This window comes from Lysinibacillus sp. EB271-A1-10B (assembly GCF_058791335.1).
This window is the reverse complement of record NZ_JBYTDL010000005.1, coordinates 115,343-173,013: the sequence shown is the minus strand read 5'-3', so window position 1 is coordinate 173,013 and position 57,671 is coordinate 115,343. Positions and strand designations below refer to the sequence as shown.

Annotated in this window: 42 protein-coding genes and 4 pseudogenes (1 of these 46 cut by a window edge); 33 read left to right on the top strand and 13 right to left on the bottom strand. The window is 37.0% G+C overall.

Going from position 1 to position 57,671, the window contains the following annotated elements:
- The 15 genes from atpG to AC3WSK_RS09590 all read left to right on the top strand — a co-directional run.
- Positions 1-470, top strand: the 3' portion of a protein-coding gene (gene atpG, locus AC3WSK_RS09660) for an ATP synthase F1 subunit gamma (protein ID WP_079559413.1). 388 nt of this gene lie to the left of the window's left edge; the window shows 470 of its 858 coding nt (coding positions 389-858); the start codon falls outside the window, past its left edge; the stop codon is at positions 468-470.
- Positions 471-519: 49 nt separating this feature from the next.
- Positions 520-1,935, top strand: coding sequence for a F0F1 ATP synthase subunit beta (gene atpD, locus AC3WSK_RS09655; protein WP_079559414.1), 1,416 nt, complete (start codon positions 520-522; stop codon positions 1,933-1,935).
- A gap of 24 nt (positions 1,936-1,959) precedes the next feature.
- Positions 1,960-2,367, top strand: coding sequence for a F0F1 ATP synthase subunit epsilon (locus AC3WSK_RS09650; protein ID WP_079559415.1), 408 nt, complete (start codon positions 1,960-1,962; stop codon positions 2,365-2,367).
- 86 nt (positions 2,368-2,453) lie between these two features.
- Entirely contained in the window at positions 2,454-2,693 is a 240-nt protein-coding gene (locus AC3WSK_RS09645; RefSeq protein WP_079559416.1) for a DUF1146 family protein, read from the top strand.
- A gap of 378 nt (positions 2,694-3,071) precedes the next feature.
- Entirely contained in the window at positions 3,072-4,385 is a 1,314-nt protein-coding gene (gene murA / locus AC3WSK_RS09640) for a UDP-N-acetylglucosamine 1-carboxyvinyltransferase (protein ID WP_079559417.1), read from the top strand.
- Positions 4,386-4,795: 410 nt separating this feature from the next.
- Positions 4,796-5,731 carry a stage II sporulation protein D gene (gene spoIID / locus AC3WSK_RS09635; protein ID WP_197139690.1) on the top strand — a complete coding sequence of 312 codons (936 nt, stop codon included), beginning with the start codon at positions 4,796-4,798 and terminating at the stop codon, positions 5,729-5,731.
- 37 nt (positions 5,732-5,768) lie between these two features.
- Positions 5,769-6,434 (top strand): M23 family metallopeptidase, encoded by a 666-nt coding sequence (locus AC3WSK_RS09630; RefSeq protein ID WP_079559419.1) that lies wholly within the window; start codon positions 5,769-5,771, stop codon positions 6,432-6,434.
- 290 nt (positions 6,435-6,724) lie between these two features.
- Positions 6,725-6,985, top strand: a complete 261-nt coding sequence (locus tag AC3WSK_RS09625) for a sporulation transcriptional regulator SpoIIID (RefSeq protein ID WP_079559420.1) — start codon at positions 6,725-6,727, stop codon at positions 6,983-6,985.
- 363 nt (positions 6,986-7,348) lie between these two features.
- A complete protein-coding gene (locus tag AC3WSK_RS09620; RefSeq protein WP_079559421.1) occupies positions 7,349-8,344 on the top strand; it encodes a rod shape-determining protein in 996 nt (331 codons plus the stop codon).
- Positions 8,345-8,365: 21 nt separating this feature from the next.
- A complete protein-coding gene (locus AC3WSK_RS09615) occupies positions 8,366-9,199 on the top strand; it encodes a flagellar hook-basal body protein (RefSeq protein ID WP_492411876.1) in 834 nt (277 codons plus the stop codon).
- 24 nt (positions 9,200-9,223) lie between these two features.
- The gene (locus tag AC3WSK_RS09610) at positions 9,224-10,063 is read left to right on the top strand and encodes a flagellar hook-basal body protein (protein ID WP_079559423.1); all 840 of its coding nucleotides are present in this window, start codon (positions 9,224-9,226) and stop codon (positions 10,061-10,063) included.
- Positions 10,064-10,110: 47 nt separating this feature from the next.
- Positions 10,111-10,395, top strand: coding sequence for a DNA-directed RNA polymerase subunit beta (locus AC3WSK_RS09605; RefSeq protein WP_079559424.1), 285 nt, complete (start codon positions 10,111-10,113; stop codon positions 10,393-10,395).
- A gap of 197 nt (positions 10,396-10,592) precedes the next feature.
- Positions 10,593-11,036 (top strand): 3-hydroxyacyl-ACP dehydratase FabZ, encoded by a 444-nt coding sequence (fabZ, locus tag AC3WSK_RS09600; protein ID WP_079559425.1) that lies wholly within the window; start codon positions 10,593-10,595, stop codon positions 11,034-11,036.
- A 189-nt stretch (positions 11,037-11,225) separates the two neighbouring features.
- Positions 11,226-11,609 carry a hypothetical protein gene (locus AC3WSK_RS09595; protein ID WP_079559426.1) on the top strand — a complete coding sequence of 128 codons (384 nt, stop codon included), beginning with the start codon at positions 11,226-11,228 and terminating at the stop codon, positions 11,607-11,609.
- A 109-nt stretch (positions 11,610-11,718) separates the two neighbouring features.
- Positions 11,719-12,069, top strand: a complete 351-nt coding sequence (locus AC3WSK_RS09590; protein WP_240518155.1) for a hypothetical protein — start codon at positions 11,719-11,721, stop codon at positions 12,067-12,069.
- A gap of 445 nt (positions 12,070-12,514) precedes the next feature.
- Here the strand turns inward: AC3WSK_RS09590 and AC3WSK_RS09585 are convergent, their stop codons facing one another.
- Positions 12,515-13,495: a nuclease-related domain-containing protein gene (locus AC3WSK_RS09585; protein WP_492411872.1), complete on the bottom strand. Its 981-nt coding sequence runs from the start codon at positions 13,493-13,495 to the stop codon at positions 12,515-12,517.
- Positions 13,496-13,596: 101 nt separating this feature from the next.
- Positions 13,597-14,022, bottom strand: coding sequence for a YwpF family protein (locus tag AC3WSK_RS09580; RefSeq protein ID WP_079559428.1), 426 nt, complete (start codon positions 14,020-14,022; stop codon positions 13,597-13,599).
- Between the two features lie 309 nt (positions 14,023-14,331).
- Here AC3WSK_RS09580 and AC3WSK_RS09575 point away from each other — a divergent pair, with 309 nt between their 5' ends.
- Complete coding sequence (locus tag AC3WSK_RS09575; RefSeq protein ID WP_079559429.1) at positions 14,332-14,763, top strand: single-stranded DNA-binding protein; 432 nt, start codon at positions 14,332-14,334, stop codon at positions 14,761-14,763.
- Between the two features lie 255 nt (positions 14,764-15,018).
- Here the strand turns inward: AC3WSK_RS09575 and AC3WSK_RS09570 are convergent, their stop codons facing one another.
- Together AC3WSK_RS09570 and AC3WSK_RS09565 are read right to left on the bottom strand one after the other, a co-directional pair.
- Positions 15,019-17,781, bottom strand: a complete 2,763-nt coding sequence (locus AC3WSK_RS09570; protein ID WP_492411869.1) for a DEAD/DEAH box helicase — start codon at positions 17,779-17,781, stop codon at positions 15,019-15,021.
- Complete coding sequence (locus AC3WSK_RS09565; RefSeq protein ID WP_492411867.1) at positions 17,778-19,352, bottom strand: hypothetical protein; 1,575 nt, start codon at positions 19,350-19,352, stop codon at positions 17,778-17,780. Before AC3WSK_RS09565 ends, AC3WSK_RS09570 begins: the two co-directional genes overlap by 4 nt.
- Before the next feature lie 198 nt (positions 19,353-19,550).
- Here AC3WSK_RS09565 and AC3WSK_RS09560 point away from each other — a divergent pair, with 198 nt between their 5' ends.
- Complete coding sequence (locus tag AC3WSK_RS09560) at positions 19,551-20,024, top strand: transcriptional regulator (protein ID WP_492411865.1); 474 nt, start codon at positions 19,551-19,553, stop codon at positions 20,022-20,024.
- Between the two features lie 352 nt (positions 20,025-20,376).
- Positions 20,377-21,210, top strand: a complete 834-nt coding sequence (locus AC3WSK_RS09555) for a flagellin N-terminal helical domain-containing protein (protein ID WP_079559804.1) — start codon at positions 20,377-20,379, stop codon at positions 21,208-21,210.
- A gap of 43 nt (positions 21,211-21,253) precedes the next feature.
- On the opposite strand, the gene csaB is transcribed toward AC3WSK_RS09555, so the two are convergent.
- The 5 genes and pseudogenes from csaB to AC3WSK_RS09530 form a co-directional block, all read right to left on the bottom strand.
- The gene (gene csaB, locus AC3WSK_RS09550; protein ID WP_492411863.1) at positions 21,254-22,333 is read right to left on the bottom strand and encodes a polysaccharide pyruvyl transferase CsaB; all 1,080 of its coding nucleotides are present in this window, start codon (positions 22,331-22,333) and stop codon (positions 21,254-21,256) included.
- Positions 22,333-24,087 (bottom strand): annotated as a pseudogene (locus tag AC3WSK_RS09545) (DUF5693 family protein); the annotation flags it as partial. The pseudogene AC3WSK_RS09545 and the gene csaB, both read right to left, overlap by 1 nt.
- A gap of 189 nt (positions 24,088-24,276) precedes the next feature.
- A pseudogene (locus tag AC3WSK_RS09540) lies at positions 24,277-25,824 on the bottom strand (putative polysaccharide biosynthesis protein); the annotation flags it as partial.
- Positions 25,821-26,561, bottom strand: coding sequence for a WecB/TagA/CpsF family glycosyltransferase (locus tag AC3WSK_RS09535; protein WP_240518156.1), 741 nt, complete (start codon positions 26,559-26,561; stop codon positions 25,821-25,823). The pseudogene AC3WSK_RS09540 and the gene AC3WSK_RS09535, both read right to left, overlap by 4 nt.
- 771 nt (positions 26,562-27,332) lie before the next feature.
- A complete protein-coding gene (locus AC3WSK_RS09530; RefSeq protein WP_492411861.1) occupies positions 27,333-29,204 on the bottom strand; it encodes an S-layer homology domain-containing protein in 1,872 nt (623 codons plus the stop codon).
- Between the two features lie 601 nt (positions 29,205-29,805).
- Here AC3WSK_RS09530 and AC3WSK_RS09525 point away from each other — a divergent pair.
- The 3 genes from AC3WSK_RS09525 (at position 29,806) to AC3WSK_RS09515 (ending at position 34,469) form a co-directional block, all read left to right on the top strand.
- Entirely contained in the window at positions 29,806-31,119 is a 1,314-nt protein-coding gene (locus tag AC3WSK_RS09525) for an S-layer homology domain-containing protein (RefSeq protein WP_492535020.1), read from the top strand.
- Between the two features lie 162 nt (positions 31,120-31,281).
- Entirely contained in the window at positions 31,282-33,102 is a 1,821-nt protein-coding gene (locus AC3WSK_RS09520; protein ID WP_492535018.1) for an Ig-like domain-containing domain, read from the top strand.
- A 530-nt stretch (positions 33,103-33,632) separates the two neighbouring features.
- Positions 33,633-34,469, top strand: a complete 837-nt coding sequence (locus AC3WSK_RS09515) for a tyrosine-type recombinase/integrase (protein ID WP_492411857.1) — start codon at positions 33,633-33,635, stop codon at positions 34,467-34,469.
- Positions 34,470-35,055: 586 nt separating this feature from the next.
- Here AC3WSK_RS09515 and AC3WSK_RS09510 read toward each other — a convergent pair.
- Positions 35,056-35,895, bottom strand: coding sequence for a copper amine oxidase N-terminal domain-containing protein (locus tag AC3WSK_RS09510; RefSeq protein ID WP_492411855.1), 840 nt, complete (start codon positions 35,893-35,895; stop codon positions 35,056-35,058).
- A 534-nt stretch (positions 35,896-36,429) separates the two neighbouring features.
- On the opposite strand from AC3WSK_RS09510, the pseudogene AC3WSK_RS09505 reads away from it, so the two are divergent.
- The 6 genes and pseudogenes from AC3WSK_RS09505 to AC3WSK_RS09480 form a co-directional block, all read left to right on the top strand.
- Positions 36,430-36,537: pseudogene (locus tag AC3WSK_RS09505) on the top strand (colicin E5-related ribonuclease); the annotation flags it as partial.
- Between the two features lie 44 nt (positions 36,538-36,581).
- On the top strand, positions 36,582-37,088 hold the full coding sequence (locus AC3WSK_RS09500; RefSeq protein ID WP_079559446.1) for a hypothetical protein: 507 nt from the start codon (positions 36,582-36,584) through the stop codon (positions 37,086-37,088).
- Between the two features lie 325 nt (positions 37,089-37,413).
- Positions 37,414-37,737 (top strand): hypothetical protein, encoded by a 324-nt coding sequence (locus AC3WSK_RS09495; protein WP_492411853.1) that lies wholly within the window; start codon positions 37,414-37,416, stop codon positions 37,735-37,737.
- Positions 37,738-38,077: 340 nt separating this feature from the next.
- The gene (locus tag AC3WSK_RS09490) at positions 38,078-38,398 is read left to right on the top strand and encodes a hypothetical protein (protein WP_079559448.1); all 321 of its coding nucleotides are present in this window, start codon (positions 38,078-38,080) and stop codon (positions 38,396-38,398) included.
- 155 nt (positions 38,399-38,553) lie between these two features.
- Complete coding sequence (locus tag AC3WSK_RS09485) at positions 38,554-38,934, top strand: Imm8 family immunity protein (RefSeq protein WP_492411851.1); 381 nt, start codon at positions 38,554-38,556, stop codon at positions 38,932-38,934.
- A 660-nt stretch (positions 38,935-39,594) separates the two neighbouring features.
- Positions 39,595-41,481 carry a stalk domain-containing protein gene (locus AC3WSK_RS09480; RefSeq protein WP_492411849.1) on the top strand — a complete coding sequence of 629 codons (1,887 nt, stop codon included), beginning with the start codon at positions 39,595-39,597 and terminating at the stop codon, positions 41,479-41,481.
- Positions 41,482-41,592: 111 nt separating this feature from the next.
- Here the strand turns inward: AC3WSK_RS09480 and AC3WSK_RS09475 are convergent.
- Positions 41,593-41,796, bottom strand: a pseudogene (locus AC3WSK_RS09475) (IS3 family transposase); the annotation flags it as partial.
- A 294-nt stretch (positions 41,797-42,090) separates the two neighbouring features.
- Between AC3WSK_RS09475 and AC3WSK_RS09470 the strand changes: the two are divergent.
- Both AC3WSK_RS09470 and AC3WSK_RS09465 read left to right on the top strand, forming a co-directional pair.
- A complete protein-coding gene (locus AC3WSK_RS09470) occupies positions 42,091-43,971 on the top strand; it encodes a copper amine oxidase N-terminal domain-containing protein (RefSeq protein WP_492411847.1) in 1,881 nt (626 codons plus the stop codon).
- Positions 43,972-44,043: 72 nt separating this feature from the next.
- Positions 44,044-46,539 carry an S-layer homology domain-containing protein gene (locus AC3WSK_RS09465; protein WP_492411845.1) on the top strand — a complete coding sequence of 832 codons (2,496 nt, stop codon included), beginning with the start codon at positions 44,044-44,046 and terminating at the stop codon, positions 46,537-46,539.
- A 616-nt stretch (positions 46,540-47,155) separates the two neighbouring features.
- Here AC3WSK_RS09465 and AC3WSK_RS09460 read toward each other — a convergent pair.
- Both AC3WSK_RS09460 and AC3WSK_RS09455 read right to left on the bottom strand, forming a co-directional pair.
- Positions 47,156-48,409, bottom strand: coding sequence for an HlyD family secretion protein (locus tag AC3WSK_RS09460; protein WP_427481715.1), 1,254 nt, complete (start codon positions 48,407-48,409; stop codon positions 47,156-47,158).
- The gene (locus tag AC3WSK_RS09455) at positions 48,409-49,086 is read right to left on the bottom strand and encodes a hypothetical protein (RefSeq protein ID WP_079559455.1); all 678 of its coding nucleotides are present in this window, start codon (positions 49,084-49,086) and stop codon (positions 48,409-48,411) included. Before AC3WSK_RS09455 ends, AC3WSK_RS09460 begins: the two co-directional genes overlap by 1 nt.
- Before the next feature lie 315 nt (positions 49,087-49,401).
- Here AC3WSK_RS09455 and AC3WSK_RS09450 point away from each other — a divergent pair, with 315 nt between their 5' ends.
- The 4 genes from AC3WSK_RS09450 (at position 49,402) to AC3WSK_RS09435 (ending at position 57,420) form a co-directional block, all read left to right on the top strand.
- A complete protein-coding gene (locus AC3WSK_RS09450; RefSeq protein WP_492411842.1) occupies positions 49,402-52,869 on the top strand; it encodes a hypothetical protein in 3,468 nt (1,155 codons plus the stop codon).
- Positions 52,870-53,061: 192 nt separating this feature from the next.
- A complete protein-coding gene (locus tag AC3WSK_RS09445) occupies positions 53,062-54,141 on the top strand; it encodes a CAP and S-layer homology domain-containing protein (RefSeq protein WP_492411840.1) in 1,080 nt (359 codons plus the stop codon).
- A gap of 222 nt (positions 54,142-54,363) precedes the next feature.
- Positions 54,364-55,278 (top strand): C40 family peptidase, encoded by a 915-nt coding sequence (locus AC3WSK_RS09440; protein ID WP_079559458.1) that lies wholly within the window; start codon positions 54,364-54,366, stop codon positions 55,276-55,278.
- A gap of 219 nt (positions 55,279-55,497) precedes the next feature.
- Entirely contained in the window at positions 55,498-57,420 is a 1,923-nt protein-coding gene (locus AC3WSK_RS09435; RefSeq protein ID WP_492411838.1) for an N-acetylmuramoyl-L-alanine amidase, read from the top strand.
- The last annotated feature ends 251 nt before the right edge of the window (positions 57,421-57,671 follow it).

The following is a 57,671-nucleotide window of genomic DNA, read 5'->3' as shown; positions in this document are numbered from 1 at the left end:
ATCATAATGTCATCAGCGATGTTGTCGGTCTTCCTGACCAACCAACATTTGCTGATATTAAAGAAATCGCTCGTAAAGCTGTTGGTATGTTCACTGATGGTACGTATGATGAACTTTATATGTACTACAATCACTTTGTCAGCGCAATTGCTAACGAAGTGACAGAGAAAAAACTTCTTCCATTAACGGATCTTGCACCTGCTAGCAGTAATGCTTCTTACGAATTTGAACCATCTGGTGAAGCAATTCTAGAAGTATTACTTCCACAATACGCGGAAAGCTTAGTTTATGGCGCATTATTAGATGGGAAAGCAAGTGAACATGCTTCTCGTATGACTGCTATGAAAAATGCAACTGATAATGCATCTGATCTTATTTCAGACCTTTCATTGCAATATAACCGTGCACGTCAAGCAGCAATTACACAAGAAATTACAGAAATCGTTGGTGGAGCTGCAGCCTTAGAATAGGCCCAGCTTCCCAATGTCGTATAAGAATACGATAGGAGGGTACACAGTAATGAATAAAGGACATGTTATTCAAGTAATGGGTCCAGTTGTTGACGTAAAATTTAACAACGGCCAATTACCAGCAATCTATAACTCATTAACAGTTAAGATTGAACGTCCTAATGAAGAACCAACAATTCTTGCATTAGAAGTTGCTCTTCATTTAGGTGATGATTCTGTTCGTACAATTGCAATGTCATCTACTGATGGCTTACAACGTGGAGCAGAAGTAACAGACTCAGGAAAAGCTATCTCAGTACCAGTTGGTGAAGTTACTTTAGGACGTGTATTCAACGTTCTAGGAGAAGTAATCGACTTAGGTGAAGAGATTCCAGCTGACGTTCGTCGTGATTCAATTCACCGCGAAGCACCATCTTTCGATGAACTTTCAACTACAGTTGAAATTCTTGAAACAGGTATCAAAGTAGTAGACTTATTAGCACCATACATCAAAGGTGGTAAAATCGGTCTATTCGGTGGTGCCGGTGTAGGTAAAACAGTATTAATCCAAGAATTAATCAACAACATCGCACAAGAGCACTCAGGTATCTCTGTATTCGCTGGTGTAGGTGAGCGTACTCGTGAAGGGAACGACTTATTCTTCGAGATGAGCGATTCAGGCGTTATCAAGCAAACAGCGATGGTATTCGGTCAAATGAACGAGCCACCAGGCGCACGTATGCGTGTAGCTTTAACTGGTCTTACAATGGCAGAATACTTCCGTGATGAGCAAGGTGCTGACGTACTTTTATTCATCGACAATATCTTCCGTTTCACACAAGCAGGTTCTGAGGTTTCTGCCCTATTAGGTCGTATGCCTTCTGCGGTAGGTTACCAACCAACACTTGCAACTGAAATGGGTAAATTACAAGAGCGTATCACATCTACTAACAAAGGTTCTGTAACTTCTATCCAAGCGATTTATGTACCAGCCGATGACTATACTGACCCGGCTCCAGCTACAACTTTCGCCCATTTAGATGCAACTACTAACCTTGAGCGTAAATTATCAGAAATGGGTATCTACCCTGCGGTTGACCCATTAGCTTCGACTTCTCGTGCTTTATCACCTGAAATCGTGGGCGCTGAGCACTACGCTATCGCTACTGGTGTACAACGTACAATCCAACGTTACCGTGAATTACAAGATATCATTGCTATCTTAGGTATGGATGAATTATCTGATGAAGATAAACAAACAGTAGAACGTGCTCGTCGTATTCAATTCTTCTTATCTCAAAACTTCCACGTTGCGGAACAATTTACTGGTCAAAAAGGTTCTTATGTACCTGTTAAAGAAACTGTTCGCTCATTCAAGGAAATCCTTGATGGCAAATGGGATCACCTACCAGAAGATGCTTTCCGTCTAGTTGGTTCTATTGATGAAGTAGTTGAAAAAGCGAAAAGCATGGGCGTAGAGGTTTAATACTAGGGACGAGGAGGAAAAAATATGAAGACAGTTCAAGTCAATATTGTCACTCCCGACGGCCCAGTATACGATTCTGAAGTATCAATGGTAATCGCAAAGACAACTTCAGGAGAAATCGGTGTTCTTGCAGGCCATATTCCTATGGTCGCTCCACTTGCAATTGGTGCAGTGAAGCTTAAAAAAGAAGACGGTTCAACTGAACTTGTAGCTTTAAGCGGTGGTTTCATTGAAGTTCGCCCTGAAAAAATCTCAATTTTAGCACCATCTGCTGAAATTGCTGAAAGCATTGATGTTAAACGTGCTAAAGAAGCCGTTAAACGTGCTGAAGGACGTCTTCAAGATAAACAAGATAACATTGATTTCAAACGTGCTGACCTAGCATTAAAACGTGCGTTGAATCGTATCAACGTTCATGAGGGTAATATCTAATTCAAATTTTAACGGGCAGATTCAACATCTGTCCGTTTTTTAACATTATTCCACAGTGGCTAGAGGAAGGAATATGGAGGACCAACATGGAATTATATAGGGCAGTAGGGCAGGAAGCTTTAATAGGTATTCTATCGCACATATTTTTTATCGGTATTACCTTTTACGCGCTACAAGCGTTTATGTTAGAAAAGCTTTTTAAGAAGAATAAAGTATTTCAAGTCCAATTAATTTATATTTTATTAAGCGTTGCAATAGGATCAGTCGTTTCAAATTTCTTTCTCCAATTTTCAAATTGGTCTGGGAAGCTTCCGTATTTATTTTAAGAGACCGTTATTACTTTCTATATGTTAGATGTTGAATCTACATATTTCACAGGGCTTTATAACATAATTTATGTGGTCCTTTGAAATATGTAAAAAAAGAAATTTGTGAGATTTCGGTTTTTGTTCACAAATCTTTGGGTATATATTAAAAATTTACGCTTATCTTCCATGTTATTGGTCATTCACAAAAAAAAAAATCATGCGTACAATAAATAAATAGCAAAATATTAAAAAATGACGTAAAATAGTGATTTGGACGCTTGAACGAGCGTAAGAAAAGTTGTACTATAGAGTTGTTTGTTTACTGATTATGACATTATACTTCTTTTTAAAATAAAATTTTGATAGGTTAATAGATTGAATTCGGAGGGACATAGGGTGGAAAAAATAATAGTGACTGGCGGCCAACAGCTACAGGGGAAAGTACGCGTAGAGGGCGCAAAAAATGCGGTGTTACCAATCCTAGCAGCAGCTTTACTTGCTTCTAAAGGAGAAAATGTAATTAAGGAAGTCCCTAACTTAGCAGACGTCTTTACTATAAATGAAGTACTAAAAAGTCTAAATGCGGCTGTTACATATATACCTGAGGACAATACAGTATATATCGACACAACAAAAGAACTTTCTAGTGAAGCTCAATTTGAATATGTAAGTAAAATGCGTGCATCGATTTTAGTGATGGGTTCTTTACTTGCTCGAAATGGCTATGCTCGTGTTGCTTTACCTGGGGGCTGTGCAATCGGTTCCCGTCCAATTGAGTTACATTTAAAGGGCTTTGAGGCTATGGGGGCAAAAATCTCGTTTGGCCATGGTTTTGTAGAGGCAAAGGCAGATGGACGTTTAAAAGGCGCAAATGTGTATTTGGACTTCCCTAGCGTTGGGGCAACAGAAAATATCATGACAGCTGCAGCGTTAGCGCAAGGAACGACTGTAATTGAAAATGCAGCGAAAGAGCCTGAAATTGTGGATCTTGCAAACTTTATTAATAATATGGGTGGTCGTGTTATCGGAGCAGGTACGAATACAATTCGTATCGAAGGAGTCGATACATTATATGGAACAGAGCATCATATTATTCCTGATCGTATTGAAGCTGGCACATTTATGGTTGCAGCAGCAATTACAAAAGGTGATGTAACGATTGAAAATGCAGTTCCTGAGCATATGACAGCATTAATTGCAAAGATGCGTGAAATGGGTGTAGAAATCACTGAGCTAGAAGAAGGAATCCGCGTACGCGCTCCTAAACCATTAAAAGCTGTTGATATTAAAACTATGCCACATCCAGGCTTCCCAACAGATATGCAATCTCAAATGATGGCTTTAATGCTAACTGCTGAAGGTACGAGTATTATTACGGAAACGGTTTTTGAAAATCGTTTTATGCATGTTGAGGAGTTCCGTCGCATGAATGCCAGTGCTAAAATAGAAGGACGTTCTGTGTTTATCGAAGGGCCAATAGATCTTCAGGGTGCTGAAGTTATGGCGACTGATTTACGAGCTGCGGCTGCACTAATTTTAGCAGGTCTTGTATCTGAAGGTGTGACTAGAGTTACAAAACTTCATCACTTAGATCGTGGTTATGTTGATTTCCACGGCAAATTGGCTTTACTTGGCGCACAGATTGAACGTGTACCAGTAGAGGATGTTATCGTTGAAGAAAAAACAACTGTAGAATTACCAACAAACTAAATAGATTCTAAAACCCTTTGCTTAAGAGCAAAGGGTTTTTTCTTCATAGTTTAATCCACGCTGGCGATAGTCTAATAATTGCTTATCATCATAACGTGAAGTTGAGTTCCGTTCCGGCTGGGCGCGATGTTGGTCACGAAGGCGTTATCACAGGATGTGATGCTTTTTGCCTTCGTTCCTCTATTGCTAATCCCCAAGGAGTCGCCGGGCCGGAACGAAGATCACTTTATAGCAGGGCATACGTTTTTAAAACGCTAATATATAGGAACTAACATCCTTTTTATATGACGGAAATACGCTTCTTTTATGCATGCTTTACATATGTAGCCCTCAATTTATTTACCATGCTAGATTGAAGTTGCCTTCACCAACGGTCACATATTTTGAAAAGTTTTAGCATATTATTCCTTATGAAAAAATGGATAATGAGTATAGGCATAATTTGTTTGACTGGAGCATTATATATGCTTCCTGTGGCATTTGGTGAGAGACGTACGGTTGAGGATGCGCCTGCAACAACAGAACAAGCTTGTGAAATCTTCATAGAAGTGGAGGGACAACCGGAGAAAATCCCTTTAGAAACGTATGTGACTGGTGTGGTAGCTGCAGAAATGCCTGTTTCATTTAAAAAAGAAGCTTTAAAGGCACAGGCTATTGCTGCAAGAACTTACGCGTTGAAATCGACAAATTACGGTAAAATAGCTATCGCTCCTACTGTTGCTAGACAAGTTTTTTACAATAAGGAACAAAGAAAAGAGAATTGGACTAGCAATTTCCCGGGGAATGAAAAGAAAATTGTCGAGGCTATTAACGAAACGAAAGGACAAGTTCTTCTATATAATAATGAATTAATTACGGCAATGTTTCACTCTACTAGTAATGGGAAAACAGAAAGTGCCTACGGTTTTAGTGGCAATGATGTACCATATTTACAAAGCGTCGCGAGTAATACGGATCAATCATCACCAAAGTTTGCAGCGATAAAAGAATGGACATTGGCTGAGTGGAATGCATTGTGGCCTGTTAAATGGCAGGCAAATGATTTCAACCGTGTACAGTTCTTTTTAAATGATTCCGGACGTGTTGAGCGCATGCAGTTAGGGAAGAATATATGGTCAGGGCGAGAGGTTCGAACACTTTTGGGAATAGCATCAACAGACTTTAAAATTTCTTATAATTCCACTGCTGGAAAAGTGCTGGTGAGCACGAAAGGATACGGGCATGGGGTAGGGATGAGTCAATATGGAGCAGATGCTATGGCAAGTGATGGGAAAACTGCTGCCGAAATTTTACACTACTATTATCAAGATATTGAGATAAAAAAGATAGATGCATGTTTAAAATAACTTCTAGTTGTTCACACTGCAACTAGAGGTGATGAAAATGAGAGAGGATAAAAATAGTAAAACTTCTCAAAATCAAGATGAAAAAGTTCAATTACAGAAGAAACCATGGTTTTGGCCAGCTGTTTACGCTGGTGGAGCTCTAATGCTAGCAGGTTTACTACTTGGTTACAATAGTCTTGTATCAAAAGTAGAAGAGGCTCCATTACCAGAAGTAGCAGAAGTAGATTCAGGTCCTGTAGTTGAAACCAATGCACGAACAGAAAATATGAAGTACCCGTTCAAGGAAGCAAATCTTAATAAAATTCAAGTTTCACAAGAGTTTTATGATGTAGAGGCAAATGCTGAGTCACGTGAAAAAGCACTAATGGTATTTAATCAAACATTTACGACATCTTCTGGTATTTCTCTTTCTATGAATGGTGAAGAATTCGAAGTACTTGCTGCTTTAAGCGGTAAAGTAAAACAAGTAAAGCTTGACGCATTTACAGGCAATAAAATTGTGATCGAGCATGCAAATGGTAAGGAAACACATTATAGCTCTGTAAAAGACATTGCTGTCAAAGAAGGCGATGAGGTAACACAAGGTCAAGCACTAGGAAAAGCGACTGACAACGAGTGGAACCAAGCAGCTGGCATTCACCTGCACTTTGAAGTACTTGAAAACGGAAAATATATTAATCCGAAAAAATTACTAGGCTTTTAACCTATTTCAGCGGCTGCTGAAATAGAGGAACTCATGCCCAACAACGTGCCTATTATCAATTATGCCGAGGTATAATTGATAATAGGCCATTTTGTTTTCTCCTAAACAATGAAAATGATCTTTTTCTATGTAAGAAATGAATACTAAAAAATGCATAAAAAATCAGTATTTTATCGTGAAAATGTAAAATGTGTTCTGAACAGCTTTGTCCTCACATAATGTGAAGAAATGCGCAGACGTGCATCTGATGCCAACGCCATTTGTGAATTTGTGTGGAAAGGACGAAGAACGTGCACGAGCACATTCGGAAGCGCTGTATACGCCTCGGTGAATTATTGATTGAGACGCGTGAGACTGTGCGTGTCCTCGCGAAAATGACAGGTTATTCAAAAAGTACGGTGCATAAAGATTTAACAGAGCGACTGCCAACAATTCATGAAGGATTAGCTGAGCAAGTAAAGGAAATACTCGCCTACCATAAGGCCGTACGTCATATTCGCGGAGGAGAGGCAACGAAAAACAAGTGGAAAGAAAGAGCGAGTCATGAATGATTCGTTCTTTTTTAAAATGCAAAGGACAAGCTAGATACATATTTCCTCATAAAAGACTACTCACAATAACGTGGGGTTGATTTCCGTTCCGGCTGGGCGCTTTGTAGCTGCCGCTACGCTATCGTACCTATTCACATAAATAGTGTTAAAAAATTCCATTTAAAACTATTCGATGATGGATCATGAAAAAATTGTTTAAGCAATTTCTTCTTTTCATGAAGTGTTCATATAATTGAAAGGAATGGAGTTCTATTCACTAAAATTAGGTGAAATTACCAATAGGTTGTGATAGAATATTCTAGATAAACAGATAAAAATGAACGTTTTTTGTAGTTGGAAATGGTGGGAAGGAGAAATTATATAATGTTTTCGAAAGATATTGGCATTGACTTAGGAACTGCGAACGTATTAATACACGTTAAAGGTAAGGGAATCGTCTTAAATGAACCATCTGTTGTGGCGATTGATAAAAAAACAAATAAAGTATTAGCTGTGGGGGAAGAGGCTCGCCAAATGGTAGGGCGTACGCCTGGTAACATTACTGCAATTCGCCCACTACGAGATGGGGTCATTGCGGATTTTGACGTTACAGAAGCCATGCTAAGACATTTCATCAATAAGTTAAATGTAAAAGGATTTTTAGCTAAGCCACGTATTTTAATTTGCTGTCCAACGAACATTACTAGTGTTGAGCAAAAAGCTATCCGTGAAGCCGCAGAAAAATCAGGTGGAAAAAAAGTATACTTAGAAGAAGAACCAAAAGTGGCTGCAATTGGTGCAGGCATGGATATATTCCAACCTAGCGGTAATATGGTAGTCGATATTGGCGGCGGAACAACAGATGTTGCAGTCTTATCAATGGGTGATATTGTAACGAGTGAGTCCATTAAGGTAGCCGGAGACATTTTTGATAATGATATTTTGCAATATATTAAAAAAGAATACAAATTACTAATTGGTGAACGTACTGCAGAAGCCATTAAAATTACAATCGGTACAGTCTTTAAAGGTAGCCGAAACGATTCAATGGATATTCGTGGTCGAGACATGGTGACAGGTTTACCACGTACAATAACAATTCATTCTGAAGAGATTGAACGTGCCCTACATGAATCGGTTGCTATGATTGTTCAATCTGCAAAAAATGTTTTAGAAAAAACGCCACCAGAGCTATCAGCTGATATTATTGATCGTGGGGTCATTATTACTGGCGGTGGTGCTTTACTACACGGTATGGACCAACTATTAATCGAAGAATTAAAGGTACCTGTATTCATTGCTGAACAACCTATGGATTGTGTAGCAATTGGTACAGGAATTATGCTTGAAAATATTGATCGAGTTCCCGCATCCTTATAAAAAGATAATGAGGTGAGTCCTTTGTTTAAAGGGTTTTATACAGTTGCAACTGGTATGATTGCACAACAAAGACGAACAGAATTACTAACTAATAATTTATCAAATGCGAATACACCAGGATTTAAAGCAGACCAATCAACAATTCGGTCATTTCCTGACATGCTCATGTCAAGTGTAGGAAAAACGAATGCACCTGCTCATCAGCAAGCAGGTTCTCAATATATGAGCCAAGTTGGTGCATTAAATACAGGGATTTATATGCAAGAAACATTGCCAAATTACATACAAGGCCAAATCTATAGCACTGATTTCACGACAGATATGGCTTTGATTGATGGAAACTTACCGCAAAATGAAGATGGTACTACCGGATCTATTTTCTTCCGTTTAGCACATCCAGAAGGCGGAGAAGCATATACACGCAACGGGAATTTCACATTAGATGGTCAAGGCTATTTAGTAAATCCACAAGGACTGTATGTGTTATCAGACAGAGGCCAACGCATTCAGCTACAGAATGATGATTTCCGCTTAGATGAGAACGGTGCAATTTACGTTAATGATCAGCAAGTAGCTCGTGTTGGCGTATCATATGCAACGAATCCGAACATGCTACGTAAACAGGATAATGGTTTAATTCGAACAGAAAACGGTGAGAACTTACCAACAGCCTACGGTGCCAATGGCGTATCCTTTACACTGCGTCAAAATTATCTAGAGGGCTCAAACGTTGATTCTAGTCGCACAATGACCGATTTAATGACAGCATATCGCGCTTTCGAGGCTAACCAAAAAGTGTTACAAGCTTATGATCGCAGTATGGAAAAAGCTGCTAATGAAATCGGGAAAGTTTAATAGGCGAACAGGAGGCGTTTGATCATGCTACGTACAATGATGACTGCAACAAACACAATGGGGCAATTACAAAATAGACTAGATACAATTAGTAATAACATTGCCAATAGTAATACACAGGGCTATAAATCAAAAGAAGCTACATTTAATGAATTGCTTTATCAGCAGTTTAACAATGACAAGCTAGATCGTGCTGATCGACAATCACCTGTTGGTATCCGTTACGGTTCAGGTGCAATGCTTGGGCAAATCCAATCTAATCAAAAACAAGGTTCTCTACAAACAACAAGTCGAGATCTTGATTTAGCTTTTACAAAACCAAAACAATATTTCAATATTTTAATGCCAGATGGTGAAAATGGCACAAAAACAGTGTATACTCGTCAAGGTGACTTTTATTTATCACCATTAAATAATGGAACAGTAATGGTTGTAACTGCAGATGGATATCCATTAGCAAACGAAAACGGGCAAGCTATTACATTACCGGATAATGTAAAAAGTTTCGCAATTCGTGATGGGGGCGTATTAGAGGCATCATATCCAAATGGAGATTTTATTCGTACTAATGTAGGGGTGACAGAGTTCCAAAAGCCTCAGCTTATGGAGGACATTTCTGGATCCTATGTTGGATTGCCGAATAACCTAGCTCAGTTAGGATATACGCAAGCTGAAGTTGTCACTAATTTACAAGGTGCAAATCGTCAGCAAATTGGTATGCAGAACGGTGTGCTAGAAATGTCGAATGTAAATCTTTCAAAGGAAATGACGGATTTAATTCAAACACAGCGTTCTTATCAATTCAATGCAAGAGCTGTCACTTTAGCAGATCAAATGCTTGGGCTCATTAATGGTATTCGATAGTAAATCCATAATTACTGTTTAGTAAGGAATGAAGAGGAGTACAATTTATGACAAACGATTCAAGTCGAGGTTCTATGCAATCAAAAGAAACCGATACGCCACCAGAAGAGAAGGAACACGGCTCAAATGGAGAGCAACGAGAGGTTCGATGGGTGCAAATACGGCTGATTCCGATTTGGCTACGCGTTGTACTTATTATCATCTTAGTTGTTGTTGCCGCAATTTTAGGTACAATAATTGGCTATAGTGTAATTGGACAAGGTAAAGCCATGGACGTTTTCAAACCAGAAACATGGCAGCATATATTTGATATTATGAATGGTAAAGAATAATAATATTCTTTACCATACTTTGTTTTACATAATTATTTATGTAATGGTTTATAACATTTACTTAATGAAGATTATAGTCTCTGGCGGATGTCACAGATTTTTTTGTAGGTACCATTCTGGACACATTGTTTATCTGTAGCGACAGCTACATTTATGCCAAGACGAAATTGATATTAAGCATTCGAGGGGGAAAAGAAATGTTAACAGCAGAACAAATTCAAGCAATTTTACCACATCGTTATCCTTTTCTATTCGTTGATCGTATCGTTGAATTAGAAGAAGGCAAGCGTGCAGTCGGTTTAAAAAATGTCTCTATGAACGAGGACTTTTTTAATGGACATTTCCCTGGCTATCCAGTAATGCCTGGGGTTTTAATTGTAGAGGCATTAGCACAAGTAGGTGGCGTAGCATTATTAAATGCAGAGGAATTCAAAGGTCGTCTAGCTTTCTTAACGGGTATTGATAACTGTCGTTTTAAGCGACAAGTAGTACCGGGAGATCAACTTCGATTAGAAGTTGAGTTCGTGAAACTACGTGGAGTTATGGGCAAAGGTCACGGTGTGGCAACAGTTGATGGGGAACTAGTATGTGAAGCGGATATTTTATTCGCTATTGGACCTGCACAACCAAAACAGGTGTAATTTGCAATTATAGGCTAAAAGATTTAAAATAATTATATCGAAAATTGTCTTAACTGTTAATCTTCTAATAGTTTACTATAGGGAGTGCAGTTAAAGAAATCACGGTATTTTATAAAAATGCAATGGCGCTATATGTGATTGTGAATAATACATGTAGTTTTGTTTTTAAAACGTAGGAGGATTATATAGATGTATAAGGAATTGTCTTCAGGTGTTAAAATTAGCATTACGCGTTCGATTTCAACATCTTTTGAATCATACTTAGCAAGTATTGATTGGAAAGAGGAGCGTTTTTCTATGGAAGACTTCATTGCTAGCTGGCAAACTTATTTTCAAGAAAATGCCGCATGGATCGAAAAAATCCCAGCAGATGTTTTGATGAATACTGAATTCCATGAAGAGATGGCGCAGAAAATCGACGAAGTAATAGCAAAAATTTTAAATGAAGAACCAACAGCTAAACAAATTGAAACAATTGAGGCCTTGCAAAAAGAGCTAGGTACAAATTATAGCTACAACTGTAAAGCAGAAGCAGCATACATTGAACAATTGTTAAAAGAAAAACAAAAATAGTTTGTAAAAAAATCGGATAGTTCCCTCCTTTCCCGGGCAATCTATGTAGGATCACAAATACACACATTGTATTTGATGACATAGCACCGGAGGAAGGAGGTTTTTTCATATGTGGAGAATGTCATTTTTGGCAATTATTCTTGCTGCATTATTCCTTGGAGGTTGTAACTGGGGAAATAGAGCTGTAGAAACAAGACCAGTGGAGAACGTTAAAGAAGACGTTCGCCGTGGTGTTGACCGAGTAGAAGACGTAGTAGAGCCGAACAGACGAAATGACGTTTACGACCGTAACGTTAATAACCGTAACACTGTTCTTCCAGAAGCTACAACACCAGGTACAACGACAGTACCAGGAACTACAACACCAGGAACTGTAACACCGGGAACAACAACTACACCAGGAACACATACTACTGGTGAAGTTAAAGAAAAGATCGTCGAAGAGAAAGTTACTCGATAATTTGAAAAAGAGTGTTTCCAATCAATGGAACACTCTTTTTTATATTTTCGGGGAGGGAGTGATATACGCTGAGGGGTGAGTGATACACGCTGAGGGTGAGTGATATACGCTGAGGGGTGAGTGAATACCCGCGGAAGAGGAGTGAATACCCGCGGAAGAGAAGTGAATACCCGCGGAAGAGAAGTGAATACCCGCGGAAGGGAAGTGAATACCCGCGGAAGGGGTGAATACCCGCGGAAGAGGAGTGAATACCCGCGGAAGAGAAGCGAATATCCGCGTAAGGAGTGAATACCCGCGGAAGAGGAGCGAATACCCGCGGAAGGGAAGTAAATACCCTTGGAAGAGGAGTAAATACCCGCGGAAGGGGTGAATACCCGCGGAAGGGAAGCGAATACCCGCGAACCCTCACAAAGCGGAAGCAAAACCATCTCCCACACGCACCCCCTCAAGAAGAACGGAAAAACGGCTTCATATAGACCACTAAATTCTCAGGTAATTGGTAAACGCGATTTTTATAAGAACCTGTATAGGGAAAATGAAATTTTTTAAGTAAACGATTGGCAGCATCACTGGATTGAATATTGAAAAATTCACGTAACTGTTTGTTGGTAATGGTCGGTCTAACTAAGTATCGATAATCTTGTAAGGCTTCAGCGAAAATTTCTTCGCTTGCATAGTAACAGTATGAACATTTCCAAATCCCACGAGCATAATGCATTTGGGATTTGTATTGGCATTTCGGGCAAAGCATGCCTTGGCGGAATCGTGAAGAATCAATAGAAGCTGGAATCTTCGATGGCTGATGTCGACTGAGAAGTTGTTGAGCAATTTGTGTTAGCTGTTCTTCGCTTAAAATAGTTTGTGTATATTTTTGAAACAAGGAATGAAGATGTTTTTGAAGTCCTGAAACATGGAAAATAGGGATTGTGTTTGGATGACTTGCAATGATAGCGGAGGGGTTAGAAATAACAACTGCGCCCTCAATGGGGAGAGAATAGTTTTGACAAATAACTTTAAGAAATTGCATATGTCGTTGGGTCTGAGTAAGGGCATTTGGAAATCCTTCAACAGTACCATCTGACTTTGTACGAATACATTGATGGGTAGTTTCGTCAAAATCAAGGCGTCCGTTAATATTTTTAATTTCAACCACTAGCATAAAATGCCCGCAAATGAAGAGTGTATCGAGTTGATACGAATGCTGTGCAGAATTAATTAAAATTAAATTATGTAATACTAAAAATGTATAGGGACATATTAATTCAAGCCATTCACGGTCAACTCTCCTTTCACCAGCAAAACCGGCATCGAATCGGCGAAATTGCTCATTATAATAGTCAAAATCAGGGTCCTCATCGAACAACCGCCGCTTTAAAGCCTCAAGCCATAGTAATTTTACGGGCTTTTTCCTAATAGCAATAGTCAAGTATAGTTACCCCCTCTAATTTTTACATCGTATTGTACCTTAAAATCTATACTTGTCCAATAAAAAATAACGATGCAAATGTTTGCATCGTTAAATGAAGTTCAATCATTTTTTAGTTTTGGTCGTTCTTTCATATCGTGCGAGAAGCGGTCCAATAACTTATCTAAAGTGACACCCTCAGCTAGCAACTCGGCAAGCAATTGCTCGGCATATTTCGAGCGTTTTATCTTGAGCTTCCCTTTTAGCAGGACAGAGATGTGCTCGCCAATTTCTTGAACTGTATGTACGGCAACCTGGAAAGGAGCAGGCTCATTATCTGGAAATGAAATAACTGCACGTACATTAAAGACAGTAGCATTCGCTAAAAGTTCATCAAAAGTTGAACGATATTGTCGGTCCATAAACAGTTCAAGAATCCAAGATTGATGGCTATTTTCCTGGTTAATAATAATACCATCGACTAAAGGGAAAGGTTGCTTGCCCTCTTTTGTGACAAGGTCAAAGGAAAGCATTTTAAACGTTTTCATTATGTAATATCCTCCTAAGTCGGTCATCATTTTTAGTATAACATATTCAATTAGCCCTGTTTATGGGAGGGTCAATACAGCTTTTTGCGCAATCAATAAAAACTGCGAAATTGTACATTTCAACAATTAGCATTTGCAACTACAGGGAAAAGCATTCAGCTAGAAAAATCATTCAATACTTGAAAAGTAAAAGCCTCAATTTACCCAATTTATGATTAAAAACTGAAGGAAATGATAAAAATCGACTTTTGCCAATGCGGAATTAATTTTTGTATGATGAGAGCAATCAACAGCAAAGGAGGTGAATCAATGAACCAAGTCGGACTGGTCGGAAGGTTAACTAAGGATCCAGTGTTACGACACTTATCTGAAAATCGCGTGCAAACACATTTTTCACTAGCCATTAATCGCAATTACAAAAACAGTCGTGGGGAAGTGGATGCTGACTTTATTCTTTGTTCAGTTTGGGGAAGGCTGGCAGAGAATATCGTTAAATATTGCGGAAAAGGCTCATTAATTGGGGCAAATGGTCGTATTCAATCGAGATCGTTTTTAAATGAAAACAGCACAAAGGTTTATATAACAGAAGTAGTCGTAGAAGATGTCCGATTTTATCAGCTTAAGCCAAGGGACCGTGATGGGGCTATTGTGTTGCCAAAGCCACCTGATGAGCAGGATGGCTTAACCGATTTTGTACTACCTGATGTTGAAGTACAATTACCAGTAGTATCGCAGTCCTGAATGGTACATACGGGGCAAGTACAAGCTGTCTGATCCGCCATTTTCCTTCTATACTTGCACCGTAATCAATCAATTTAGAGAGGAATGATGTATACCTTTCATAACGTGTTCATTGCTGAAGACCGCTCAGCAATGAGCCTTAAACACACACAACTAAATATTAATATGAAGTAAGTAGGGAAGAAGTAACAAGCAATGTCCGCTGAAAAAAAGAGCGCCAAGAACGTTTTGCTCTTGGCGCACATATATAAATCTTTAGAAATCGAGTGTCATTAAATCACGAAGTTCATCATCTTCTAACTCAGTTAACCACTTGCTTGATTGAATTAGTTCTTCTGATAATGCAGATTTCTGAGCTAGCATTTTATCGATTTTCTCTTCGATCGTACCAATAGTCACAAACTTATGCACTTGCACGAATTGTGTTTGACCAATTCGATATGCACGGTCTGTTGCTTGATTTTCAACGGCTGGATTCCACCATCGATCTGCGTGTAAAACATGATTTGCAGCTGTTAAATTTAGGCCTGTACCCCCTGCTTTTAAGGAAAGGATAAATATTGGGAAATCTCCTGCCTGAAAAGCCTCTACTAAGCGGTCGCGCTGCTGCTTAGGCATGGCACCTGTTAAGAACGGTGCATCAATATTATATAGTTCGCTAAAACAATGCTGTAGTAATTGTCCCATTCCAATATATTGAGTAAAAATGAGGCATTGCTCGCGGTTGTCCACAATTTCTGTAGCCATTTGCACGATACGTTCTAATTTCGTAGAACGAGTCAGCATTGATTCTGCATCCTCGAAAGGTTCTTTTAAATACAAGGCAGGATGATTACATAATTGCTTTAGCTTACTGAGCATCTTTAAGACGCGTCCCTTTTTTTGAAAGCCTGTTAATTGCTCGAGCTGATCGAGTGTCTCTAATATATATCCTTCATATAGAGAGGCTTGCTCAGTCGTTAATGGGCAATAATCATGAGACTCTTGTTTATCTGGTAAGTTAAGCTGTAAGTGTGGGTCACGTTTAGTACGACGAAGTAAAAACGGTTGAATTTTTGTACGTAACTTCTGTTTATGTGACTCAGACTCATCTCGTTCTACCGGTAAAATAAATTCTTCGTTAAAGCGACCGAAGCTACCTAAATAGCCTTTATGAATAAAGTCAAAAATTGCCCATAGCTCAGATAAACGGTTTTCCACCGGTGTCCCTGTTAAAGCAATATGATGCTTCCCATTTAATTTACGAATAGCTCTTGATTGGAGCGTTTGCATATTTTTAATATTTTGAGCTTCATCCAGTACAACCGTTACCCATTCTACTTCCTGTAAAAACTCAGCATCTTGAGATACGGTGCCGTAAGTAGATAAAATTACATGTGGTTTTTCTCTTTCTACAAGCTGTTTAAAAGCATCCTCCTTTGCTCTATTCGCCTGATAATGCGTATGCACAATCAACGATGGAGCAAAACGGGCAAGTTCCTTTTGCCAGTTGCCTAACACTGAAGTAGGACAAATAATGATGGCTGGCTTTGTATCCTCAGTTGATTCATAAAGATACAGCAAATATGAAATAAGCTGAACCGTTTTACCAAGACCCATATCATCCGCTAGACACGCACCAAAGCCTTGTTCGCGCATGAAGACAAGCCATTCGAAGCCTTCATGTTGATAAGGGCGCAATTCAGCCTGTAAAGGTGTAGGAACGGGTACTGTAGGAAGTCCTTTTTTCTCTTGAAGCTGCTCCATATAAGATTTAAGTGATTGTTGCAATTCAAATGCAAAAATCGGGTCATCCCGCATTTCATCATCGGCATCCTCTTCTTCAAGAGGTAAGGATAAATCCTCTGGTAGCTCACGAAATAGTAATTCGCGAACAGTCCAGCTTTCATCTTCTGCTTGCTGCATCAATGTACGCATCTCTTGCATCCAGTTTGCATCGACTCTAAACCATTCAGTACCTATACGAATGAATTCGCGTTTCTCTTCCACAAGCTTTTTAAATTGTTCAGGTGAAATGGACTGTCCGTTCATAGAAAACTGCCATTTAAATGTTAAGATATCATCTAGTCCAGCAACCTTCTTTGTCGATACATTGCCAGTACTTACACGAACACGCATTTTTGACTGTTTTAAATCTTTAAGCCAAGCCGGTAATACTACGTCAAAGCCGAGTGCCTGTAACCTTGCTAAATCTTCACGTAAAAATGTTCGAACTTGTAAATCCTCAAGCATAATACGGATGAAAATATCGTTACTTACATCTTCAATAGAAAGAAGGTCTACAATTTGACCTTGTTGTTGTTCAATAGCTTCAGCATACATTTCCCATTTTGCTGGTAGAGCATCAGCGATTGGTAGTGACTGCTTTCGCATAGCAGGCGTCCAGTAGTTCTTAGCTGTAGCCGTGCTCAGTACTGTTTCTAAAAGCCACACATCTGAATCTTCCTCAGGCTCACTTAAGCGTAGGGAGACTTTAACTGCACCTGCTTGTCGTTCCTGGTCTAATGGCCAGCCACCACGTAAGAAAAATGGCACTAACTTTGGTAAATCAGACAGTATAAGACCTGATTGTGCCAGTTTTTGCTGCACGGCTGTTTCTAATAAAGCTGTTTCAACACCGTCAAGAGGAAATGTTAGCGATGAAAAATCATCTGCAATAACTGCATGTGACCAGAGTGATGGTTCTTGCCAATACGTTTGTAAAGCAGATGCTTTTTCTAGCAACACCTGACTTTCAGTGTTTACACCTTGCCATTCAATAAAAGGATGTAGATAACGCTGTGAAAAAATATCAAGGAGCTCAGAAGTTGAAACTTCAATAGTGAGCTCTGAACGATTGGTTAATATCCCATAGACATTCGCTTCATAGTTAAAAAATAATGAAGAAATGAGGGAGTCTGCGTCCATTGCTGCACCATCAGCAGTAAATCCCTGTAACGTAAAATATCCTTCCTGTGCAGCATGAATACGAAGCTGTAATTTTTTTGAAAACGGGGAAGGAGCATTTATAGTCATCATACTAAGTTTCCTTTCTCAATTTCTTCTTGTAATGCACGGAGTCGTTTATACTCTGCACGAATGGTTTGCATATATGTTTCGAAATAAGCAGTTTTACCAGCACGCTTTGCTGCACTGCGCATACTTTTCCAAATTCGTACAGCCTGCTTATAGTTCATACGTGATTTTTGTGTAATTTCAGCCATGGCATATAGATGATATAAGGGCAATACTGTTGCAGGAGCAACTTGAAGCACATCCTTTAATCCACACATTTCTAAATAGGAAAGGGAGGAGAGGTTTAGCTGATGAAGGGCTACCCAGTCACGATAGCGTCCTTTTTTAATAAGAAAGAACGAAAATGGTTGAAGCCCGTAAACACCAAATGCACTATATAATGTAGCTTCCTCTTCCTCTGTAAGCTGTATGTCTTCGTATAAAAGCTGGAATTGACGTACGTATTGAGCTCGCTTTACAACTGGTACAGTTTGCTGTAAAAAGACTTCGGTAAATGGTAGCATCGCACGTAAAATAATAGTTTGTGCAAGTGATTCACCAGCGCGTTTTGCAAAGGTAGCTAGTTCAAAAAGGTCCTGCATTTGTTGTACATCAATATGAGCAATTCTTTCTTGTAATAAACTTTCTTTTTGTAGCAGTACATAAAATAGCAGTTGTAAGGACTGCAAGGAAATCTCAGATGAAGGATTCTCAAGGTTATTTATAAGTGCTAATTCCTGTTCGCGTCGTGGCTTTTCATAAAAAAGCACTGCCCAAAGTAGCATATAAATTTGTAGTCGATCCGCAAACAATCCTTGTCGTTCCAATAAAAACTTCCTAACTAATTCCTGAATCGCATCATAGAATGGGTCAGTGGCAAAAAGTCGTGATCGACCCGTTAGCTCGGTTAAAATACTTTCGAATGATTGGACACTTTGATCAATAAAATATTTCATATAAGGAGAATCCAACGAATGTCCTTTTGTCTCATTTAAATGACGCCATATTGTATTAAAGATCGATAACTCCATAAAAAGCTTATAAAGTGGCTGCCACTCGCGCTCAAATGGCATATGTCGTTGAAGTCGCTCTAGTGCATCCGTCCGTATAGCAGAAAGGCCATACCCTTCTAAAATACGCCCAGGTGGTAATAAACGTTTCATGACTTCATCAACCATCAATTTCCAGCTTTCTGGACTTCGTTCATCTGCTAATGATTTTAATTGCACTGATTTTTGCGCACGCCAAGTGCTTGACCAATTTTGTACAGAATCAAAATACTGATAGAGGGCAAGCAATGCGCCAACTTGATGTCTGCACCATTTTAGCTGAGGACAGTTACAGCTCAACTCCTCTTTGGCAAAATCAATTTCTACAGAAGCAGGTCTGACATCCTGTACGCTTGCATATAATATAGAACTCGCTCCATTAAAACGTTCAAAGACAACTGATTTGTTCCGCACTGAAAAAACAGCACGACGCACTAGCTCTTCGTCTTCAGTAGAGGAAGGATGTAACGCCTGTTCAGCTTCCTGTAATTTGGCAAGGATAAATTCTTGGTGTTCCTTAGCTAATTGGGCAATAGACAATGCCATAACCTCACTCCTTTCAAAATGTATAGCTAGTGGGCATGTAAGTATAAAGAAAAAAAGACTGTCCTTCCATTATACGATTAAAATGCGTCCATGATAAGCCGAATGATTTGAAAGAAAAAAATCAAGGAGAAGATAGTTAACAAGATAATTTATTTGTGTTAAAATCTGAATAATCAGATAAATAGGGAGGGATGAAGGATGATGCAAGTTCAATATATGAAGCCATTTTACACGAAGATTACTGGAGATAAACTGCGTCTAGTATTTGCTTATCAATATTTCTCTATATTAAAAGAGAATGAGATTTTCCATTTCATTCCCATTGAAGGTAAAGAGATGATTATCAACTTGAATACACAGCAAATTGAAAATATATCTGAGGTGTTTGTTTTCCAGAAAGGGAATCGTTTTATCCGACTGCCATTATATCAATTATTATTAATTACAAATGTTCATGATCATCTAGCACCGATTCTTGAAAGCGCTACGCCGAAGCCTCAGTTACCGCTTGTATCTTCAGTGACTGTTGGCGAAGTAGATCAGCTCATTACAGAATTGGAGCAGAAAAACATTGATTATTTAATCGACCAGGCATTACTAGATCATAATAAAGAGCTCTTTTTTGAACTACTACAACAAAAGAACCATCGACTCGGAGGTTTCGAAAATTGAATACACGGTATTTTATGTAAGCACCCTTTCTATATAAGAGAAGTGGGTGCTTTTATCTTCAAAAAGTCGTCCGCCTCTGAAGGTGTTGAGGATGTGGTTCCTACGGATGCTGTCGCTACGCTTTCGCACAAAAACCACTGTTTCCCTTAAGCCCACATGGATGTTATATGGCATGAATGGTGCGGACACAATTACGCAAAGGCAAAAATGATATGGGTATAAAGTCGAAATCATAAAAGCGGATGAGAAGCTATTACTATATAGGGCTTAGTAAATTAGAAACGATTACCAAAATGAGTTAAAGAGAATGACACAAAGACCGATATACTTAACAATAGGGGGTGGTGAAATGATGATTGGGAAGTGGTCAGCAACGGGGATGTCCATTTTAAATAATATGAATAGACATTATGGGGCAATGAGTAAGGCAATGCTTCGAATTTCTTCTGGGTACCGTATTAATAGTGCTGCTGATGATCCAGCGGGGCTTGCGATTTCTGAAAAAATGCGTGCGCAAATTCGTGGTTTGAACATGGGCGCGAAGAATATCCAGGATGGTATTTCACTTGTTCAAACAGCAGAGGGAGCATTGAATGAAACACATGATATGATTCAGCGCATGCGGGAGCTTGCAGTCGAGGCGGCCAATGATACATTAACTGATAGTGATCGGGAAAAACTCGATTTGGAATATCAGGAATTAAAAAAAGAAATTCAGCGCATCTCGAAGGATACGGAGTTTAATACTAAGACTTTGCTAAATGGGGATTATGCTACGAACGGTATTAAAATTCAGGCAGGTGCCAATTCAGGTCAAAGCATCGAGCTGTATATTAACGACATGGGTGCTGGAGCACTAGGCTTGGACGATACGTCATCTATTGCAACTCGTGAGGATGCTGATAAAGCTATTTCCTCAATGGACGAGGCTTTAAAGCGTGTATCAAGCGAGCGCTCAAGATTAGGTGCCTATCAAAATCGTCTAGAGCATGCTTATAATGCGAACGTAAACACGGCAGAAAACTTACAAGATGCGGAGTCTCGCATTCGTGATGCAGATATCGCCAAAGAAATGATGAATATGGTGAAGGCACAAATTCTAATGCAGGCAAGTCAATATGTACTATCAATGCATATGCAGCAGGCTCAATCCATTTTAAAATTGTTAGAGTTCCAAAAAAAATGATGAATTTCAATTTTTATTGAAATTCATCATTTTTATTTAACTTCTATGCTTTTGTGAAAGCCTCTAATGCTAATTTTGCTGTCGTCTCTGCGGCAGCTTGGAACGCTTGGACTTTTTGATGCATGTTTTCTTGGATGGTCGGTAATTGTTCAATTACTTTTACAGTTTGTTCGAACAATAACGTCCCGTCCCAATTATCTACTTCAACATGTCCAATAATGGGTTGATCCGTGATTTCAGCAAATGCATCAATTTTCGGATCGTAAGAAATCGCAATAAATGGGGTAGCGTAGATGGATGAGAAAATTAGTGAATGCAATCTCATCCCGATTAACAATTTAGATTGACCAATGACTGCAATTTTTTCTTCGATCGATAAATCAGCAGGGGCAATGATGCTCTTTTCTTGCATAAGTGCTGCTACTTCTTGTGAAGACTTTGCATCGTGCTCACCGTGCATTGGCAAGAAGACAATCTGTTCACCATGACGTACTAATTGATCGAGGCTGTTTGCTATCTTTTGTTTGTAATCTACTGTTGATGGCCAGTCCCGAACACTTATAGCAATATAAGTGTTCGCTGAAAGTGACGCATCTGCTAACCAATCAGTATGGAAGGTGCTGCCGTTAAGTCCAATTACAGGATCGGGCACTATTAAAGACTCGTTTTTGACACCAATGTCTGTTAAAAGAGATTGTGAGGCTTTATCTCGTACTGTTATTTTAACCTTATTAAAGGCTTTGCGGACAATAAATTTACTTACGGGATGATTGATTGGACCCATACCTTGAGCGTAAACAAATACAGGTTTTTTTAACCATTTTGCTATTTGAATAACGCCCGCATAGTAAGGGATCGTCTTCATACCTGTTTGATCTTGCATGAGGCTACCGCCACCACTGATGAGTCCATCTGCTGTTTTTAGCACTTGTTTGATTTCGTTCATTTTCCAACGATTCACGGCCTTCACACCATATGTTTTTTCAGTGGCCGCTGGATTATTCGATAATACTGTAATGTCTATATCAGGTTGACATTTTTTTAGAGCTTGGATAATGGAAAGTAAGATCGCATCATCGCCAACATTATCAAATCCGTAGTAGCCAGATAATACAACATGCATTATGACCACCTCGCGACTGCTTTAGAAATAAAACGGTAACCGATCTTGAAGATAAAGATAAATACTAGTCCTACGACAAAACCAAGTATAACGCTATAAAGTGTACGTAATGCCGACACTTCAACAGGAATGTGTAAATGTGTAAAAGTATTAACGATAGACAAGAATCCGATAACGCCTGGTACTAGAAGGATACTGCCCCATTTTCGATTAATGCCCATCACATAAAGTGATAAAACAAAGAATGGGAAACCAATTAAAAATTCCTTCGTTCTTGGTCGAACATATAGGATGTTCTCAAGCCATTGTCTAAATGCCAATTCAGCATTACTAACGGAACCAGAGTTACCAGTTCGACTAATATAGAATAAACCAATAACTGCAACGACAATTACCAGTAAAACATGCCAATACTTTAAATCTTTATTTAATAAAGTAACTGTATTCGAAAGTGTTTTCTTTAGATTTTGATCAACTAGACGGTTAAGTTCTAGTAGCACAAATACTAATATACCTGCGATTGGAACAACATAAACAAGCTTAACGCCTTTAAATGCTTCGAAGCCTGTCATAAATGCATTGCCATTTAATAATCCAATGACAATAACGATACCGATGATGCTAATACCTACTGCTTTTAAATATTGTAGTAAGATCGAAGCAATATTTTTAGAGCCCTTAGCTGCTTTAATGACAGCATACGTTGGGGCCATAACTGCAATAATTAATGCGAATGCTTGTAAGAAAAGTGTACTTTTCAGAAGGAAGTACGCGATGGCTAAAGCACTCATAAATAAAACTGCTGCTATACGAAGTGGCATCCATTTCACTAGTTCTGAAATAAGGAAAGTAAATACGATACCTGCTAATAAGACAAGTGCTGTTACCCATGTTGGGACTGCAACAACATCAAATAGTTTTGGTGTGCCAGACTTGAAATGATTTGGCATTTGTTCTTGAACACCTGTTAAATATTTAATTGTTTCCTCTAAATTTTTCTCAGCATTACCTTTTGTTTTAATATGATAGAAGATAGATCGAATATTTCGCTCTTTCACTGCGCGTGTTGTACGATCAATGCTTGCATTAAGCCTTAACTTTGTCTCTCTGTTTACATTGATGCTGTGCAAGCGGATCATATTATAATCAGTCATTTTGGCAATTTTGTCTTCACCCTTAAGGGGATTGCTTTCAATTGTGTAGAAATAATAGCCTGCATTACTTAGCTGTTCAATGTAAGCATCACCTGATTTTTGACCAAATCCGATTGCCTCATCTCCTGAACCAAGTAAACGGCCTGCTGATGAATCTTTTAATTCAAGTAATTGCTTAACGGTCTTATCGTTGGCTGTTTTATTGTCTGCATTTTCTACTTTAAAAATGAGTGACAGATCATGCTTGTTGATCATCTCAACGGCAAGCTTATCGTAACCAATTGGTGTTTTTAACCCATAACGATGGTTTGAGCTCGGAAGATAATAGAAAGACTCATCTCCAATTTGTACTTCTTCTGGCTTAATGCTGTCTTTAATAAGCTGTTGATAGCTTGCGTTTTCAGGAACGCTAATATAGTATCCACTCTTATTGACATCTATAGCATCTTTGTAAGGTGTGAAACGTAGTTGTGAAGCTAAATCATTTTCATCGTAAATGGAAATCAAGCCTTGATGTTCCATTTCCTTTAATGTTAAAGGCTCAAGGCTAACTGTTGTAAGCCCTGCATCTTTTAAAGAGGAAAGGATTTTATCCATTGTTAAATCGCTTTCCTTGTTTACTACTTGAATTTCATCATAAGGAATCACTATTTCATAGGCATCATTCGCTTGCTCAGCATTCCACCTCATCATGATTCCAGGTGAAGATACGACGAGCAATAGGATGACAATTCCCCAAAGCCATTTCTGTTTCGACATAGATTTTTTACCTCTCTTATTTATGACAACCTTTTTCCCGATAATCGGGATTTTCTTTAAATCTTCTTCATGAATGGCATTCATTAGCCATAATAATAGGAAATAAATAACACATCCAATTGCAATTGCAACAGCTAGGTAGCCCATCGCCCACGTTCTTGACCAGTTTTCAATGTCCAACCAAAGTGTAGGTAAACCGACTGCAGCTCCCATTAGAATAGAAGATAGGATGATTTTGACCGTATCTTTCCCCAATACAGTGAAGCGAATTGCACGATAAATAAAAATAGAATTTACAATAAATAAAACAAAGTAAACAAATAATGTTGCATAGGCAGCCCCATCTAATCCAAACGCTTGGATAAAGAAGATATTTGAAAATATCTTTAGTACAACGCCACCAAGAATGATGATAGCTCCAGCTTTGGCAGCATTCATCCCCTGTAAAATACCTGTACCAAGTAGTGTCAGAGATGTAAATACAGAGCTAAGGTTAATAACCGCTAACATTAAGCTTCCCTTTAAGTCTGTGAAAAGAGCGAGGTTTAAAGGTAAGGTTAATGCTAGTAACCCTAAAGCGGCTGGCCAGGAAATAAGATGTGTAATACGGTGTGTTCGCTCAATAATTCCACGTGTTTCATCTAATTTACGTTCGGCTAGTTTTGTTGTAATTAGTGGAACAAGCGGTAATATGATAGAGGACGCAAAAACAGTTGTAATTTGAACAAGCGTTAAGCCTCGACCATAAATACCGTAAAGGAAACTAATTTCACTTGAGTCAGCACCAGCACTTCTTAAGCCGTACGTTACTGTAAAGGAGTCAACAAAGTTAAAGAGTGCCATTGTGACAGAACCGATGGCAATCGGAATCGATATTTTTAAAATTGTCTTACCCCAGAGTGAGAAATCGTTAAATTTATATTTCCCCTTGCTCGTTACTTTTACAGATGAACGGAAATATTTAAAGCGTAAATAGAAGAGTGATGCAGCAGCCCCAATGACAGAGCCTGCCATAATACCCCCAGCGACAATGTCATTTGAATAATCCATTGCAACTAGGAAATAGGCAACAATTAAAATTAGAGCAACACGCACTAACTGTTCAATTACCTGAGAAATCGCAGTCGGACGCATATCCCCATAGCCTTGGAAAAATCCGCGATAGACAGCCATATAAGGAGCAACGAGTAACGTAAGAGCAACAACAATTAACGCAATTTCTGTTGATGGGCCCCCTAAAGCATTTGCGATTTCAGTTGAAAAGCCATAAATGATAGCAAAACTTATGACGCCAAAGCATAGTGCTAGGATGCTTGCTGTAACATAAATTTTCTTCACATTATCTGTATCTTTTTTTGCATTGGCCTCCGCAATAAGCTTCGAAATAGCAATAGGGATTCCAGCAACCGATAAATAGAGTGCTACCATATAAACGGGATACACTAAACTGAATATACCAAGTACCTCATCGCCCGCTATATTTTGTAGCGGAATTCTGAAAATACTACCGATGACTTTAGAAAGTAGCATAGCAACTGTTAGGACAAGAGTACTTTTAACAAATGTAGACTGACTCATTTTGGTGCTCCCTGACCTTTAAATTTCATTGCGAAAACCTTTAAAGCAAATCGAGGAAGGACAAGCATTCTTCCAAAACGACTTGGCTGACGAAGCAGTCGGTAGAGCCATTCGAGATTTAATTTTTGCCAGATCATAGGAGCCCGTTTTACTGTTCCTGCGATAACATCGAAGGAACCACCAACACCCATAAATACACCTTTGCTAAATTGACCTAAATTTTCGGTAATCCATTTTTCTTGTCTTGGCACACCTAATGCAACAAATACAAGATCAGGCTGTAATTCAGCAATTTTATTTGCAATATCATTTTTGTTCCAATCAAAAAATCCATCATGATAGCCTACTACGTCAACATTTGGATACGTTTGATTGATATTTTTCACAGTCTTTTCGAGCGTTTCATTTTGCGCGCCTAACAAATAAATCTTAAAGCGCTTTGTATTGCCGACTTCTAAAAGTCGTACCATCGTGTCGTAACCAGTAACACGCTCTGGAAGCGGATCACCAAGTATTTGCGCAGCTTTCACAACGCCAATACCATCTGCACAAATGTAAGTTGCTTGCTTCAGATAATTCATGACAGTAGGATTTTCATTTGCCTGCATCACGACTTCGGGATTTGCTGTAATAACGAATGTCTTTTCTTCATGTTCAATACGATTAACGAGTAAATCAACAAACTCTTGCTGTTTACTATGTAAAAAGGGTACGCCCATAATCGTTACATGCTTCATATAGTGTTCAAACCTTTCTTTAATTCCTTTTTAACTGCAATCTATCATACCACAAAAGCAATATTGACAGGAAATTTTCGGTGATTGATGGGTATTGCGTCAGGAGAATAATATTGAGGGAATTGTGAAGAGAAAGGGAAGGGAAGCGGACTGAAGTGCTATGGCATATTAGGCTTATCACTAAAATTGAGGGTTGATTTCCGTTCCGACAGGTCGCTTTGTAGCTGACGCTTTGCTTTCGCTACAGAAAACATTTGCCGCTGACGCTTCGCCTTCACGCAGTTAAAACATTTGTTGTTGCTGCCGCTACGCTTTCGCACAGAGCAAAGCTTCCTGGGGGCGTCCGATGAGCCGCTTCCTTCACTTCGTTCAGTCCAGGGTCTCGGGCCAATACGATGTTGGTCACGAAGGCGTTATCACAGGATGTGATGGTTTTAGCCTTCGTTCCTCTATTGCTGATCCCCGAGGAGTCGACCAGTCTCCACTCCAATCAACTTTTTGCACAATCTTATAAATTACCAATATGTAGTTTCAATTTTACAGTGATTAATCTAATAAAGTACCTTTCAAAAGGCGGTAAAAACAATAATAAAAAATGGTAAAAAAATCCTCTAAATTTGAGTTTCTTCTATTATATATAGCATATAAATATTATAGAGAAATAAGCGTATCTTCATGGGGGAATTTAAATTCATCCTGGATGTAAAAAATTGGGTGTGCATAAAGAGAGAGTGCGAATCGTTTTGATTCGCACTCTCTTGTTTTATAAACCTATTTTGAATCAAGTGACTTATTATTCACAATATAATCACCAAAAACCCATCCAGTTTTGCCATTATAAATTACCTTATACCAGTTACCGTTTTTTACAAAATTACCATTGGCATCTACAACACCGATGATAAAGCTCTTTGGTTTTACAGTACCTAAAATGGATGATTCAGTAGATGGCTCGCTTCTTACATTTAGCGTGATGTTCATATCGACAATCTGTAGTCCATTTTTCAGACTTACATAATCTTTAAATAGCCACCCTTCTTGTCCATTCACCTTGACTTTGTACCAACCGCCATTTTCACCGAGTACAGTGAACGAAGTATCCTTTGGTAGTTTCGTGATGATCGAGGAAGCATCCGTTGTATTCGGATAAGTTCTCATATTTAAGTCGTCAACCGTAGCCTGTCCAGTAGCCCCAGCTAAAGCCGTATCTACCGCATATTGCTTGGCAGGAGTAGGTAACGAAGTAGGGGAAGCCTGGTTTTGATAGACAGGAACGTCAAATACTAAAGTAGTCGTAGTATTAGCACCTGTTAATTCATACATGTCATAAATCTTTTGTGCTTGGAGCACTGCCCACATGACATGTGTTGCATATTGATGGACCGTTGGGTTTTCAGGATTCCAGCGCATTTTATACAATGTGTCCTGCCCTTTACTAATATATTGATCTTTCACAAATTGTGCCCCACCAATAATTGCATCCTTGATCGTGAACCATCCATTTGTATAAGCACGTTCAGCCCCATATTTATTGGCGTTTGCATCAATAGCGCCAATGCCATATACATTGTATGTTTTCTTAATAGCAGTCAGGCTATTCCGATTTTCAGTCGTGACCATTACTGCTTTACCGTCTTTATCAAGACCAACTTCAATACCGTTTGCTAATGCTGAAGATCCATTGCCTGTTTCATGCAATGCATGTGATAACAAATAGATGGCATTGACATTATGATCAACACCTGCCTGAATAAAGGCGTCTGCTGAATCGACTAAGTTTCCTTTATTATAAAGAACTTTTTCGTTGATTGTTTTTGCATTTAGATTCGTAACAGTCGTCGATAATTTTAAAAATTGGTAAAAGGACGGACTATCTTGAATAAAACTTTTAGGGTGTACATAGTATGACACTAGTGCCTCGCTAGCTGTGAAAACGCCAGCGCCATCTACTTTTGGATTATTTTTCGCCTGTTTATCCACCACAGCCTTATAGTCCTGTGAGTAGTTGGTAGTAGTATATTGCTTGCCACCAACTTCAGGTGTCTCTAAATGTATCAATCGGTAGAGTACAGTAGCTGATTCAGCACGTGTTGCTTGGGCAAGTGGCGCAAATGAATTGTTCGGTTTACCGACAATCAGCCCTAATGACACTACTTCTTGTACATCGGCATAGGCCCATTTAGCGATACTAGCATTGTCTGTAAACTTAAGAGGGGATGAAGTCGTCTTGATGTTTTTGTAATCGAGAGCTCTTTTTAGCATGGCAGCCATTTGCTGACGATCAATTTTATCATTTGGATTAAATTTTCCATTTGCATTACCTTTGACTAATTGATAATGACTCGCTTGCTTTATGACACCATAATACCAATCTCCTTCACGTACGTCCGAGAAGTTAGGTTTCGTAGATACTTCTGGTAAGTCAAGTGCTCTTACGAGAAATGCAGTAAATTCAGCACGAGTGACGGAATCATTCGGGCGATAATTTCCTGAATCATCACCTTTCATTAAATCGTGTGTAATAAGATAGTTCATTTCATAGTAGGCCCAGTGCTTAGAAATATCTTCTGCTGCTACATTTGTAGGCGCGAAATAGAGCATCGCAATAAGCATGGCCCCGAAAATCGAGAGTTTACCTTTCATTCTTTAAGCCCCTTTCTATAGTTGATAAGATCCTATCAAACTATTAAAAGTGTAGCATAAAAATAGGTAATCTATTGTTACAACATGGGAACAGGTGCATTTTTGCAGTAATAATATTGAAGGAAAAGACATTCCTCCTTTGGAAATCACGTTATATATTACTGTTTCTTTACAATTATGACTAATTATTTACGGAAGTCTTTAATATTTGACAATTTCGTATCTATTCCAGAAAATGCTTGGATAATGTTGAGAGTCAGGTATAATAGGTAATGGTTCTATATGTTACCAACCTGAATAAGGTAAAAATATTGGTTTATAGTGGTTACCATAATATAACCGGTAAAAAAATCTTCTATATCTAAATTTATGTCATAATGCTTGAATTTAGAGAAAGATAGTGTTATATTATTGTGGAAAGTGAATAAATTTACTAGAATGGTATTCTAATACTGTTTTTCTGGTGAATTTTACTAAAAAAATTTGCTTAGGTTTTATTATTATTCAAGGAAGCTATAATACATACATTTAGGCAAAGCAGTACTATAGTCTTCGTTAGGATAATACCAATTTAAAGGAAATGTTAGGGAGGAATACAATAATGGCAAAGCAAAACAAAGGCCGTAAGTTTTTCGCGGCATCAGCAACAGCAGCACTTGTTGCATCAGCAATCGTTCCTGTAGCATCAGCTGCAACAATCAAGGACTTCGACAAGGTGGCACCTTACGCTAAAGAAGCAGTTCAAGCTTTAGTTGACGCTGGAGTAATCACTGGTGATGAAAAAGGAAACTTCAACCCAACTAACTCAATTACTCGTGCTGAAGCAGCTCAAATCTTCACTGGCGCTTTAGAATTAGAAGCTGAAGGCGATGTAGATTTCAAAGACGTTAAAAAAGACGCTTGGTACTATGATGCAATCGCAGCTACTGTAGAATACGGAATTTTTGAAGGTGTAAGTGCAACTGAATTCGCACCAGCTAAAAACTTAACTCGTTCAGAAGCAGCTAAAATTCTTGTAGAAGCTTTCGAATTAGAAGGTGAAGCAGATCTTAAAGATTTCGCTGACGCTTCAACTGTTAAACCATGGGCTAAATCTTACCTAGAAGTTGCTGTTGCAAATGGCATCATCAAAGGTTCAGAAGTAAATGGTAAAACAAACCTTAACCCAAATGCTTCAATCACTCGTCAAGAATTCGCAGTAGTTTTTTCTCGTGCTCTTGAGCTTGCAGATGAAACTGTAAAACTTGACAAAGTAGAAGTAGTTGACGCTAAAACTTTAAACGTAACTTTAACAGATGGTACTAAAGAAACTATCACTTTAGAAAAAGCTTTAGAGCCTAACAAAGAAACTGAAGTTACTTTCAAAATCAAAGATGTAGAATACAAAGCAAAAGTTACTTACGTTGTAACTACAGCTACAGCTGTTAAATCTGTATCTGCAACTAACCTTAAACAAGTAGTAGTAGAATTCGACGGTAAAGTTGATCCAGCTACAGCTGGTGAAAAAGGTAACTATACTCTTACAGGTAATGGCTCTCCTGAAGTTGATTCAGTAATCGTTGCAGAAGATGGTCGTACTGTAACTTTAAACATTAAAGACCAACTTGAGAACCAAGTTGAATACAAATTATCTGTAAACAACATTAAAGCTGGCGATAAAGTTATCAATGCTAAAGATGTAAAATTCAAGCCTCTTGACAACACAGTGCCAACAGTAGCTAAAGTTGAAGCTTTAGGTAACAAAACTATTCGCGTACACTTCAGCGAACCAGTAAAATCTGCTACAACTTCACAATTCAAAATTGATGGTAAAGTAGTTGTAGGTAATATCTCAACGAACTTAAACACTGTAATCATTAAATTATCTTCTGCTTTACCAGATGGAGAACACACTCTAACTGCTGAAGGTACTTAAGATTACAACAACTTCAAAACAGTTCAAGCTGATACTAAATTCAACGTTGTTGAAGATAAAACTGCCCCAACTGTAACTTCAGTTGTAAGTGCTTCATTTGAGAAAGTAGTTCTTAAATTCTCTGAGCCTGTAGAACAAGTATTTGCTTCTAACATCTACTGGATGCAAGGTGGAGCTAAAAAACAAGCTGCATCTGTAAAACAACTTACTGATGATACTTATGAATTCACATTTAATGGTGACAATAAACTTGTTTACACAACAGATTTATATGTTACTAATGTAAAAGACTACTCTGGTAACGTTATTGATAAAGATACAAAAGTTCAAGTAACTCCTGTAGTAGATCTAACTCGTCCAGAAGTAATTAGTGCAGGTATTAATAAAGATAACAATAAGCAAGTTGTTATTAAATTTACAAAATCACTAGATGCAGATACAGCTAAGAAAGCTGCTAACTATGTGATTAAAGATAAAGATGGAAAAACACAACCAATTTCAACAACTGTTGATGTATCAAAAGATAAAGAAGTAACACTTACTTTATTAGGTAATATCAAAGATAACGCTGATTACACATTAACTATTACTGGTGTAGCTGATAACACTACAATGAAAAATGTAATGCTTCCATACACTTCAACTTTAACAGTTAAAGATGTAACACCACCGACTTTAGAAGGTGTTACTCTTCTAAATAAAAACCAAATTTTTGTTTCATTTAATGAAGTAATGGCTACAAGTGGAGACGGTTCAATCGTTGAGTCTGATAAATATGAGATAACTGATCTAGATGGTAAAAAATTAAAAATTACAGGATTCGATGTAACTCAAGATGCAAAAGGTGTTATTCTTACATTAAATGAAACTGTTGCATTGGGTTATGATGTAAAAGTATCTCTAGTTAAAGATATAGCTGGAAATCACTTAAAAGGATACACTCAAAGTAAAAAGGTAGGAACACAAGACGCTACTAAGATCGAAACTGCTAAAGCAACTGCTAAAGATAAAGTTGAAGTAGAATTCAATAACGCAATTCAATCATTAAATCAAGGTGATTTCAAAATTGCAGGTTATGATATTGCTCATCATGAAATCTCTTCTAATGGTAAAACAGTAACTTTCACATTAAAAACAAATTTACCTGAAAATGTAAAAAATTCAGATAATGTAAAACTAACTTTAAAAGTTGAAAATCCATCAACTGTTGATGTATTAGGTAAAAAAATCGATACTCAAACAAAAGATATCGATGACAAAATCAAAGCGACTGTAAAAGAAATCACAAAAGTTGAAGGATCAGACACTCAAATTAAAATTACTTTCAACGAAGCAGTACAAATTACAAATCAATTGGCAAAAGATGATTTCGTAGTACTTAATAATTTAGATGATGAAAAACAAGTCGCTGTAGAAAACGTAACTCAAGATTCAGATAATAAATCTGTTATCTTAACTTTAGCAAAACCAGTAGTTTCTGCTACAGTTTATTCTGCAAAAGAAGTTCGTTTCGTTAAAGACTTTGCAACACCAGATGCAAATGCGATTGCTGAAATCGAAAAAACTACTGTAGAATTAGGTAAAGTGGATAAAGCTCCAGTTGATGCTGTAGTTAAAAAAATTACTGATGCAGCTACACAAGCACAAATTGAAGAAGCTAGAGCAGCGTATACTGCTTTAACAGCTGATCAAAAAAAATTAGTTACTAACGAAACAGATCTTCAAACTAAAGAGCAAAAATTAGTAAATGATGTTACTTTAACAGTTGGAACAGCTTATACTGCAGCTAATGCAGGAACAAAAGTTGCTGTAGATACTAAAACAGGATTTACTTTTGCTATTAAATCATCAAGTGATGAATTAATTATTAAAAACGATGGTGAAATTGTTACTGATGGTACAGCAACTTTAACTTATACAGTTACTCATACTGCTTCAGGCAAAACAGCTGAAAAAACAGTAGCTGTTACAGTTAACCCTTAATAAAATTAAACGAATAGTTACTCTATAAGCTGATATATTCAGTGACATGAGTAGAATTGAAAACCCCGACTTGCATAAAGCAATGAGGGGTTTTCTTTCTAACTAAAACTACCAAATAAAGATTAATTTTTGCAAATAGTCAACTGCAAGTACCTGATCTCTCTGCAACTAATGCTGTGCTGGCAACGGGTTAGCAACAGTGTGGATGACTAGCCGTAGGGACTTATATGTATACATACGAGAAGGTAAAACTAGCATGAGCGATTGAACCCGTCAGTAATAGTTTTAAAAGAAACTTTTATCCCCAAAATTTGATTCTTTCCAAAGTTAACTTCAGAGGCAATCATATAATTTGATTGCCTCTTTTTTGTGGTTTGTTAATACTTTTCTTCTCTTTAATATAAATTCAATAGATACTCAATTTCTAATTTAGTTCTGAAACGCCTTAAACTTTAGAATGATTTCAATGAAATATGGTAATGCTATTTCTAATAATATAGATCATTTTCTATTAGATTGGTGGTGTGATAATGAAAATTATAGATGAATATTGGAAGAGTACTGATATTTGTATCTCATCAAAAACTAAAACGATATTGAATGAGTATCTACTATGTTTAAAGTTAGAAAATAAAGCAGTTGCAACTATAACTAAGTATAAATGGATATTGGAACGCTACCTGCGTGAATGTAAGGTTCCCTTGATGGATTTGACTTCAGAGGATGTTAGAGAATGGATTAATGAATTTTCAATAGATAAAAAACCTAATACAATAGCGCTTGTACTTGCAACACTATCTTCCTTTTTTCAATTTTGTTTTGATGAAGAATATATAGAAAGAATGATAATAAAAAAACGTTGGAGACCTCAATTACCAAAATCTCTTCCTAATTATCTAGATGAGTATGAGTTTTCTCGTATTAAACTTATCTCTGAACAAATACCAATTCGTGATAGAGCTATTATTTTATTTCTTCTTACTTCGGGTTGCCGTGTCTCAGAAATGTCAGCGTTAAATATTGAAGATATTAATATGGATAAGCGTACAGCAGAAGTAATAGGAAAAGGTAATAAAATAAGAACTATTCATTTTTCTATAGAGTGTGCATTAGCATTACAAGATTATTTACAGGTTCGTTCTGGTGATCCAAAGGAGCCATTATTCATGAATAAATTTGGAGGGCGTCTTTTAAATGGTGGAATACGAGGAGTTCTAAAAAAAGTGGGAAAACAAGCGGGTATTAAAAAAGTTTTCCATCCTCATTGCTGTAGACATACATTTGCTACCAACTTGTTAGCAAGAGGTGCAGACCTTCAGTTTATAGCGGATGAAATGGGACATGCCTATTCGATAGTAATTCAATAAGAAATTTATTTCTTTTCAAAGGTAAATCCTGAGGCAATCATATATATATGATTGTCTCTTTTTTTTAACTGTAATTTTTATAACTGTAATTTTATACATCCTTATTTAATTAGTTCTACTTAACTTGATTATTGTTTTTAGAAAATTAAAATACGTATTAGAATTAATAAAATCCTAAAGCTAATTTTGTATCATTTTGAAGAGGATAGGGGCGTAAAATAAAAAATATCCCCTATCAGTCCATGTAAGAACTAATAGAGGAGGCACTAACTAAGAAGTAAAGCCGATACTACAACTTGAATACCGATTAAGCTAAATCATCATCGATCTCCTGAAAATCTTGAAGTTCAAAAATAAAAAGAGCGTAAGGAACTGCCTCACCTTAAGCGATGACTAGGCAAAGATTAGCGATTTTATGGGTACAGTAAATTTTATAAGTAACGATACCATAGCCCAAAAATATCGTGTTTCGCAACCAACGTTGTTAGAGTATTTTACTTGTATTATTGAAACTCAGAAAAAATCAAATCATAAGCCAATTACATTCATTTTAAGAATTTATGGTTTATGTTTATTTTCGCTGGTATTATTTTGAATGATTTTTATTGATTATTTCTTGTACTGTAGTTTTAATATTGCGATCATATTTTATATCTTTAAAAGTACCAGTATATGTCTTTTTATGAGATTCGGTTTTTATATCGAATAGTTCGATAGTATATTCACCAGAAGCTTTACCATTAACTACAGTTCCATCTAATTCCATATAGGCATCGTGCGCAGTAGCAAGTCCTGTACCACCGTTTGATACTCGAACGATATGCTGAGAATAGAAGTCTCGAGTATTATCTAGGTATGAATTAAAGACAAAATCACTTACTAGTTCCTTTGAGGAATTGGGTTGATCGACTTCTTGATAAAAACGGTCTTCCGAAATAACTTCTAAATTTAGAGTTTGTAGATTCACAAAATAGTATCTTTCAGCAACATCATATGTTGTAATAGAAACTGTTTTCGTTTGATTATTCCAATCAACCTTTGCACCAAGCGCTTCACTAATAAAACGAAGAGGTACTAGGGTTCTACCATTAATAATTTGAGGAGCAACGTCTAAAGCAATCTTTTGCCCGTTAACAGTGGCAGTCTTGCTACCAATTACTAAACCAATTTTTTTTGTACCTCGGACAGCTGTAATAGATTTTGTTTTTGCATCCCAATGTACTGTTGATTCTAATTCCTCGAAAATTGTTCGCATTGGTACTAAAGTTCGGCCATTAATAGATACTGCACCTTGGTCAAATCGTATAACATCACCATCAATTTCTACTTTAATAGCAGGTGCAGCCTCTGCAGAAGGGGCAAATGAGAAACTAATTAAACATAAAATAAGTGCTAGAGTAAGTCTAGATGTAATTTTTTTGATCACTTTAAATCTCCTTTAGTCATAATTAAATTGGGTAAATAATAGATTGATTGTCAGCTAATAACGCTGATTTAAACCGACCGACCCTATCCCTTCTATCTTTGTAGGGTGTGAGCTTGTTTGAAAGGGGTGGTTTAATGAAGGACTTTTGATAGTCAGTTTTGAGGTGACTTGAAGCCTAATTTTACTGTTGGTTGTTGGTCGCTCTTATTTGTCTTTGACAAGCGAGTGGGTTCTTTGCCGTTCCTTAACGCCTTGCAATTATTTCTTCTAACTCTTCGTTTATGTATCTAACCTTCCTCTAACGTTTATTGTATTTATTATATAAGTGTTCCTCAAGGATAAGTATTTTCCTGCGTTAGCACGATTTACCTATATAGTGCTGTAAGAAGCGCTTTTACCCTTAATTTTTTGTGCTTTGCGTATAATACTGGTATTAATATCGGATGGTCTATTTGTTTATTCGCTGAGTAGATAGTATTTATATTTATCGCTGATACGATAAATAAACCGTAAAAAACTGTTAAGGCAAAAAACAGATACACAGGTAATTCAGTAACTGTATACTATAAAAATAAAAATCATTATGTAGCAGTAGATAATGGTACTGGGGAAGTAATACAAGTTTCGAATTTAAATGATTAGAATTGGAAGTTTGTCCCTGATTTTTCAAAGTAAAAGGTGATGTTATGATAATAAAAAAAGAAGGTAAGATTAATGAAATAATCTATGAGAATACTACGTATCACAGTGGTAAATATAGTTTTTTTCCAATAATCACTAGCTTGAATAGAATTTTAGAAAAAATAATCGAATCAAAGTCTACGACGGAGTACATTAGAATAACTCCTTTTTACAGAAATGAAAGAGTGGACATGCAGATTGAATTTGAAGAGTATATGTTTTATATAGAATGTAGAGAAAATCTAAAGGAGAAAGAAGTGGAGAATCATCTACTTGATTGTTTAGATACGCATTATAAAACTATTACAATTAAGGAAATTGAAATGGGGAAAATACTCTATCCTTTATGTAAGTATGATGATGCAGAACAGTTTGGTTTTTCTTTAAAAAAATATCGTCAATATTTAGATGAACTTTTACCAGTGTTATTTGAAACTGCAAAAATAAAAATGCAACTAAAAGACGATGATTTAGCTTTTGGGTATTTTTGTTTTGAAGTTCATTCTGGATAGAGTTTGGTAAGTTATGAGTATTGAAGTTTTGATATATCATTTATTGACCTTGATTGCCTTAGTGCCTTTCAAGGTTTTTTCTTTAATCGAAGAAATAAAATATAATAGATCTTCGTAAAGATGCTGCTAAAAAGGTTTCAAATGCTATGAATAAAGGTTTTGTTAATAGTGGAAATGGCTTAAAAAAGGAAAAATGTTTTACCAGTATGAGATAAAAATTACGGTAAATATGATAACGCAAGAGTATATGGAAATATGGTTAAAAAGTCATGTCATATAGTCTTTACTTACTTTGAAAAAAACATTAATTAGGGAGGTTTCTATTATGCTAGACATAGATCAATTTAGAAGTTTAATAGAACAATGGAAGATTGAGAAACAAACTATAGAACAATTTTTGATTCACTTTAATATTTATATGTATGAACAGGAAGAGGAATTCTATTCGTATTTTGAAGAATTTGTGCAAACAGACTTAAATTATTATATTAAAAAAATCTCACTCGAATTGAGAAACTTTCCTGAACTCGATTACAATCACTTGGTTTCATATTTATGTATTGAGTACAAGGGAGAGGTAGTAGGAGAATTTAAGTTATATTTTACTCTAAATGGAGAGGTTGATGATTTTGATTTAATTATGTATTAGTTTACTGATCTCCAGATGAGAAGTTAACATATTTTTGCCCTTGATAAGATATTTATCAAGGGCTTATTTTTAGTTTCGAATAACCCGGTGACCTAGTTGTGAAATAAATGGATACAAAATGGGAGTCATTGGTTTTTAAAAGCAGAAGACAAAATGATGCTAATTCGGGTTATTTTAATGCTCGTGATTAGCCTAGGAATTGTGGTATATGACGCCTATGCAATTAGAGTGAGTACAAGAATTAATGGACAATTTAGGGCTGATGGTATACTGAAAAACGGTGTTATCCCACGGACGAAGATTCATCCACATAAATACTAGAAAAGAGGAAGATGTTTACATGTCATGGACTCATATTGTGTTAGAAGGCTATTGCTCTTTTGAGGAAAATGAAGGAGAAGAGATACCGAAATGTTGCAGTGAGAAACCGGGTATTTTAGGTTACCATTGTTTGCAGGATGCTGTTAGCAAAAATAACATTTGTCCTTATTTTAGTTTTAATTCAGCAAGATCTACATTAGTGTTAACAGATAAAAATGGAAAAGCAATTGAATTTGATAGTTTTTTTGGTGATTTAGATTTGTCAGAAAAAGATTGGTTAGTACAGGAGGAGCGCTGGATTAACAAATGGAGAAAAACAATAAAAAAAGAGAAGGAATAAAATATGATTTGTAGTATAAGGGGCGGTCATAAAGATTATTTTTGAATAGTGAAAGGCAAAAACGTAGATTTGAACTGCTCACTGTCAATAAGCAGCTATAAAAAAGACTAAGCAGAATGTCGAACTTGAATAATTTTTGATTTGGAGTGATTTTTTTGATAGTTCCTGTTTTGAAAAGAATTCTATTACGTGGTGAGCCTGAGATAGTAGATGATTTCGTACTCCCTGCAAGTGCAGATATAGGGACTGCTGATTCAGAGGGAGTTGAATATTTTTATTTTAGGATTATGACACCTAAAAGATTACTTTCAATTTTAGAAGAAGATAAGTTACTAGATGGCAGAGCAACTTTTTTGGTAAATGAACTTGATTTGACGTTGATAGAAAAAGAAATAAATTTAATTTTGGAAGATTGTATACGGCCAACTTGGGATGAGGTAGCTAAGGCTATTAATCGTCACCTGAATTGGGAATATGATAACATCCAATACGAAACGCTTGATGAGGCTATGGGAAGACTAAAAAAAGATACTTGATTTTAGAAGACCTTGGGGACGGCAATCCTCAAGGTCTTACTTTTACCCTCAAGTTGATTGTAGTGGAGACTGGGCGACTCCTCGGGGATCAGCAATAGGGGAACGAAGGCTAAAATCATCACATCCTGTGATAACGCCTTCGTGACCAACATCGTGCTGCTGCCGCTACGTTGCACTCACGCTTTCGCGCAAAAGACATCTGTTGGCCCGAGACCCTGCAGCGTAGCGGATGTTTTCTGTGCGAAAGCGTAGTGCTAACGTAGCGGTAGCACCAAAAGCGGCTCATCGGACGCCCCAGGAAGCTTTGCTCTGTGCGAAAGCGAAGCGGCAGCTACAAAGCGCCCAGTCGGAAAGAAAATCAACCACACGTTATGCTGAAGTGCTAAATTTCTTGAAAGCCAGTTTCTATGATTCCCCTTAATGATTCGTTCTTTTAGGTGAAAACTATAAGTAGAATGAACACACTTAAGAGATGAATAGAAGAAGTTCCTAGGGGCTTGGAAGACCCGTAAATCACCATGGAGCTTTTGCAGGAATGTTGCCTTAGGCTAACAGTACCTATTTCTACTTTTTTCAATAAGAATGCCACATTTTGGGCTTTTTTCGTGTTAATATGGTAAATAGTAGTTAGTAAATTTTTGTAGAAAAAAGGAGATAGGGATGTTAAACAAATTAAAGGCTTTATGTATGGTGGCAGCTCTTGTTTTTGCTTTCGTATTGTCTGGACAAACCTCTGCGTCAGCTGCTACTGACAAAGGAATTCAGATACGAAATAATGTTACGATTAATATCGATGGAGAAACGATTCAAATTAATGATCCCATTTTAGATAAAGCGGATCACCTTCTTTTACCTATGAGAGCCTTATATGAGGCGATTGGTGCAAGTGTTGACTGGAACAAGGAAACACTTACTGCATCAGCTAATCGAAATGGCAAAGTTATTAATTTAACAATTGATTCTATGACAGCCTTAGTAGATGGACAAGAGGTAGAGATGGATGTTGCGCCAATCATCTATAAAGATAGAATATATATGCCATTACGCTTTGTTACTGAAAACTTAGATGGAAATGTCAGCTGGGACCCTACTACGCAAACTGTTGATATTTTATTAGATGGTTCTTCAGAGAAACCTCAAGAAGATCCATATATCTTACATGTAAATAATAAGCGTATTGTAATGGATGATCCAATTATTACGAAAGAATCTAGAACCTATATTCCAGCGGATTATTTATCCGATTATTTAGATGATTCGGCTGGTAATTGGCTGCCAGATAAATCATTTGAATTACAAATTGCTGCGACAAGCTTTGTCTTCAAGGACGGTAGTAATAACATTTTGATCAACAATGAATCTGTAACAATAGAAGAAAAGCCATTTATTCAAAAAGGTAAAATGTACGTTCCTATTACTTTTGTTGTCAATACATTGGGAGGAAACCTACGTTATATTAGCGAAAAAAGAGAAATGTATATTTATGTTTATCGCTATATGTATACAAGTGAGTTCCTAGAAAAATCTTTTGGTACTACATCATATCCTCAACCTGTTCCTTCTGCTCGTTATGAAGGAGATCGTGATTTGATGGTCAGTGATAATCCAGAAAATTTAACACACAGTCTATTACCTAAATCAAATTCTACGCTTGCACAATATCAAGTTAAATCCACTTCAGCTACAAATAAGCATCGAGTATTTGGCTGGCATTTAAATAAGCTTGGAGCGGCAGTAAAGATTGGTATTACAATTGAAAATACTTCAAGCTCTGAAAGTATTAAGGTCAGCAGTTCTAAAGGGATTACGCAAATGACTGGGAATGACTGGTTTGGTCATGATATTGGTTTAACGCTTGCAGATGCAACGTTAAATGGAAAGCTTAAAAAATCTGATAGTACAGGTATTGTGATTGCACCAGGAGAAACAAAGCTGATTGAAACATACGAGTTGTTCGATAATTATGTCATTGGATTTTTACAGGACATCGATATTCAAGCTGTTAATGGTGGAAGTACGGACTATATGATTCGAACAGTATTAACGAAGAGTAATAGTGATTTAACAAAGATCAAAACGGACGCGGTGGCAATTGATGAATATGCGATGCATCCACGAGGTGCTTGGCCAAGTGCTACTATTCAAGCAGATCTTCCAGCATATACAGTAGATACACAAGAGGTAGGTTATAACGTTTCAAATGGACGAACAGATCATTTGCAAACGGCAGAAAATTCACTGTCACAAATCAATGGTGCAGTGGGGAATCCTGGTCACTTCGGTATGAACTATAAGGTAATGATTCCACTTATAAATGATTCAGGAAAAACAAAAACGATCAGGGTTAAGTTAACTGGTCGAGGTGGCTTATACAGTGGTGCAGTGAAGTTCAACGGCAAAGTTTACTTAGTGCCTTCGTTGCGAACAAGCTCAGAATATGTTGAGTTTGAATACAAGATGAAGCGTCCATCAGATCAGCTTGAATTAGAACTTATTCATGCAGGCGGAGCAAATCTTCCAGTAGCCATTTATGTAGAAACAAAATAATATAGTCCCTGGCACGAATGTTTTTCACAACATAACTTCGTGCCATACTTTTTAATTCGAAATGAAGAATATAAGAAAACTAGTACCAACTGCTGTAATATAAAAAGTCTATTCTAACATCTCCGAAACAAGCGAATATATTGGACGAGAACAATCGTGACGTAATGATTTCACCAATAAAGCATTTCCTCCAAATAATTTAAACTCCGTAATGTTCGTATTCCATTTTTCGTTTGGAGCATTTGCTTTAAATGGGCGATCTAAATGATTCGGTGCGATTTTATCAACTGTTCTTTTGCATGATTTATATTTTTTCGAACAAGGCATTTTAAAGTAATAAGTGTCAGTTTCTAAGACGAGTGATTGTTAATTTTATGTTTCTTTCCCTATATATAGCTATACCTGTAAGGAAAGAATTAATGGACATTCAAGAGATTGAAAGAAGAAGTTCATAGGTGTTGGAAAAACCTAAGATTTCCATGCATCTTTTGCATGAATAGGGTTTAGGTTCCAGTACCCAATTCGACTTTTTTCGATTTAAGTACCACTTTTTGGACTTTTTTCATGTTAAGATACCCTATAGATTAATTATGGAAAAAGGAGTTTGAGATGTTTAATAAATTTAAGACAACATGTATGATTACCGCAGTTGCTTTGGCTACGATATTACCTGGACAAGCCTCTGCATCAACAGCAGCTAGTGACAAGATTCATATTAAGAATAATGTTTCTATTAATATCAATGGTGATAAGCTCAAAATGAATGATCCGGTTTTAAATAAATCCGATTATATCTTTTTACCTATGAGAGCTTTGTATGAGGCGGTTGGTGCGAGTGTGGACTGGAAGAAAGAAACACTTACTGCGTCAGCTATTCGAGATGGCAAGTCGGTTAATTTAACAGTAAATTCAAAGACTGCCTTAGTGGATGGACAAAAGGTGCCAATGGTTGTTGCACCATTTATGTATAAGGATCGCACTTACATGCCATTGCGTTTCGTTAGTGAAAATTTTGGTGGTAACGTGAACTGGAATCCTACTACACAAACTGTTGATATTTCCTTAACAGATGAGACTCAAGGAGACCCATATATTTTACATATTAATAACGAACGTATTGTAATGCAGGATCCAATTATCGTAAAGCAATCGAGAACCTATATTCCGGCTAATTATATATATGATAACTTAGAAGATTCTTCTGGCACATTGTTACCAGATAAATCGTTTGAATTGCAAATTGCGGGAACGAGCTTTCTTTTCAAGGAAAATAGTAACCAAGTTCTAGTAAATGATGAAGTTGTGACAATGGAAGAAAAACCATTTATGCAAAATGGAAAAATGTATGTTCCTGTTAGTTTTATTGTCAACACATTAGGCGGGAATTTACGTTATATCGAAAATAAAAGAGAATTGTACATTTATGTCTATCAATATATGTATACAAGCTCCTTCCTTGAAAAATCTTATGGTGCTACAGCAAGGCCTATAAATGTTCCTTCTGCTCGTTTAGAAGGAGATCGTGATTTATTGATAAGTGATAATCCAGAAACGTTAACGAGCAAGCTGATTCCTAACTCTAATGCTACACTTTCCCAATATCAAGTGAAAGCAACAGCTGCAACAAATAAACATCGAGTATTTGGCTGGCATTACAATACGTTAGGGGCAGATGTACAAATCGGTATTACAGTTCAAAATACTTCTAGCACTGAAAGCATCCAAGTAATCGACTCTAAAGGGACTAGCCAACAAACGGGAAATAGCTGGGTCGGCCATGATATTGGATTAACTATTGCTGATGCAACGTTTAATAATAAATTTAAAAAATCTAGCAGTAAAGGGATTGTCATCGCACCAGGAGAAACAAAGGTAATCGAATCATATGGTTTGCACCGCGATTATATCATTGGATTTTTACATGAGCTAGATATTCAAGCTGTCAATGGTGGAACTCCAGAGTATACGATTCGCACAGTATTAACGAAGAATAATAGTAATTTAACAAGCATTTTATCAGATCCTGTTCCGATTGATGTATCTGCGATGCACCCACGAGGTGCCTGGACGAGCTCTACTATTCAAGCAGATCTTCCTGCTTATACAGTAGATTCACCAGAAGTAGGTTACAGCATTTCAAATGATCGAACAGACAATTTGCTAACAGCACAAAATTCACTTTCACAAATCAATGGTGCAATAGGGAATCCAGGTCATTTCGGAATGAACTATAAGGTGTCGATTCCACTTGTGAATCCAACTGGACAGACAAGAACGATCAAGCTTAAATTAGCTGGTCGAGGTGGCATCTATAGTGGTGCAGTAAAGGTCAATGGCAAAGTGTATCTAGTGCCTACATTGAGAGTAGGTACAGAATATGTTGAATTGCCAGATTACAAGATGAAGGGTTCATCTGAAACGATTGAGTTAGAATTCATGCATGCCGGTGGAGTAAATCTTCCAGTAGCTATTTATGTAGAAACAAAATAAATGAAGTCCCTGGCACGAATGAGTTTCACAACATGACTTCGTGCCATACTTTTTGATTCGGAGTTGAGAAAATTGGCAAAAAAACTAGTAACAATTGTTGTAGCATGTTTCGTTTTAATGCTAGCAGTAAATCCAAGCTATGCAAATGCAGCAGTTTTTGATAATAAAGTAAAAGAAGAGAAGAAAGAAATATCGCCACAAGTAATGCATATACAGCAAACTTTTAATTCTAATTCTGTTCGTGAGTTTGTCAATGTTTTAGATGTTAATTTAAATAATACATATACTAAACTTGAAATCGGTGTTCCGAAACCGATTAACTCACTTCTAACAACGACGAATATGGCAAAGCAAAACACATATGATGGACATCGCGTTGTTGGTGCTGTCAATGCTTCTTATTTTTTAGGAAATGGTATGCCAGCCAACTTGTTAGCTGAAAAAAATGAAATTATTAACTATGGTATTTTGGGAGATACATATGATAGTCCAACACAAAAGCCTGTTGCTTTTGGTCTATCAAAAACAGGGAAGGCAATCGCAGACTATTATTCTACGAATCTATCTTTTCAAGTAAATGGTAAAAGTTATCCGATTGATCTGATCAATACAGAAAGAAAGACAGATAAAATAGTATTATATACACCTGATAAACGTACAACAGGTACAAATAATTGGGGTATCGAAATTGTTGTCTCAAATGCTAGTCAAGATATGAAAATATTACATTTCGGAGATCGCCTCTCAGGGACGGTTTCAAAGGTAACGGCGTATGGTGCAGAAGGGAATTCAACAGTTCCATCTGATGGCTTTGTTATTTCGGTGCAAAATAAAGAGTTAGCAGCCGAATTAAGTAGCCAAATAGCTGCGGGGACAAACATTGATGTGAATCTATCTATTGATGAGAAATGGATGGATGCTCAATTTATTTTAGCTGCAGGACCTATGTTGGTTAAAAATGGCAAAGTGGAAATTTCTATGCCAACGAACTCTGGATTTGCTTCAACGCGCAGTCCTCGTACTGCGGTGGCGGTAGATGCAACTGGTACAAAAGTGTCTCTTGTAACAGTAGATGGTAGATTAAGTGGTCATAGTAATGGCACTAATTTAACAGATTTAGCTTCTTATTTAATTTCACAGGGTGCTTCTTCAGCCATTAACCTTGATGGAGGCGGCTCTACAGCGATGGTTGCTCGAAATCCGGGTGGCTATTATGCGAACCTTGTGAATAAACCTTCAGAAGGCAGCGAGCGACGTGTGTCAGCCATTTTACAGGTTGTCAATACAGCGCCACCAGGGAAAGCAAAATCTATTACGTTAAACAATGTGAACCAAGTTATGAAAGGTTCATCCGTTGACATGAAAGTAGCTAGTGCTTACGATCAATACTTAAATCCTATGACAATCAACCCGTCTAAGATGAACTGGACGGTTGAAGGCAATATCGGTAAGATGGACGGTGCAACCTTCACAGCTACGCAAAAAGGGGAAGGCAAAATTATCGGTGAGTATGACGGTGTGCGAACATCGACAACTGTGAAAGTGGTTGATTTAGCAGAAAAACCTATTTTACTAGATAGCTTCGATAATGCTTCATCATGGACAGTGGAAGTTGCGAAAGCAAATGCATCAGTAACAAATTCTAAAGACTATGCTAGACAGGGAACGGCTAGCTTAAAGTTAAATTATGATTTTACAACAGCAGGATCTGATACGAAAGCAGCCTATATGGTAGCTAAATCACCGATTCCTCTTAATGGAAAGCCAAATAACATAGGCGTTTGGGTATTTGGCGATGGTGGAAAGCAATGGCTTCGTGGAGTACTTGTAGATGGTTCAGGAGCAAAACAGACAATTGATTTCACTAGCCAAGGCGGTATGGACTGGAATGGTTGGAAGTATGTCACTGCGAAAATCCCAAATGATGTGACACTACCATTGAAGTTCGAACGATTATACGTTGCACAGCCTACAGCCTCTCTTCAAAAGAAAGGTCAACTGTATTTCGATCAATTACAAGCTGTGTATCAAGACAATCATGAGGAATTAGTCTACACAGATGTAGCGAAAGGTTATTGGGCTTTCTCAGAAATCCAAAGCTTGTATAATAAATCTCTTATTAAAGGATACGAGAATGGAACATTTAAACCAGAAGCGTCCATTACACGTGCAGAGGCAGCTACTATTATTGCAAGGGCTCTTAATTTAACAACATCGAAAGAGTCGAACTTTAAAGATGTTAGCAAGGACCATTATGCATACAGCTCCATTGCTGCAGTAGAGCAAGCTGGGATTATTAAAGGGCAAGAAGTAGGGAAGTTCAACCCGAACGGAAAGCTTTCACGTGCTGAAATGTCGGCAATTTTAACAAGAGCTTTTAAATTAACAGGCTCAGGTAAAGTAAACTTTACAGATGTTAAATCGACGCATTGGGCGTATAGCGATATCCAAGCGCTTGTAGCAAATAACTTAACAAGCGGCTTCCCAGATAATACATTCAGACCAAACTCACAAATTACGCGTGCAGAATTCTCAAGCTTCTTGAATAGATCCTTATCATTAAAATAATAAAAGCACAAATGACAAACCCCTGTAGGATTGAAAACTACAGGGGTTTGTGTTCTAGTATTTTGAGGGCTGACGTTTTGCTTCTGTACATATAACATTCATTGCAGAGCTACCAATTTATCACTATAAATTTACGCGGATGGAAGAAGATGAGCACTAAGTGAGGATTCACGCACAGTTTCGTGTGTGAATCTTTTTTTGCTCTTTGGCAGGTGGATGTCGATAAAAATTAAAAGTTGGGTGATAAAACGTGAAAGTTAGTCGATAAAATTCAAAAATTGGGCGATAAAACGTAAAAGTGTTTCGATAAAACTCAAAAGTTTGATGACATTTTGTTAAAACGTATGTCATGTGAAGTAGTTGATTGGAGTGGAGGCTGGGCGCCCCCAGGAAGCTTTGCTCTGTGCGAAAGCGAAGCGTCAGCAACAAAGCGCCCAGCCGGAACGGAAATCAACCCCTCGCTTTGCAGAAAAGTCATACTATATTTAATAAAATCACTTAATCTTTTTTACTTCACCAATGAAAAAATCCGCGTAGATTTCTGTGAGGAGAGCAAACCGTTGCTGCTCTTTTCATGCTCACAGAAATTGAAGCGGATTTTTTCATAGTATGTTATTTAGAAAACAATATATTTAACATAGTGTTTCCAATCTAATTTCTTGAAATGTTTCCATTGAATTTTCTCGACAGGCATTGTACGGAAAGCATAGGCTGTAAGATTACGTTGTTTATCGGATAGCATAGGTGTTCCTTCATCTAAACTGTCAGTAAAAATAGCTGACTGTGCAGTTTTAAAGTTAACATGAATATCCTTCATGTCGATTTTTCCATCCGGTCCAACAATGTATATTTTTTTACCTTTCTTTTTAGTAGCATGCACCCACGATTTATCTATTTTATAAGAATCAGATGCTTCGTTGACAATAATAGAGGCTTTGCCAGTAGTCGAAAATGGAATGTCCTCCATTGCTTCATCTTGTTGCAACACTACTTCATAATTCGTTGGTTGAGGTAAATCTGTTGTTTTTGCAAGTTCATTCCCCCAGATAGAAGAATCATCTGTTGCAATCGTTTGTTTTTCTAGTACAGTACCAGATAAGGAATCTTTCATATGTTTTACTTTAAAATCAACGGTTTGGCCTTCCGATACTTTTTGCCATTCATCTTCTGATAAATAGGCAAGCATCGTTTTTTCAGTAGAATAGATTTCAAATGTAACTGTCCCAGATTCTTCTTTAACGGCTGCAATAACACCGTCCACTGGGCTAACGACACCTTCGCGAGCCTGTATTTGTTCAATTTGTGCATCCATTAGCGCAATTTGACGATCTGTTTCGGCAATATGTCGATTCAAAAGGGCTATTGCTGTCGATGGTGAACTTTGCTGTCCTAGCTCCAATTGTAGTGTGACAGATAATGTGCCGTTTATTTGGTCCGTATTGACGGAGCTTTTCGGATCAGCATCATCATAATCATTCTCGATTTGAGAAAGCGCATCTTCTAAATCACTTCGTTCAGTTTCATAGGCTGCACGTTCTGCCTCAAGCTTTGTTAACTCATTATCAATTTCTTCTGTTTTAAAGGAAGCTAGTACATCATTAGGAGATACTTTTTGGCCACGCTTTACATTCACTGCGGATAAGCTTGTCGCATCGGCTGTAAGTGTGTATGTTTCAGCTGGTGCAACAATCGTTTCCTTTTTGACACGCTCTGTATTTGTACCTTTATAAGCTTTTTGAAATTCATCGATAAAGTAGGATCGTGTAATTTTGCTATCGTCTTTAAAGACAAAATAAGCATTTACGCCGACTAATAGCATTGTCAATACGATGGTCAAGCTTGTCCAAGGCTTTGATTTGATAAATGCCATTATCCTAACCCCCTAATAATCCATTCTTTAATTGGTAATACACTAATCAGACCAACAAATAAGGCCATGAATAATTGTATGCCGATAATTTTTACGACTAATATTTTTCTGCTCGCCTCTTCCTCCCATTTAGAAAGGAATGTGTACTGTACAACAATTGTTAGCATAGTCGCCACTGTCAATTGATTAAGTGAGAATAAGACATAATCCGTACTCATCATCTGCAATGCAAGAGGCGCTAATGAAAAGAATGAAAAGAGTGTTGTATAGCCGGTTAAGTAGAATACAACAAACAAGATAGTTTTTTCGATTAATAAAAATGTGACAACATATAATTGGACTTTTTTAATCCATGTATAGGGAATGTCCGTTAATAGATGTAAAAGGTAGGTAACACCGTAATAATGGAAGCAAAAATAGACAATAGCCCATAAAATGGCACCAAGCATCGAAAGGTAACGAGCCACGTAGTATTCATTATGTAAATCCATTGCGAACAATGTCGTTAAAGTTTCAGTACCCATCCCCCAATATTCACGAGCAGTAAATAACAGAATGAATAAGATGAAAACCGTTAACGAACGTCTTTTGTATCCAATAATCTCACCTTCTTCTACAATTTTAGTAAAGTAGGTTGGATTTTTTAAGCTATGCCAAAATTTATAACGGTAAAACATATACAGTTTCCTCTCTTCCAAAATAGTAAATATCAAAGTTGTAGTATACACCTTGTTAAACGATATTGACATATAAAAACAGCTGTTTTTTTCAATAATTTCGTCAAAAAAACACTATGAAAAACTACATGTCGAATGATGGGAAAACATCATATAAAACTATTGTATAGTATAATAGAAAAAACTTCCTGTATTTCTATCAAGTTATTATAAAAAATTACTTTTGATACGCTTAATAGTGTAAATAATGGCTTGAAATCACATGAATTTCACCGATACAAAAGTAATGAATCGAAAAATGAAAGGGTGGTTCGATTGAATCGAAAATTGACGGCGGGAGTTATAACGAGTCTATTACTGGCACCAACAGCTATAGCGAATGCGCAAGAAAATAATGATGCACAGTCTCGCGTATTAACGCAAACAGAGCAAGTTGCCAACGTTAACGGAGTAGCTGCCGCAACGACAAAAGAACAAATAATTGCACAATTTGCAAAGCTTTCCGAGAAATCGACAGCGGATGAAATGGTTATTGCGAAGGGTGATGTAGAAAATCTAAGTACGACAGATTTTAATAACGATGAGATTGCATTTATTCAAGCGAAGTATGAATATGTTGTCGGGCAACGCCAACAATTAGAGAAATTACAGGAAATAGGAAAGAACATTAATGCATTAACATATACAAGTAAGTCATTTATAAAGGATGTTGCAGCTGTTGAAGGTACCTATGAAACATTTTTAAGTTCCTATCTAAGTGTTCAAAGTAAATTCGAAACAGCTTTCAAATTAGCAAATTCAAATGGAGCTAGCAGTATTGCTTCGACTATTCGCGGCACATCCTTACAATATGGCTATACTGATGCAGAACGCGATACTTATTTTAAAACAAAGGGCGCAGATATTGCGAAGTTGACTAATTTAAAAGGAGATGCAACTGCTGTACTACCAGCCACTAAAGCACTAGAGGATTTAGTAGAGTTATTAAAGAACGACCCAAATAACTATACAGCCATTTCTGCAGAGCTAGAAAAAGTTACGACAGCTTATAATCCACTAACAGCGAATCAAAAGAAAGTGGTCGTAGCCCATAATCCAAACAACGATTCTGTAACACCTTATAAAAAGTATACGGATGCCTTATCAAATCTGTCTTCGGCTAATAAAGCAGTGCTAAGCGTGGAAAAATTAATCGACGGCTTAGACCCTAAATCTTCTACTTTCGAAAGCAAAACACTTGCTGCCCAAGCTGCCTATGACAAGCTTGGAGAGAGTGAAAAGGCATTAGTGAAAAATAGCGATAAATTAAAGTTGTTTTTCCAATATGCTGATTTATCGAAACAAGTAAATGCACTAAACTCATCTATGAAGGATTACAAAGCACAACTAGAGGCATTACGAACTAAAGTAACTGCGTTAGATGTTGGGAATAGTAGCGATGCAGCAGCGTTAAATGAAATTAAAAACAAGCTTGAGACTAAATTGTCGCAACTTGCAAATGAAGAACTAGCAGTAGCAGCTGTTATTAGTCAAATTGATAATTTAAGTAAGTCTAATAATTTAGTAGTTGATATGCTAAAAGCACGCTCCGACTATAATGCACTTCCATCAGCATCTAAAAAACTTGTGACAAACATTAAAATCCTAACAGATTTAGAGAAATCACATAAGGCAGTCGTCAATGTTATTGATCAATTTGAAAAGTTAGAAAAGTTAGATCCAACATCTAAAAGTTATATTTCAAAGGCGAAATCTGCTTATACAGCTTACGCAAAGTTGGACGAGACAAAACAAGGGTATGTAAGAAATCATAATAATTTAAGTGATAAGGTTGCTGTAATAGAAGTGATTGTGCAAATAAACGCCTTAAATCCATCTCAAAAGACATATAAAGACAATGTAGCGAAAGCAAATAGCGCGTTTAATAATTTGGCTGAAGCCCTTAAATCGCAGGTAGTCAATAGTGGTGAATTAACAAAAGCACAGGGCTATATCGATACAGCCAAGGCATTTGATGATCGTGTTTTAGCATTAGCGAATGAAAATCCTGATACTTTTGTCGCGAAGGTAGCTGCATTATCTGCAGAGTACAAAACAATGGATAAAAATGCGAAGAAACTAGTAGAGCAGGCAAAAGCTTTAACTACTTACGAAAAAAATAATAAGGCTGTTATTAAGGTTATTCAAATGATCGATGCCTTAAATCCAACAAGTAAGGATTACACGAAAAAAGTACTCGCTGCGCGTAAGGCTTATAATGCACTAGATACAGTATCACAAAAACGTGTGACGAACTATGCGAATCTAACTGCAGTTGAAGATGTGGCTTCATTGATTGGCCTCATTGCAACATTAAAGCCATCAAGCAAGACATTCTACCAAGATATGAAAACAGCACGAGAGATGTACGATGCACTACCTAAAGAGAAGCAACAAGTAATCATTAATTATGATGCACTTGTAGCAGCAGAAAATGAGTATGGAGTAGCACAAAAAGTTGTCGAGCTTATTGATTTAACGAAACAACAAGATGGCGACTATTTAACGAAGCTCCTGGATGCACGTGTAGCGTATGATCAGCTAACTTCGAATCAAAAGAAATTAGTCACTAATATTAAAGAATTAACAGCACGTGAAAAAGAGGTAAAACCTATTTTAAATGTGATGCTGCAAATTAATAATTTGGATCCGGAATCCAATAATTTTGTCAGCAAGGTCAATTCTGCGCGTAAGGCGTATGATAATTTAAATAAAGATCAGAAAAAATATATTAATAATATCGATATTCTACAAAACTATGAGCCTGTATCTCAGGTGATTGAATTAATTAATAAACTGAAATCTTCAAGTAGTACATATCTTGAGGATACAGTTCGGGCACGTGCGCTTTATGACGCGCTAGCGGCAGATAAGAAGCAATATGTAACAAACTATTATTTATTACAAGCAGCAGAAACTAGTATTTTAGGTGCTGGTAATGTTATGCAGATGATTAATGATTTGCCGTCTGTAGATCCGAAGCAATATGTGAAACGTATTCAGGAAATTCGTGCAGCTTATAACGCTTTACCAAAGGATCAACAAAGAGCCGTACAAAATTACAAAGTGTTACAAGATCAAGAGAAGCTTTTAAAGCCTGTTATTAGTGTTGTCGAGGATATCGATCGACTACTTACAGCCAAAGACATGAATAGTCAATATCAAAAAATCTTAAAAGCCTATGATAAGCTAAATGCCGAGCAAAGACGTTACGTCTATAATGATGATCTATTATTATCATTAGATAACGTAATAAAAGTATATAAGAACATTGCTAATTTAAATCCAAAGGACAAGTTTTACTTTGGTATGGTGGAAGCAGTACGAAAAGAGTACGATAGCTTAAATACGACAGATAAGCAAAGGATTACGAATTATTCGATCTTGTTAGAAGCGGAGAAAAGTATGGCCGATGTAAAGAAAGTCGTTGAATTAATAGCTAGTCTTTCACCAACCTCTTCAACGTATTTAGAAGATGTAGCGAATGCAGTTGCAGCCTATAAAGCGTTAGACTCGAAATTAAGAGCGCAAGTCATCAATGAGGACGTATTAAAGAAAGCTGAAAAGGATGTAGAGGCTGTTCAAAAAGTAGTTCAAGCCATCTCTGTTATTGATCCAGACAACACGTCATTTGAGAAAAAGGTGTTAGCTGCTCAAAAACTATATAACTCACTTTCACTGGAGCAGCAGGATTTAGTATACAACTACCGCATTCTAGAAGAATATTTAAAAATGATCGAATAGAAATAACAAGAAGGAGTTTTCCCAATGCATATTTTGGGGAGACTCCTTCTATACTATAGAAAACAATTTAAAAAGCTATGAAATTTCCAAAAAAAGTGAAACCTTATCAATCAAGAAATCGTATGTAATAGGGAGTTTTATTTCCGTGTTTGAGGGGTATAATTTAAAATAATTTAAATATAGGAGGTAGCCATGTTTAAAAGGGTGATAAGTATATTGGTACTTTCAATTGTTTTACAAGCTACAACTATTGGAAATTTATCTGGGATTAATAAGGCGGACGCAGCATCCAACATAGCTGTTGATGTGTCTAGTTCATACTGGGCAGGCTCGTCGATTCAACATATGCTGTCGAAGCAATATATGACTACATATACTGACAATACATTTAAGCCGGAGCAAGCTATTACGAGGGCAGAGGCTGCATCTGCAATTGCTCGGTCTATTCAAACAAACACAGATACTTCGATTTCACTACACTTTAAAGATGTTCCTGCTACACATCCGTATTACAAGGAAATTCAAAAACTTGTAGGCTTAGGGGTTTTACAAAATAGTGATGCCTTTCATCCAAATGAGCCTTTAAAGCGTTCGGAAGTTGCAAAAATGCTAGCACTAGCCTATCAGTTTAAAGTGGATGGTAAAAATAAAAGCAAATTTGATGATGTTTCTCCAACGCACTGGGCAAAAAACTATATTGAATCACTAACAGACATAGGAATTATTGGCGGAATAGGTGCTAAGCATTTTGCACCCAACAAGTTAGTGACACGGGCTCAAACAGCAGTTTTTGTTGAACGTAGCATAAATTTTCAGCAAAAAGTAAAGAAGCTTGAAGTGGCTTATGATTATTTAGCAAAGGATTATATACCAACAATAAATCTTTCGACAGCTTGGTCAAAAGAGGTCATTCGGTTAATCAATGTGGAACGGGAAGAGAACCAACTAGCACCTGTTGTCTATGATTCGGAACTGACACAAATCGCAATTATAAAAGCCCAGGACATGGTTAAGCGCAATTATTTTGAACATATTTCTCCTTATTATGGTGCTCCTTGGGATTTAGCGACATTATTTGATTATTCTTACACGAGCTTTGGCGAGAATATTGCAAGGTATTTCATATCGCCCGAAACCGTTGTAAAAGGATGGATGACTTCTCCTGACCATCGAGATAATATTATGAAGGAGCATTATACAAATACAGGTGTTGCGGTTACACAGGACCGCCAAGGAAATTATTATTGGGTTCAACTATTTTCGAGTAAATAAATGGTTATGTAACAAAGAGTTGCTAATGTTACATTTATGTTACGAGTGTTATAAATAACCAATAAAATTTTTCCATTTTTAACGCTGATGATGCCAAAAAACGTTGGTATATCAGCGTTTTTGTTTATTCCGGAAATCGTTACACAATTGAAAAATTAAAATACCTCCTTTTATGATAGTCTATGTATAGGCAAAAAAGTTTAGAGGGGGTATAACAAAAGTATGAAGAAAAAATGGTTATTACCGATTTTTGCATCTTTCATGTTATTTACTACAACTCATATAGATTCAGCTGAAGCAGCGACTAAAACTGAAGTCACTGATACAGCTTCTAAATATTTAGGCATTCCATATAAATACGGTGGGACAACTACAAGCGGTTTTGATTGCTCTGGCTTTACTTCTCAAGTTTTTGCAGATTTAGGCATCACATTAAACCGCACATCAGGCGCTCAATATCAACAAGGGACAGCAGTTGCTAAAAGTGATCTTCAAGTTGGTGATTTACTATTTTTCAATACAAGTGGCAAAGGTGTCTCACATGTATCTATATACATAGGTGACGGTAAAATGATCCACTCTCAAACTAACCAAGGTGTTAGTTATTCGAACGTAAATGATCCATATTATTGGGGTTCTCGCTACATCGGCGCTAAACGAGTTGCTACATTTGACGAAGAACAACAAGCTGAAGTAAAGAAAGTAGCAATTGATTTTACAGTATATGCTTCACGTGCGGAAGCTGCTTCACAAATTGCGAAAGCTTTAAACTTAGATACATCTGACAAAAATAGTGGTTTTGTCGATATAAAACCAACATATGAGCATGCAGGTGCTATTGCAGCTGTTGCAAAATTAGGCATTTTTGAAGGTGATGCAAGTGGTAAATTCAACCCATCTTCACCAATTACTCGCGCACAAATTGCGAAAGTATTAGTTATAGCGTTCGGACTTGAGAATGCTGGTCAAGAAGTAACATTTAGTGATGTGCCACAAGATAGCTGGGCTAATCAGTATGTTTCTATTCTTGCATCGAACGGTGTTACTAATGGAGATGGCAATGGCAGCTTTGGTATGGATGAATTACTAAAAATTAAAGAACTAAAAATGTTTATTGAAAGATTACAATCTAGATAATATTTTCATTGATGCATTGACTGCAAGAAAAGATCTTTTAAATAGCTTATAATTAGAGGAGAGTTTGCAATTGCAGACTCTTCTATTTTTATGATAATTCCACCGAAAAGGAAGTGATTGGAAAAAACAAACGTGAAAAGTGCTGTCGGATGATGATTTATTTAGTTAATTTTGTTAAAATGAATACGTTAAGAGAACAGGAAGGGAGGAAATAAGACATTGAATCTTAAAAAAAGTAGTCTTATTTTGTTGTGCGTCTTATTCATTTCAGCTTCTATGTTTACTATACATAGTGATAGTGTAATGGCAGATACAACTACAAATGTAACATTTGCAGATATCTCCAAAAATCACGAAGCTTATGAAGAAATCAATTATTTAGTGAGCTTGGGTGTTATCCAAGGATATTTTGTAAATGGGAAAAGAGTCTTTGGTCCAAATGAGTCTGTAACACGTGAACAAGTGGCAAAAATGGTTGTTGTTGCCTCTGGTAATAAACCATTAGTCGTAAACAAATCAAGTTTCTCGGATGTAACAGTAGGTACTGAAATGTCAGGTTATATCGAAAGAGCTGTGCAATTAGGGTTCTTTTCAACGAATACACAAGGCAAGTTCTTACCAAAAAAGGCTATCACTCGTGATGAAATGAGCCATGTATTAACAAAGGCATTTAACTTAGACACAAGTGAATATGAAAACTTAGATTCACCATTTGCTGACGTAAGTATTACACACCCTTACGTTAAGTATGTAAATACAATTTACTATAATGGTATTACAAATGGTAGTGGTAAAAATTATTTACCGAATAATACCGTTACACGTGCACACTTTTCATTATTTGTAGCACGTGCAAAAAATGAGAAATTCCGTTTAGAGCTACCTGTAAAAGGATCATCTGTACCTGATACAAAAGAGGTTATTGGGCTAGTCAAAGTAACGACAGATGGTCTAAATATCCGCAAAACAGCGGATAGTTCATCAAATACTAACATTGTTGGTACAGTTAATAAAGGCGGCAAACTATCAGTTTATGAAGTTCAGGGCAAATGGCTAAAGGTATCATATAAAGGTGCATATGCTTATCTTTATAAAGATTATGCACAATTTTTAGATGCAGATGGCAATGAGTTAGGGGCTGTCCAAAAAGAAGTGACATCTAATGGGGCTATTAACTTATATGTCAAACCAACTTCTTCAGCAAAAATCATTCAACCTATTAAAGCGAATGTAAAATTACCAGTTTACAAGACTGCTGGCGGTTATCATTTAACGCAAGTGAATGGTTTACCAGGTTACATTGTAGCGAACAGCACAACAGAAACGGGTAAAGACGAACAACCTGATCCAACACCGCCTCCAACACCACCTACAGCTTCAGGTGATGTATTAGGACGAGCAACTGTTGGAAACCTAAATGTCCGTAGTGAAGCAAATGCAACTTCTACAGTGCTATTTAAGCTTAACAAGGGCGACTCTGTTAAAGTTAACGGAATTAATGGTTATTGGGCAAGCATCGAATACAATGGTAAAGCAGGGTATGTCCATAAATCGTATATAAAATTATTAAATCAAAATGGCAAACCGTTGCAAAATCGTATTATTATCCTAGATCCAGGTCATGGTGGTAAGGATCCAGGGACAGTACTAGGTTCTTTCTCTGAAAAGAACATTACATTAAAAGTGAGCACACTAGTTAAGCAAAAGCTTGAGAATGCTGGTGCAAAAGTGTACATGACTCGTACTGCTGATACGTATCCAACTTTACAAGATCGAGTAAACTTTACAAGTGCAAACTTTGGTGAGATTTTCGTGAGTGTGCATGTAAACTCTGCTTCCAGTACATCAGCATCAGGTACTGAAACATATTATGCTGCTTCAGCTGGAGATATGTATCAGGAGGATATTGAGTTAGGCACTTTTGTAAATAATCAAATTGTCAACAATTTAAATATGAAGAATCGTGGCGTTAAGCAATATCCATACTATGTCATTAATAATATGAGTATCCCATCCATTTTAGTGGAACTTGGCTTCTTAACAAATGACGGGGATCGCCAAAAAATGACAACTGATGAATACGTAAATAAATTTGCAGATTCTATCTATAACGGAATTGAGCAATACTACAAAAAGCAATAATTGATCAACATAGAAACTGTCCCAAAGTGATTAACTCACTTTTGGGGCAGTTTTTTATTGTTAAGGAAAGGTAGGGCGTGATATGAAAGTAGTCTTTATCCCTGGCATAGTTGATATATGATAGATATATTTTATCCACTGATTATTTTTATGTTTGCATGTAGGTTTTTATGTATAGATAAATATATTTTGTTTGGGGCTAAGAAGGGGGCTGTTTTCAAAGGCTCAAGTAGGTTAGGGAAGTGTTCGGC

Excerpts from the sequence above, each read along its gene's own strand:
- AC3WSK_RS09595 (WP_079559426.1), top strand. The coding sequence starts at position 11,226 with ATGTATAAGGAATTGTCTTCAGGTGTTAAAATTAGCATTACGCGTTCG.
- AC3WSK_RS09500 (WP_079559446.1), top strand. The coding sequence starts at position 36,582 with ATGATAATAAAAAAAGAAGGTAAGATTAATGAAATAATCTATGAGAAT.
- AC3WSK_RS09470 (WP_492411847.1), top strand. The coding sequence starts at position 42,091 with ATGTTTAATAAATTTAAGACAACATGTATGATTACCGCAGTTGCTTTG.
- AC3WSK_RS09605 (WP_079559424.1), top strand. The coding sequence starts at position 10,111 with ATGACAAACGATTCAAGTCGAGGTTCTATGCAATCAAAAGAAACCGAT.
- AC3WSK_RS09645 (WP_079559416.1), top strand. The coding sequence starts at position 2,454 with ATGGAATTATATAGGGCAGTAGGGCAGGAAGCTTTAATAGGTATTCTA.
- spoIID (WP_197139690.1), top strand. The coding sequence starts at position 4,796 with ATGAAAAAATGGATAATGAGTATAGGCATAATTTGTTTGACTGGAGCA.
- AC3WSK_RS09535 (WP_240518156.1), bottom strand. The coding sequence starts at position 26,561 with ATGAAGCATGTAACGATTATGGGCGTACCCTTTTTACATAGTAAACAG.
- AC3WSK_RS09460 (WP_427481715.1), bottom strand. The coding sequence starts at position 48,409 with ATGGCATTTATCAAATCAAAGCCTTGGACAAGCTTGACCATCGTATTG.
- AC3WSK_RS09610 (WP_079559423.1), top strand. The coding sequence starts at position 9,224 with ATGCTACGTACAATGATGACTGCAACAAACACAATGGGGCAATTACAA.
- AC3WSK_RS09525 (WP_492535020.1), top strand. The coding sequence starts at position 29,806 with ATGGCAAAGCAAAACAAAGGCCGTAAGTTTTTCGCGGCATCAGCAACA.
- AC3WSK_RS09590 (WP_240518155.1), top strand. The coding sequence starts at position 11,719 with ATGTGGAGAATGTCATTTTTGGCAATTATTCTTGCTGCATTATTCCTT.
- AC3WSK_RS09565 (WP_492411867.1), bottom strand. The coding sequence starts at position 19,352 with ATGGCATTGTCTATTGCCCAATTAGCTAAGGAACACCAAGAATTTATC.
- csaB (WP_492411863.1), bottom strand. The coding sequence starts at position 22,333 with ATGCATGTTGTATTATCTGGCTACTACGGATTTGATAATGTTGGCGAT.
- AC3WSK_RS09455 (WP_079559455.1), bottom strand. The coding sequence starts at position 49,086 with ATGTTTTACCGTTATAAATTTTGGCATAGCTTAAAAAATCCAACCTAC.
- AC3WSK_RS09620 (WP_079559421.1), top strand. The coding sequence starts at position 7,349 with ATGTTTTCGAAAGATATTGGCATTGACTTAGGAACTGCGAACGTATTA.
- fabZ (WP_079559425.1), top strand. The coding sequence starts at position 10,593 with ATGTTAACAGCAGAACAAATTCAAGCAATTTTACCACATCGTTATCCT.
- AC3WSK_RS09570 (WP_492411869.1), bottom strand. The coding sequence starts at position 17,781 with ATGATGACTATAAATGCTCCTTCCCCGTTTTCAAAAAAATTACAGCTT.
- AC3WSK_RS09480 (WP_492411849.1), top strand. The coding sequence starts at position 39,595 with ATGTTAAACAAATTAAAGGCTTTATGTATGGTGGCAGCTCTTGTTTTT.
- AC3WSK_RS09560 (WP_492411865.1), top strand. The coding sequence starts at position 19,551 with ATGATGCAAGTTCAATATATGAAGCCATTTTACACGAAGATTACTGGA.
- AC3WSK_RS09530 (WP_492411861.1), bottom strand. The coding sequence starts at position 29,204 with ATGAAAGGTAAACTCTCGATTTTCGGGGCCATGCTTATTGCGATGCTC.
- AC3WSK_RS09580 (WP_079559428.1), bottom strand. The coding sequence starts at position 14,022 with ATGAAAACGTTTAAAATGCTTTCCTTTGACCTTGTCACAAAAGAGGGC.
- AC3WSK_RS09555 (WP_079559804.1), top strand. The coding sequence starts at position 20,377 with ATGATTGGGAAGTGGTCAGCAACGGGGATGTCCATTTTAAATAATATG.
- AC3WSK_RS09440 (WP_079559458.1), top strand. The coding sequence starts at position 54,364 with ATGAAGAAAAAATGGTTATTACCGATTTTTGCATCTTTCATGTTATTT.
- AC3WSK_RS09520 (WP_492535018.1), top strand. The coding sequence starts at position 31,282 with ATGCAAGGTGGAGCTAAAAAACAAGCTGCATCTGTAAAACAACTTACT.
- AC3WSK_RS09630 (WP_079559419.1), top strand. The coding sequence starts at position 5,769 with ATGAGAGAGGATAAAAATAGTAAAACTTCTCAAAATCAAGATGAAAAA.
- AC3WSK_RS09650 (WP_079559415.1), top strand. The coding sequence starts at position 1,960 with ATGAAGACAGTTCAAGTCAATATTGTCACTCCCGACGGCCCAGTATAC.
- AC3WSK_RS09495 (WP_492411853.1), top strand. The coding sequence starts at position 37,414 with ATGCTAGACATAGATCAATTTAGAAGTTTAATAGAACAATGGAAGATT.
- AC3WSK_RS09490 (WP_079559448.1), top strand. The coding sequence starts at position 38,078 with ATGTCATGGACTCATATTGTGTTAGAAGGCTATTGCTCTTTTGAGGAA.
- AC3WSK_RS09575 (WP_079559429.1), top strand. The coding sequence starts at position 14,332 with ATGAACCAAGTCGGACTGGTCGGAAGGTTAACTAAGGATCCAGTGTTA.
- AC3WSK_RS09445 (WP_492411840.1), top strand. The coding sequence starts at position 53,062 with ATGTTTAAAAGGGTGATAAGTATATTGGTACTTTCAATTGTTTTACAA.
- AC3WSK_RS09515 (WP_492411857.1), top strand. The coding sequence starts at position 33,633 with ATGAAAATTATAGATGAATATTGGAAGAGTACTGATATTTGTATCTCA.
- atpD (WP_079559414.1), top strand. The coding sequence starts at position 520 with ATGAATAAAGGACATGTTATTCAAGTAATGGGTCCAGTTGTTGACGTA.